58 protein-coding genes and 1 tRNA gene (1 of these 59 cut by a window edge) are annotated in these 54,241 nt (G+C 70.1%); 37 read left to right on the top strand and 22 right to left on the bottom strand.

Annotated features, from left to right (window positions below):
* From KOL93_RS09835 to KOL93_RS09790, 10 genes are all read left to right on the top strand, one after another.
* Positions 1-392, top strand: the 3' portion of a protein-coding gene (locus tag KOL93_RS09835) for an Asp23/Gls24 family envelope stress response protein (RefSeq protein WP_221585194.1). It extends 58 nt beyond the left edge of the window; only the last 392 of its 450 coding nucleotides appear in the window; its start codon lies off the left edge, out of view; the stop codon is at positions 390-392.
* Complete coding sequence (locus KOL93_RS09830) at positions 389-580, top strand: DUF2273 domain-containing protein (RefSeq protein WP_221585193.1); 192 nt, start codon at positions 389-391, stop codon at positions 578-580. Before KOL93_RS09835 ends, KOL93_RS09830 begins: the two co-directional genes overlap by 4 nt.
* Positions 577-918 (top strand): hypothetical protein, encoded by a 342-nt coding sequence (locus tag KOL93_RS09825; RefSeq protein WP_221585192.1) that lies wholly within the window; start codon positions 577-579, stop codon positions 916-918. The genes KOL93_RS09830 and KOL93_RS09825 overlap by 4 nt, the downstream gene beginning before the upstream one ends.
* A complete protein-coding gene (locus KOL93_RS09820) occupies positions 915-1,481 on the top strand; it encodes a hypothetical protein (protein ID WP_221585191.1) in 567 nt (188 codons plus the stop codon). Before KOL93_RS09825 ends, KOL93_RS09820 begins: the two co-directional genes overlap by 4 nt.
* Positions 1,478-2,080 carry a hypothetical protein gene (locus KOL93_RS09815; RefSeq protein WP_221585190.1) on the top strand — a complete coding sequence of 201 codons (603 nt, stop codon included), beginning with the start codon at positions 1,478-1,480 and terminating at the stop codon, positions 2,078-2,080. Before KOL93_RS09820 ends, KOL93_RS09815 begins: the two co-directional genes overlap by 4 nt.
* 81 nt (positions 2,081-2,161) lie before the next feature.
* Complete coding sequence (locus KOL93_RS09810) at positions 2,162-2,350, top strand: CsbD family protein (RefSeq protein ID WP_221585189.1); 189 nt, start codon at positions 2,162-2,164, stop codon at positions 2,348-2,350.
* Positions 2,351-2,414: 64 nt separating this feature from the next.
* A complete protein-coding gene (locus KOL93_RS09805; protein ID WP_221585188.1) occupies positions 2,415-2,681 on the top strand; it encodes a GlsB/YeaQ/YmgE family stress response membrane protein in 267 nt (88 codons plus the stop codon).
* Between the two features lie 72 nt (positions 2,682-2,753).
* On the top strand, positions 2,754-3,317 hold the full coding sequence (locus KOL93_RS09800) for an RNA polymerase sigma factor (RefSeq protein ID WP_221585187.1): 564 nt from the start codon (positions 2,754-2,756) through the stop codon (positions 3,315-3,317).
* Positions 3,314-3,937 (top strand): Asp23/Gls24 family envelope stress response protein, encoded by a 624-nt coding sequence (locus KOL93_RS09795; protein WP_221585186.1) that lies wholly within the window; start codon positions 3,314-3,316, stop codon positions 3,935-3,937. Before KOL93_RS09800 ends, KOL93_RS09795 begins: the two co-directional genes overlap by 4 nt.
* Complete coding sequence (locus KOL93_RS09790; RefSeq protein ID WP_221585185.1) at positions 3,934-4,272, top strand: hypothetical protein; 339 nt, start codon at positions 3,934-3,936, stop codon at positions 4,270-4,272. Before KOL93_RS09795 ends, KOL93_RS09790 begins: the two co-directional genes overlap by 4 nt.
* Positions 4,273-4,307: 35 nt before the next feature.
* On the opposite strand, the gene KOL93_RS09785 is transcribed toward KOL93_RS09790, so the two are convergent.
* Positions 4,308-5,558, bottom strand: coding sequence for a CoA transferase (locus KOL93_RS09785; RefSeq protein WP_221585184.1), 1,251 nt, complete (start codon positions 5,556-5,558; stop codon positions 4,308-4,310).
* 440 nt (positions 5,559-5,998) lie between these two features.
* Here KOL93_RS09785 and KOL93_RS09780 point away from each other — a divergent pair, with 440 nt between their 5' ends.
* Positions 5,999-7,309 (top strand): hypothetical protein, encoded by a 1,311-nt coding sequence (locus tag KOL93_RS09780; RefSeq protein WP_221585183.1) that lies wholly within the window; start codon positions 5,999-6,001, stop codon positions 7,307-7,309.
* A gap of 10 nt (positions 7,310-7,319) precedes the next feature.
* Here KOL93_RS09780 and KOL93_RS09775 read toward each other — a convergent pair whose 3' ends face one another.
* On the bottom strand, positions 7,320-7,955 hold the full coding sequence (locus KOL93_RS09775) for an MBL fold metallo-hydrolase (protein ID WP_221585182.1): 636 nt from the start codon (positions 7,953-7,955) through the stop codon (positions 7,320-7,322).
* 180 nt (positions 7,956-8,135) lie between these two features.
* Here KOL93_RS09775 and KOL93_RS09770 point away from each other — a divergent pair.
* The 8 genes from KOL93_RS09770 to KOL93_RS09735 all read left to right on the top strand — a co-directional run bounded on the left by KOL93_RS09770 (position 8,136) and on the right by KOL93_RS09735 (position 15,981).
* Positions 8,136-8,208, top strand: a tRNA-Glu gene (locus KOL93_RS09770).
* Positions 8,209-8,434: 226 nt separating this feature from the next.
* The gene (locus KOL93_RS09765) at positions 8,435-9,439 is read left to right on the top strand and encodes a TerC family protein (protein WP_221585181.1); all 1,005 of its coding nucleotides are present in this window, start codon (positions 8,435-8,437) and stop codon (positions 9,437-9,439) included.
* Between the two features lie 204 nt (positions 9,440-9,643).
* Positions 9,644-11,110, top strand: a complete 1,467-nt coding sequence (gene leuC / locus KOL93_RS09760) for a 3-isopropylmalate dehydratase large subunit (protein ID WP_221585593.1) — start codon at positions 9,644-9,646, stop codon at positions 11,108-11,110.
* 1 nt (position 11,111) lies between these two features.
* Positions 11,112-11,708, top strand: a complete 597-nt coding sequence (gene leuD / locus KOL93_RS09755; RefSeq protein WP_221585180.1) for a 3-isopropylmalate dehydratase small subunit — start codon at positions 11,112-11,114, stop codon at positions 11,706-11,708.
* Positions 11,709-11,770: 62 nt separating this feature from the next.
* Entirely contained in the window at positions 11,771-13,132 is a 1,362-nt protein-coding gene (murA, locus tag KOL93_RS09750) for a UDP-N-acetylglucosamine 1-carboxyvinyltransferase (RefSeq protein ID WP_221585179.1), read from the top strand.
* Between the two features lie 38 nt (positions 13,133-13,170).
* A complete protein-coding gene (locus KOL93_RS09745) occupies positions 13,171-13,884 on the top strand; it encodes a lysophospholipid acyltransferase family protein (protein ID WP_221585592.1) in 714 nt (237 codons plus the stop codon).
* Positions 13,839-14,987, top strand: a complete 1,149-nt coding sequence (locus KOL93_RS09740) for an NAD(P)H-dependent glycerol-3-phosphate dehydrogenase (protein WP_221585178.1) — start codon at positions 13,839-13,841, stop codon at positions 14,985-14,987. Before KOL93_RS09745 ends, KOL93_RS09740 begins: the two co-directional genes overlap by 46 nt.
* A complete protein-coding gene (locus KOL93_RS09735) occupies positions 14,893-15,981 on the top strand; it encodes a D-alanine--D-alanine ligase family protein (RefSeq protein ID WP_221585177.1) in 1,089 nt (362 codons plus the stop codon). Before KOL93_RS09740 ends, KOL93_RS09735 begins: the two co-directional genes overlap by 95 nt.
* Positions 15,982-16,021: 40 nt before the next feature.
* Here KOL93_RS09735 and KOL93_RS09730 read toward each other — a convergent pair whose 3' ends face one another.
* A complete protein-coding gene (locus KOL93_RS09730) occupies positions 16,022-16,510 on the bottom strand; it encodes a DUF3515 family protein (RefSeq protein ID WP_221585176.1) in 489 nt (162 codons plus the stop codon).
* 31 nt (positions 16,511-16,541) lie between these two features.
* On the opposite strand from KOL93_RS09730, the gene thiL reads away from it, so the two are divergent.
* Entirely contained in the window at positions 16,542-17,525 is a 984-nt protein-coding gene (thiL, locus tag KOL93_RS09725; protein ID WP_221585175.1) for a thiamine-phosphate kinase, read from the top strand.
* Here thiL and rsmD read toward each other — a convergent pair.
* A complete protein-coding gene (gene rsmD, locus KOL93_RS09720) occupies positions 17,513-18,079 on the bottom strand; it encodes a 16S rRNA (guanine(966)-N(2))-methyltransferase RsmD (RefSeq protein ID WP_221585174.1) in 567 nt (188 codons plus the stop codon). The two genes, thiL and rsmD, sit on opposite strands and share 13 nt — an antisense overlap.
* A gap of 62 nt (positions 18,080-18,141) precedes the next feature.
* On the opposite strand from rsmD, the gene KOL93_RS09715 reads away from it, so the two are divergent.
* The 8 genes from KOL93_RS09715 (at position 18,142) to KOL93_RS09680 (ending at position 24,549) form a co-directional block, all read left to right on the top strand.
* Positions 18,142-20,322, top strand: a complete 2,181-nt coding sequence (locus KOL93_RS09715) for an ATP-dependent DNA helicase RecG (RefSeq protein ID WP_221585173.1) — start codon at positions 18,142-18,144, stop codon at positions 20,320-20,322.
* Positions 20,323-20,376: 54 nt separating this feature from the next.
* Positions 20,377-20,877 carry a pantetheine-phosphate adenylyltransferase gene (gene coaD / locus KOL93_RS09710; RefSeq protein ID WP_221585172.1) on the top strand — a complete coding sequence of 167 codons (501 nt, stop codon included), beginning with the start codon at positions 20,377-20,379 and terminating at the stop codon, positions 20,875-20,877.
* A gap of 113 nt (positions 20,878-20,990) precedes the next feature.
* On the top strand, positions 20,991-21,479 hold the full coding sequence (locus KOL93_RS09705; protein WP_221585591.1) for a YceD family protein: 489 nt from the start codon (positions 20,991-20,993) through the stop codon (positions 21,477-21,479).
* Positions 21,480-21,481: 2 nt separating this feature from the next.
* Positions 21,482-21,691, top strand: a complete 210-nt coding sequence (gene rpmF, locus KOL93_RS09700) for a 50S ribosomal protein L32 (protein ID WP_221585171.1) — start codon at positions 21,482-21,484, stop codon at positions 21,689-21,691.
* Positions 21,692-21,710: 19 nt separating this feature from the next.
* Complete coding sequence (gene rnc / locus KOL93_RS09695) at positions 21,711-22,403, top strand: ribonuclease III (RefSeq protein WP_260406405.1); 693 nt, start codon at positions 21,711-21,713, stop codon at positions 22,401-22,403.
* Complete coding sequence (mutM, locus tag KOL93_RS09690) at positions 22,396-23,331, top strand: bifunctional DNA-formamidopyrimidine glycosylase/DNA-(apurinic or apyrimidinic site) lyase (RefSeq protein ID WP_221585169.1); 936 nt, start codon at positions 22,396-22,398, stop codon at positions 23,329-23,331. The genes rnc and mutM overlap by 8 nt, the downstream gene beginning before the upstream one ends.
* A 105-nt stretch (positions 23,332-23,436) precedes the next feature.
* On the top strand, positions 23,437-24,081 hold the full coding sequence (locus KOL93_RS09685; protein ID WP_221585168.1) for a SatD family protein: 645 nt from the start codon (positions 23,437-23,439) through the stop codon (positions 24,079-24,081).
* Between the two features lie 78 nt (positions 24,082-24,159).
* A complete protein-coding gene (locus KOL93_RS09680; protein ID WP_221585167.1) occupies positions 24,160-24,549 on the top strand; it encodes a YccF domain-containing protein in 390 nt (129 codons plus the stop codon).
* Between the two features lie 20 nt (positions 24,550-24,569).
* Here KOL93_RS09680 and cofD read toward each other — a convergent pair whose 3' ends face one another.
* The 3 genes from cofD to KOL93_RS09665 form a co-directional block, all read right to left on the bottom strand.
* A complete protein-coding gene (gene cofD / locus KOL93_RS09675) occupies positions 24,570-25,535 on the bottom strand; it encodes a 2-phospho-L-lactate transferase (protein ID WP_221585166.1) in 966 nt (321 codons plus the stop codon).
* A 161-nt stretch (positions 25,536-25,696) separates the two neighbouring features.
* Positions 25,697-26,785 carry a GNAT family N-acetyltransferase gene (locus tag KOL93_RS09670; protein ID WP_221585165.1) on the bottom strand — a complete coding sequence of 363 codons (1,089 nt, stop codon included), beginning with the start codon at positions 26,783-26,785 and terminating at the stop codon, positions 25,697-25,699.
* Complete coding sequence (locus KOL93_RS09665) at positions 26,782-27,867, bottom strand: GNAT family N-acetyltransferase (RefSeq protein WP_221585164.1); 1,086 nt, start codon at positions 27,865-27,867, stop codon at positions 26,782-26,784. Before KOL93_RS09665 ends, KOL93_RS09670 begins: the two co-directional genes overlap by 4 nt.
* 104 nt (positions 27,868-27,971) lie before the next feature.
* Here KOL93_RS09665 and KOL93_RS09660 point away from each other — a divergent pair, with 104 nt between their 5' ends.
* The 5 genes from KOL93_RS09660 (at position 27,972) to KOL93_RS09640 (ending at position 34,957) form a co-directional block, all read left to right on the top strand.
* A complete protein-coding gene (locus tag KOL93_RS09660; protein ID WP_221585163.1) occupies positions 27,972-28,160 on the top strand; it encodes a hypothetical protein in 189 nt (62 codons plus the stop codon).
* Between the two features lie 628 nt (positions 28,161-28,788).
* Complete coding sequence (gene smc, locus KOL93_RS09655; RefSeq protein WP_221585162.1) at positions 28,789-32,376, top strand: chromosome segregation protein SMC; 3,588 nt, start codon at positions 28,789-28,791, stop codon at positions 32,374-32,376.
* Positions 32,373-33,515 (top strand): class I SAM-dependent methyltransferase, encoded by a 1,143-nt coding sequence (locus tag KOL93_RS09650; protein ID WP_221585161.1) that lies wholly within the window; start codon positions 32,373-32,375, stop codon positions 33,513-33,515. Before smc ends, KOL93_RS09650 begins: the two co-directional genes overlap by 4 nt.
* Positions 33,516-33,542: 27 nt before the next feature.
* On the top strand, positions 33,543-34,412 hold the full coding sequence (gene ftsY / locus KOL93_RS09645; protein WP_221585160.1) for a signal recognition particle-docking protein FtsY: 870 nt from the start codon (positions 33,543-33,545) through the stop codon (positions 34,410-34,412).
* A 44-nt stretch (positions 34,413-34,456) separates the two neighbouring features.
* Positions 34,457-34,957, top strand: coding sequence for a DUF2004 domain-containing protein (locus KOL93_RS09640; protein WP_221585159.1), 501 nt, complete (start codon positions 34,457-34,459; stop codon positions 34,955-34,957).
* Here the strand turns inward: KOL93_RS09640 and KOL93_RS09635 are convergent, their stop codons facing one another.
* From KOL93_RS09635 to paaA, 11 genes are all read right to left on the bottom strand, one after another.
* On the bottom strand, positions 34,958-36,469 hold the full coding sequence (locus tag KOL93_RS09635) for an ATP-binding cassette domain-containing protein (protein ID WP_221585158.1): 1,512 nt from the start codon (positions 36,467-36,469) through the stop codon (positions 34,958-34,960).
* Entirely contained in the window at positions 36,466-37,281 is an 816-nt protein-coding gene (locus KOL93_RS09630) for an ABC transporter permease (RefSeq protein ID WP_308291603.1), read from the bottom strand. Before KOL93_RS09630 ends, KOL93_RS09635 begins: the two co-directional genes overlap by 4 nt.
* Positions 37,278-38,294, bottom strand: coding sequence for an ABC transporter permease (locus tag KOL93_RS09625; RefSeq protein ID WP_221585157.1), 1,017 nt, complete (start codon positions 38,292-38,294; stop codon positions 37,278-37,280). The genes KOL93_RS09630 and KOL93_RS09625 overlap by 4 nt, the downstream gene beginning before the upstream one ends.
* Positions 38,291-39,925 (bottom strand): ABC transporter substrate-binding protein, encoded by a 1,635-nt coding sequence (locus tag KOL93_RS09620; RefSeq protein WP_221585156.1) that lies wholly within the window; start codon positions 39,923-39,925, stop codon positions 38,291-38,293. Before KOL93_RS09620 ends, KOL93_RS09625 begins: the two co-directional genes overlap by 4 nt.
* Before the next feature lie 83 nt (positions 39,926-40,008).
* Positions 40,009-40,443, bottom strand: a complete 435-nt coding sequence (locus tag KOL93_RS09615) for a PaaI family thioesterase (protein WP_221585155.1) — start codon at positions 40,441-40,443, stop codon at positions 40,009-40,011.
* 14 nt (positions 40,444-40,457) lie between these two features.
* Positions 40,458-41,231, bottom strand: coding sequence for an enoyl-CoA hydratase/isomerase family protein (locus KOL93_RS09610; RefSeq protein ID WP_221585154.1), 774 nt, complete (start codon positions 41,229-41,231; stop codon positions 40,458-40,460).
* A 20-nt stretch (positions 41,232-41,251) separates the two neighbouring features.
* Complete coding sequence (gene paaE / locus KOL93_RS09605) at positions 41,252-42,364, bottom strand: 1,2-phenylacetyl-CoA epoxidase subunit PaaE (protein ID WP_221585153.1); 1,113 nt, start codon at positions 42,362-42,364, stop codon at positions 41,252-41,254.
* 30 nt (positions 42,365-42,394) lie between these two features.
* The gene (gene paaD, locus KOL93_RS09600; protein ID WP_221585152.1) at positions 42,395-42,910 is read right to left on the bottom strand and encodes a 1,2-phenylacetyl-CoA epoxidase subunit PaaD; all 516 of its coding nucleotides are present in this window, start codon (positions 42,908-42,910) and stop codon (positions 42,395-42,397) included.
* Positions 42,910-43,743, bottom strand: a complete 834-nt coding sequence (gene paaC / locus KOL93_RS09595; RefSeq protein ID WP_221585151.1) for a 1,2-phenylacetyl-CoA epoxidase subunit PaaC — start codon at positions 43,741-43,743, stop codon at positions 42,910-42,912. Before paaC ends, paaD begins: the two co-directional genes overlap by 1 nt.
* Positions 43,740-44,045, bottom strand: coding sequence for a 1,2-phenylacetyl-CoA epoxidase subunit PaaB (gene paaB, locus KOL93_RS09590; RefSeq protein ID WP_221585150.1), 306 nt, complete (start codon positions 44,043-44,045; stop codon positions 43,740-43,742). The genes paaC and paaB overlap by 4 nt, the downstream gene beginning before the upstream one ends.
* Before the next feature lie 26 nt (positions 44,046-44,071).
* Entirely contained in the window at positions 44,072-45,034 is a 963-nt protein-coding gene (gene paaA / locus KOL93_RS09585) for a 1,2-phenylacetyl-CoA epoxidase subunit PaaA (RefSeq protein ID WP_221585149.1), read from the bottom strand.
* A gap of 163 nt (positions 45,035-45,197) precedes the next feature.
* On the opposite strand from paaA, the gene paaI reads away from it, so the two are divergent.
* From paaI to KOL93_RS09570, 3 genes are read left to right on the top strand one after another with little or no spacing between them, the layout of a single operon-like run.
* Complete coding sequence (paaI, locus tag KOL93_RS09580) at positions 45,198-45,662, top strand: hydroxyphenylacetyl-CoA thioesterase PaaI (protein WP_260406380.1); 465 nt, start codon at positions 45,198-45,200, stop codon at positions 45,660-45,662.
* A gap of 14 nt (positions 45,663-45,676) precedes the next feature.
* Entirely contained in the window at positions 45,677-46,999 is a 1,323-nt protein-coding gene (locus KOL93_RS09575) for an AMP-binding protein (protein ID WP_221585148.1), read from the top strand.
* Positions 47,000-47,059: 60 nt separating this feature from the next.
* A complete protein-coding gene (locus KOL93_RS09570; RefSeq protein ID WP_221585147.1) occupies positions 47,060-47,719 on the top strand; it encodes a TetR/AcrR family transcriptional regulator in 660 nt (219 codons plus the stop codon).
* Between the two features lie 15 nt (positions 47,720-47,734).
* Here KOL93_RS09570 and paaZ read toward each other — a convergent pair whose 3' ends face one another.
* The 4 genes from paaZ to KOL93_RS09550 are packed head-to-tail and all read right to left on the bottom strand — an operon-like array spanning position 47,735 to position 52,634.
* Complete coding sequence (gene paaZ, locus KOL93_RS09565; RefSeq protein ID WP_221585146.1) at positions 47,735-49,771, bottom strand: phenylacetic acid degradation bifunctional protein PaaZ; 2,037 nt, start codon at positions 49,769-49,771, stop codon at positions 47,735-47,737.
* A gap of 48 nt (positions 49,772-49,819) precedes the next feature.
* A complete protein-coding gene (locus tag KOL93_RS09560) occupies positions 49,820-50,689 on the bottom strand; it encodes a 3-hydroxyacyl-CoA dehydrogenase family protein (protein WP_221585145.1) in 870 nt (289 codons plus the stop codon).
* Positions 50,686-51,435: an enoyl-CoA hydratase/isomerase family protein gene (locus tag KOL93_RS09555; protein WP_221585144.1), complete on the bottom strand. Its 750-nt coding sequence runs from the start codon at positions 51,433-51,435 to the stop codon at positions 50,686-50,688. The genes KOL93_RS09560 and KOL93_RS09555 overlap by 4 nt, the downstream gene beginning before the upstream one ends.
* On the bottom strand, positions 51,435-52,634 hold the full coding sequence (locus KOL93_RS09550) for a thiolase family protein (protein WP_221585143.1): 1,200 nt from the start codon (positions 52,632-52,634) through the stop codon (positions 51,435-51,437). The genes KOL93_RS09555 and KOL93_RS09550 overlap by 1 nt, the downstream gene beginning before the upstream one ends.
* Positions 52,635-52,839: 205 nt before the next feature.
* On the opposite strand from KOL93_RS09550, the gene KOL93_RS09545 reads away from it, so the two are divergent.
* Entirely contained in the window at positions 52,840-54,192 is a 1,353-nt protein-coding gene (locus KOL93_RS09545) for an MFS transporter (RefSeq protein ID WP_221585142.1), read from the top strand.
* The last annotated feature ends 49 nt before the right edge of the window (positions 54,193-54,241 follow it).

The raw sequence follows: 54,241 nt of genomic DNA, 5'->3' as shown, positions 1-54,241 counted from the left end.
AGGGGGGCCTCGCCGGGAAGACGACCATCGACGACGGCGTCGTCGCGAAGATCGCCGGCATCGCCGCCCGAGAGGTCACCGGCGTGTACGCGCTCGGGGGCGGTGCCACGCGGGTCGTGGGGGCGATCCGAGATGCGCTCAACTCGACTGATCTCGGGCAGGGCATCAGCGTCGAGGTCGGCGAGAAGCAGGTGGCCGTCGATGTGACCGTCATGGCCGAGTACCCCGTGTCGCTCCAGAAGGTTGCGGATGACGTGCGGGCAGCGATCTACCGGGCCATGCAGGAGCTCGTCGGCATGGAGGTCGCCGAGGTCAACGTAACCGTCAACGACGTCCACATCCCGTCTGATGACGATGACGAGGAGCGGAGCCAGGAGGCGCGAGTCCGGTGACCACCACCGTGATGGGCGCCGGCGTCGGCGCAGTGCTGGCGGTGACCTGGATCGTGCTCGGCTTCTGGGCCGTAGTGGTCGTGGCGCTCGCCATGCTCGTCGGCGGTGTCGTCGGTCGGATCATGGACGGTCGCGTCGACGTGCGCGCTCTCGTCGATGCGCTCCGCGGAAGACGCACCTCCTCATGACCGCCGCGCGGGGAGCAGACGAGGTGACGATCCCGGGACGGACCACGATCACGGAGCGCGCCCTCGTGAGCCTCGCTGTCGGCGTCGTCCGCGAGGCGGCCGGTGTCTCGACGGAGGCCGTCTCGGTGCGACTCGCCGATGACCGTCGCGGCCTGCGCGCGTCCGTCGAGGTGCCCGTCGCGCTGGCCACCGGGCGGCACGCGACCATCGTCGAGCGCGCCGACAGCGTGCGATCCGCCGTGACAGACACCTTCGGCGAGCTCTCCGGACGGCGGATCGACGCCGTCGACATCCGTTTCACTCGCGCGCTGAGGCCGCAGGAGGGGAGGGTGCGATGACCATCGTGGACCCGGTCTATCGCCGCGTGGTCCGGCGTGAGACACAGGCTGCGCGGACTGCGCCGGCCGTCATCGTCGCACTGACCGTGCTCGCCCTCCTGGCTGCCGGAGCGGTGGTCGCGGTGGGGACGCTTCTTGATCCCGATCTGCGCGACGGACTCCGGGGAGCAGTGTCGGAGTTCGGCGAGCGCATCGATGCCGGCACGCTGGCGATCGGCGCGGGAGCGTCGCTGGGGGGCGCAGGAGTCCTTCTCGTCGCGGCGTCGATCGTCCCCGGGCGGCGGGGCCGTCACGCGCGGGTGCGAGGCCGCACCGCACTGGTGGTCGACGACGGCGTGATCGCCGACATCGTGGCGGATGCCGTCAGCGCACGGTGTGGACTCGATCGTGCGCGGACCTCGGCGACGATCGGTCGCCGTCGCGTCCGTGTCCGCATCGTCCCGACCAGCGGCGTGCCGGTGGACGACGCCCTGCCCAGCCGTGCGGCCAGGGAGGTCCTCGACGAGATCGGCTTCGATGCGGAGGTCTCCGTGACGGTGGCGGAGAAGGGAGTTGTCTCGTGAATGCGACCAACCGGATCGCGAACCGGGCGCTTCTGCTCGTGACGGGCGTGATCCTCCTCGCGGCCGGAACGGCGGCGATCATCGTCGCCACCCGCCCTGCGTGGGGGGTCACGGTCGTCGACGCCGCCGGTTCGTGGGCGGCGTCGCTCGCGCAGCGCACCGTCGACGTGCCGGTCGTCGGAGCGATGTCCACGCTGGCCGCGGTCGGCTTCGGCGCCGCAGCCCTCATCGGGGCGGGGCTCATCGCGTTCCTCGCGACACGCGGCGGTGGGCGGATGACGACCGTCGTCCATCTCGCCGGTCGCGGCGGAGACACGATCGTCGACGACGACGTCGCGGAGGCGCTTCTGACGGAGCCGCTGCGCGTGCGACCGGAGATCCTCGCCGCGCGGACGACCGTGTACCGCATCCAGCGGGCGCCCGCGATCCGTCTGGCCGTCACGGTCCGCCGAGGGGCGTCGCTGTCGCGCGTCCTGGCGACCATCGACAGCGCCGTGAGCGAGTGGGATGCGCTCGCGGGCACACACATGCCCATTGTGGTCCACCTCTCCGACCGAGGATGGTGGAGCACGTGGAGAGCCGACGTCCGGGTGCGCTGAGGCGCCTGGAATGAGACCGACGGCGCAGGCGCCGTCAGACGCCGGACCCGACCGGGCCCGGCTCACAGGGAAGGGGACGACATGAACAGCAAGGCAGAGGCTGCGGCCGACAAGCTCAAGGGCACCGCGAAGGAGGCGACCGGTCGCGTCACAGGCGACGATGAGCTCGTGGCCGAGGGCAAGGCCGACCAGGCGAAGGGCAAGCTCAAGAACGCGGCCGAGAACGTCAAGGACGCCGTGAGCGACGTCCGCGACGCCGGCACCAAATGACACGGGGCGCGGAGGGTGCTCCTGCCCGCCCCGCCGTCTCGACTCTCTACGAAAGGACACGCACATGGGTTTTCTCGGATTCCTCGTCCTCGGCCTGATCGCCGGGGCCATCGCGAAGCTCATCCTCCCCGGCAAGCAGGCGGGCGGGTGGTTCATCACGCTCCTGCTCGGCGTCGTCGGAGCGATGCTCGGCGGGTGGCTCGGATCGGTGATCTTCGACGTCGGGCTCGAGTCGTTCTTCTCGCTCTCGAGCTGGCTGCTGGCGATCGGCGGCTCGCTCATCGTGCTGCTGATCTACGGGGCGCTGACGGGACGGCGCGGCAAGAAGTGATCGGCGCGCCCGAGCCCGGCCGACGCGTGACGGTCGGGCTCGGGCGCGGGACGCGCGAGGAGGGGATGGGGAATGACGGATGATCGCGTGCGCGGTGCGCTGGAGGAAGCCGACGATCACATCGTCGCGGGACGCGCCGCCGATGGCGACACCGCGGCGTTCGCGGTCCTCGTCCGAAGGTATACGCCGATGATGCGCGCCTACACGCGTCGCATCATGCCGGGGAGCGCCGACGTCGACGACGTCGTGCAGGAGGCGTTCATCACCGCGTGGCAGCGCCTGCCGGAGCTGGAGGAGCCGTCTCGCCTCAAGAGCTGGCTCATGCGCATCGTGAGCAGACGAGCGATCGACCGGATTCGGGCGACGCGCCCGAGCGCCGACCTCGTGGTCGAGCCGCCGACGCCCGAGAGCACCTCGCCCACGCGCGTCACGGAGGCGCGCGCGGGGATCGAGGCGCTCGGCCAGGTCCTCGCCGAGCTCCCGGATGCCCAGCGACAGTGCTGGGTGCTGCGCGAGTTCGGCGGCTGCTCGTACGACGAGATCGCCGACGAGCTGGGCATCAGGACCACCACCGTGCGCGGGCTGCTCGCGCGCGCACGACAGCACATCATCGTTCGGATGGAGGAGTGGCGATGAACTCCGATCACCGCGATCCACGACCTGATCCGCTGAGGTTCGAGAAGGAAGACCTCGACGGCCACACGCTGGAAGAGCTGACCGACTATCTGGAGGCGGGGCGCTCGCCCGTCGATCGTTCGATCGAAGAATCCGCGGGTTGTCGGATCGCCCTCGACGCGCTCGAGCGGCTCCATGGGCTCTCGGCTGATCTGCAGGCGCACGACACCGCCGCGGAGCCTGCCGCCGACGACGCCTGGGTGCACCGAATCCTCGAGGGGATCGCGCTCGACGTGCGATCGGGGCGCCGCATCCCGATCGGTGAGCCGACCGCGGACGCCGACCTCGCCATCACCGAGGGCGCCCTGCGCGGTGTCATCCGGGCGGCGGAGCGCGCGGTTCCCGGCGTGGTCATCGGCCGGTGCCGCCTCGACGGAGACGTCGAGGCCGTCGGGGCGCCCGTGCGCATCCGCGTCGACGCGAGCGTGCCGTACGGTCAGCCGCTCCCGGACGCCGCGCGCGCGCTGCGTGACGCGATCTCGCGCGATCTCGCCGCGCACGTCGACCTCGACATCACGGCGGTCGACATCACGATCCACGACATCCAGGCGCTGCCGCGGGCCGCGGAGGAGGACCGATGAACGAGATGGACGACGCGGCGACGGCCTCCCGCATTGAAGCGGCGCTGCGCGACACGAACGGTGTGGCGACGCTCTTCGCGACCGGGGGCGTCGTCGCGCAGGCGACGGAGGCGGGAGCCCGACTCATCGGCCTCCGTGGGGCGGGCGCGCCGTTGGTGCGCGTCGGCCGCGACGGCGACGATCTGGTGGTCGAGGCGTCGATCGGCGTCGGCGTGGGGGCATCGACGTCCGAGACGGCGCGCGCGGCGTACGATGCGGTCCGTCGCGCGACGGCGGACGACAAGGTGCGGATCCGGCTGACCGTCGTGCACGTCGACGCGTCTCCGACGCCGTGAGGGCGCGGCGCTCTCTCGTCGTCGCGGAGGCGCGCTCAGCGCGCCCAGGTGAGGGACGCCGCGCCGTACCCGCCGACGTCGTGCTCGATCGTTCGCCCATCGACGAGGATCGGAGGCGGGACGGAGAGCAGGTCGCCGTGCGGTGATGCCACCGTGACGAGCGGCACGCCGAGGGGCTCCTCCGTGTCGTGCGGCACGCGTTCGGCGGCGAGCAGTGTGCGGGCTGCGCCGAGGAGGCTCGCGCGCACGGTGCCGCCGCAGCCGTCGGAGAGCAGTCGCAGGATGCGCGCGGCGAGGAGGGCGCCCGTGCTGTAGTCGAGCGCCTGGACGGGGAGGGCCCCCGGCGAACCGTCGTCGGATGCGCAGACGTCGGCGATGCCGGAGGCGGCCTGAACGATCGAGTCGAACCCCGCGCGATCTCCCCACGGGCCGTGTTCGCCCCACGCCGAGAGCGAGGCGACGACGAGATCCGGGCGGTCATGTGCGAGCGCCGCAGGCGAGAGGCCGAAGCGGTCCAGGGAACCGGGACGATACCCGATGAGGACGACGTCGGCCGACGCGACGAGCTGACGCACGGACGCGAGGTGCGCGCCGAGGTCGGCGACTGCCGAACGTTTTCCCATCCCCGTCACGAGGTGCTGATCGATGAGCTCCGGGAGGTGCGGCGGATCCACGCGCAGCACGTCCGCGCCGAGACAGGCCAGGAGCTGCGAGCACGAGGGGCCCGCGAGCACGCGTGTGAGGTCGAGCACGCGGATCCCGGCGAGCGGAGCGTCGTCGGTCGGCGTCACGGGGCACGCGGCCGCAGGAACGACGTCGATCCATGCATCGCCTGCCGTCGCCGCGCCGTGAGAGTGGTCGCGCCACTCGTGCTCCGTGCGCACGCGCGCCGCGATCCCGCCCGCGTCGACGACGACGGACTCGAGCTCGTCGGCCGTCATCGTCGCGGCGGCGCGATCGAGAGCGGGGCGGTCCGTCGCGCCCGTCGCGCGGGCGATCGCATCGGCATGGTGCGGGTAGTTCGCATGGACGCGCACGTGCCCGTCGGACGCGCGGATGAACCCGGACATCGGCGCCCACGGGTTCACCGCGTGACCGTCGACACGCAGGTGCGCGAACGCACCGAACGCCGCGCGCAGGAGCTCGGCGGTCGTCTCGGCGGCGACGGGACGACCGCGCGCCGCCGAGACGCGATCCACTTCTCGCGCGACCTGCTCGACGGACGAGATCGCGAGCGACTCGACGTCGAGCGGGCCGCGCCACCAGCGGCGGATCGTCACGCTCATGCGGTCAGGCTACGTCGCCGGTGGTATACCCGCGAGGGCACCTGCCGTCGCGGACGGGCCGGGGCAGAGCGGAATGACAAGATGGGATGTCGCGACAGTTCGCGCTCGGGGGAGGAACATGGCACACGCTCACGCCGGCATCTGGCACCCGCTGGATGTCTCACCGCCCACGGACCGCGCGGTCACGCGCGAGGACGAGGAGGCGTACCGCGAGCGACACGATATCGATCCGGCACCGCGCATGGACGTCAAAGCGGCCGCCTACAACGCACTCTCGCCGATCGCCCGCGTGCAGTTCGGCATGATCCGCCGAGGGAGTGGGAAAGCCGGGGCTGCTGGGAGGGATTCTCGCAGTCGTGGACGGAGTCCTCGCTGCGATCGGTTCCCTTTTCTGATGCGCGTCGCGACACGCGCGATCGTCATCGGGGAAGGACGCTGACGTGGAGCGAGAACGCGGCACCGCCTGGCCGTCGCTGAGGACGGACGTGCTCGGCGAGACGATCACCCGCGAGGACGAGAGCGCGTACCTCGAGCGCCACCACATCGAGCGCGCTGAGCGCCTCGGCCTCAAGGACGCGGTGATCGACGCCCTGTTGGCGCCGCTCACCCGCTGGGGGCTGGTCGCACACGTGCTCGGATGGAGCAGGGGGAAGCGGGGGTGGCGGCGCGCGGTGCTCTTCGTGCCGAGTGTCGTCATCGCGCTCGCGCTCACGGCCGTCGGTCTCGCCGCCGCGTTCCTGCTCGTCGTCCTCGCGTTCGCCTTCGCGGTGCTCGCGCTCCTCGACGTCGGCTTCATGCTTGTGGCCGGCACCGAAGGGGTCGTCGGCGAGGGGTGGCTGGTGACGCTGCCGATCGTCCTCGTGGGGGCAGGGCTGCTGCTCGGCGGCGTGTGGCGCCCCGTGCGCCGTCAGCGCCGCGAGGTGCGACGCGGGGTCGCCTTCGAGCGCCTCGCCGGGGCGAATGGAATGCAGTACAGCGCGCGGTTCCGCTCCTCTCGCGGAGACAGCAGGCCCGAGACGCTCTCCGGCTCCCTTCATCGCGTCCGCCGCCGTGGCGCCGGTCCGTTCGAGGCCGGCGTGATCGGCGGAGACCTCGAGGGCACGGGTGTGGGGAATGCGCGCGCTCGATGGGGATTCGCGGCGCTGCGCCTGCCGACGGGGTTGCCGCACATCCTCCTCGACGCGCGCGGATCGAACGGTCTGCTCTCGTCGAGTCTGCCCGGGATCTCGGAGCCGCACGGCAGTCAGCGCCTCGGGCTCGAAGGCGGATTCGACCGACACTTCACGCTCTACTGCCCCGAGGGCTATGAAACCGACGCGCTGTATCTGTTCTCGCCCGATGTCATGGAGCACCTGATCGACCGCGTCGCGCGCTACGACGTCGAGATCGTCGACGACTGGCTCGTCGTGTACTCGAAGAGGCGCCTCGGCACGACGGAGCCGGACGACTGGAAGGCGATGAACGAGACGCTCGGCGCGCTCGCCACGCGGATCGAGAGCTGGGGGCGCTGGCGCGACGAGCGGCACGTCGACGCCGAGCGTCGCGCGTCCGGTCGGGCGCTTCCGACGCCGCAGCGCGGAGCGGCGGGCGGTGGTCGCAGGTTGCGATTCGCGCCCAGCGCGACCGCCGTCTTCGGCATCATCGTCGCCGTCGTGCTGATCGGCATCGGCGCCTGGGGGATCTGGGGGATGGCGATGGAGTTCTTCCGCGACGTCGGCCAGCTGTTCTCCTGGATCGGCTCGCTGTTCTGAGCCGCCGGCGTCAGAGCTCGATTGTGTCGCCCGCATCGAGTTCGTGGAACGTGCCGCCGCCCTGTGCCGTCGCCCAGCGCAGGCGCTCTCGGTGCATCTTCAGGCCAACGGCCGACAGCGGCATGTCGTGCGTGCCGAACGCCTGACCCGGCGAGACGGCGAGCACGAAGTCCATGGCCTCGCCGATCTTCAGCCAGGGGGCGCCGATCGGTGCCGCGAGCATCGGGACCTCGATGCCCTCCGGCACCGCGTAGGAGTCGCCCGGGTAGTACAGCTGGTCGTCGACGAGCACTCCGATGTTGTCGATGAGTGGTATCGACGAGTGGATCTCGTTGTGCGTGCCACCGAAGAATCGCAGGCGGAAGGAACCTGCCGTCACCGCGTCTCCGGGTGCGACGACGGTCATGTCGACGGACGCCTTGTCCGCAGTCGCGGCCGTCGTGAACATCGGAACGCCGGGGAAGTCCGCGGCGAGGCGTTCGAGATGCGCCGGCGTCCAGTGATCCGGATGCTCGTGCGTGATGACGACCGCCGTGACGTTGTCGAGCTCCCCGAGATCGGGCACGAACCCGCCGGGGTCGATCACGAGCGTCTCGCCGGAGTTCTCGATGGTCAGGTAGGCATGTTCGTGCTTCGTGACGCGCATGCTCCGAGCATGCCACCGTGCGGGGTTCCGTTCGACCGCTTCCGCGAATAGGCTTCTCCGCGACGAGACACGCCCGGGCGGCGCGCAAAGCGTGGCCCGATTTTGCCGCGCGCTCAGAAACGATGTACAGTGATCTAGTTGCCGCGGCAGAGCGGGAACGAAAAGCAACAGAACAGATGCGGCCCCATCGTATAGCGGCCTAGTACGCTGGCCTCTCACGCCGGTAACGCGGGTTCGAATCCCGCTGGGGTCACCGCAGTCAGAACGCCCGGATCTTCGGATCCGGGCGTTCTGCGTTTCCGCAGGAGTCTCGCGGTGGGATCCTCGCGCGGGGCTTGTAAGCTGAGTGCTGCGAGAGGGAGTATCCCGTTCTTGCGCGCTTCGTCAGTACGGGCCTCGTCGGTGTGGCTCCGGGCGCGCACCGCCGGTTGTGCGGGGGAGAGACTTTCGTCCTCCATCGCACCCCGAAAGGACTCCGCTTGGACATCCCCGTCGCATTCGAGGTCGGCGCGCTCATCGTGCTCGTCCTCATCCTCATCGGCGACCTGCTGCTCATCCTGAAGCGGCCTCACATCCCCTCCACGCGAGAGTCGGCCCTCTGGGTCGGCTTCTACGTCACGCTCGCCCTCATCTTCGCGGCCGTGCTCTGGATGATCGGCGACCCCGATCACGCAGTCGAGTTCGTGAGCGGCTGGCTCACGGAATACAGCCTGTCGATCGACAATCTGTTCGTCTTCGTCCTGATCATGACCCAGTTCTCGGTGCCGCGGAAGTATCAGCAGGAGGTGCTGATGGTGGGCATCATCATCGCGCTCATCCTGCGCGCGGCCTTCATTCTGGTGGGCGCGGCCCTCATCGAGAACTTCAGCTGGATCTTCTACATCTTCGGCGCGTTCCTCGTATACACCGCCGCCCGGCAGGTGTTCGAGAACGAGCATCAGGAGGACGCGAAGAAGGAGACCTTCCTGGTGCGGCTCCTGCGCCGCTTCATTCCGATCCACGACACGTACGACGGCGCCAAGCTGACCACGGTCGTGAACGGGAAGAAGATCCTCACGCCGATGCTCATCGTCTTCCTGTCGATCGGCGTCACCGACCTCATCTTCGCGATCGACTCGATCCCGGCGATCTTCGGCATCACGCAGGATCCGTTCATCGTCTTCGCCGCGAACCTGTTCGCCCTCATGGGGCTGCGTCAGCTGTACTTCCTCCTGGGAGACCTGCTCGACCGGCTCCAGTACCTCAAGTACGGCGTCGCGTTCATCCTCGCGTTCATCGGCGCGAAGCTGTTCTTCCATGCCCTGCACGTCAACGAGCTGCCGTTCATCAACGGCGGCGAGCATGTCGAGTGGGCGCCCGAGATCAGCAACTGGACGTCCCTCGGCGTCATCGTGGCGTCGATCGTCGTCGCGACCGGGGCGAGCCTCATCGCGACCGCGGTGCGCAAGAAGAAGGTGCCCTCGGAGGAGATCTCCGAGAACTGACAGGTGCGCACGGTGTGATCCACGCACAATGCTCAGCCCCGATCGTCACGTGACGGTCGGGGCTGAGCATTCTGGTACTCTCGACGGGTGCGGTTCGCCAGGCTCCTCCTTAGCTGCCGCGACGGGATCACGCTGCAGTAGGCCTCCCCGTCGCGGAGTCAGTCGATGGCCGACACCCACGACGCGAAGGAGCTGACGCTGAGCATGTCCACCCCGAATTCGATCCCGGATCGCCCCCGCACTCTGGCCGAGAAGCTGTGGGATGACCATGTCGTCGTCCGCGGTGAGAACGGCGAACCCGACCTCATCTACATCGACCTCCATCTCGTCCACGAGGTGACGAGCCCCCAGGCGTTCGACGGCCTGCGGGAGGAGGGTCGAGAGCCCCGTCGCCTCGATCTCACGATCGCGACGGAGGACCACAACACTCCGACGCTCGACATCGACAAGCCGATCGCCGACCTCACGAGCCGCACGCAGGTCGACACGCTGCGCAGGAACGCCGCGGAGTTCGGCGTGCGTCTGCACTCGCTGGGCGATGCAGAACAGGGCATCGTCCACGTCGTCGGCCCGCAGCTGGGGCTCACGATGCCGGGCGTCACCGTCGTGTGCGGCGACAGCCACACGTCGACGCACGGGGCGTTCGGCGCCCTCGCCTTCGGCATCGGCACGAGCGAGGTCGAGCATGTCCTCGCCACGCAGACCCTCTCGCTGAAGCCGTTCAAGACGATGGCGATCACCGTCGAGGGCGACCTGAAGCCGGGCGTCACCGCCAAGGACATCGTCCTCGCCGTCATCGCGAAGATCGGCACGGGGGGCGGCCAGGGGTATGTCCTCGAGTTCCGCGGCAGCGCGATCCGCGCCCTCTCGATGGAGGGGCGCATGACCGTCTGCAACATGTCGATCGAGGCGGGTGCCCGCGCCGGCATGGTCGCACCCGACGAGACGACGTTCAAGTACGTCAAGGGCCGTCCGCACGCTCCGACGGGCGCCGACTGGGACGACGCCGTCGCGTACTGGAGATCGCTTCCGACCGACGAGGGTGCCGTGTTCGACGCCGAGGTGTTCCTCGACGCCGGCGAGCTCGAGCCGTTCGCGACGTGGGGCACGAACCCGGGCCAGGGCGTCTCGCTCAGCGAGTCCGTTCCCCTGCCCGAGTCGTTCGAGGATCCCGACGCGCGCGCCGCGGCCGAACGGGCCTGCCAGTACATGGATCTCGAGCCCGGCACCCCGATGAAGCAGATCGCCGTCGACGCCGTCTTCATGGGCTCGTGCACGAACAGTCGCATCGAGGATCTGCGGGCCTTCGCCTCGATCATCGAGGGGCGCCAGAAGGCCGATGGCGTGCGCGTCATGGTCGTGCCGGGATCCGCCCGTGTGCGCCTGCAGGCCGAAGCGGAGGGGATCGACAAGGTCGTCACCGATTTCGGTGCGGAGTGGCGCTTCGCCGGATGCTCGATGTGTCTCGGCATGAACCCCGACCAGCTCGCGCCGGGGGAGCGCTGCGCCTCCACGAGCAACCGCAACTTCGAGGGCCGTCAGGGCAAGGGCGGGCGCACGCACCTCGTGTCGCCCCTCGTGGCGGCGGCGACGGCGGTGCGCGGCACGCTGTCGAGCCCCAGCGACCTCGATTCGATCGACGAGCCCGCGCTGACGGGAGCGGAGGCCTGACATGCAGAAGTTCACGACCCACACCGGAGTCGCCGCGCCGCTCAAGCGCACCGACGTCGACACCGACCAGATCATTCCCGCGGTCTTCCTGAAGCGCGTCACGAAGACGGGCTTCGACGACGCGCTCTTCTCCTCCTGGCGCCAGGATGACGACTTCGTCCTCAACCAGGAGCCTTTCCGGAACGCGTCGATCCTCGTCGCCGGACGCGACTTCGGCACGGGATCCAGCCGCGAGCACGCGGTGTGGGCGCTGCGCGACTACGGCTTCCGCGTCGTCCTGTCCACGCGCTTCGGCGACATCTTCCGCGGCAACTCGGGTAAGCAGGGCCTCGTTGCCGCGACGATCTCTGAAGACGCGCTCGAGAGGTTCTGGGAGGCGATCGATCAGAATCCCGGCACGCAGATGACGGTGGACCTCGTCGAACGCACCGCCACGGTCGGCGACTTCACGGCCGGTTTCGAGATCGACGATTACACTAGGTGGCGGCTCCTCGAAGGGCTCGATGACATCGGGCTCACCCTGCGTCATCAGGACGAGATCACGCAGTTCGAGGCCCGCCGCGAGGCGTGGCGGCCACGGACCCTCCCGGTTCCGTGAGCTGAGGATCCTCCCCACCGCGGGGAGGACGGTTCGGCGGAAGTAAGTGAGGCTTCACTGGAATGACGCTCGTAGGCAGTGCACAGGCGACATCGTCTTCGACGCTGGGTGACGTTCTCGAGATCCGCGGCGGCAGGCCGCTCACGGGTCAGGTCGACGTCAAGGGCGCGAAGAACCTTGCGACGAAGGCGATGGTGGCCTCTCTGCTCGGAGAGACGCCGTCGACCCTGCGCGACGTTCCCGAGATCCGCGACGTCGAGGTGGTGCGATCGCTTCTCGAGGTCCACGGCGTCTCCGTCTCGGAGGGCGACGAACCGGGCTCGCTCGTGTTCGACACCGCGCAGGCCAAGTCGGCCAACTTCGAGGAGATCGATGCGCACGCGGGGTCGAGTCGCATTCCGATCCTCTTCTGCGGTCCGCTCCTGCACCTCCTCGGTCAGGCGTTCATCCCCGACCTCGGCGGCTGCCGCATCGGCGACCGTCCGATCGACTTCCACCTCGATGCGCTCCGCAACTTCGGCGCGGTCGTCGACAAGGAGCCGAACGGCATTCGTCTGTCGGCCCCCGACGGGCTGCATGGCGCCAGCATCGAGCTGCCGTATCCGAGTGTCGGCGCGACTGAGCAGGTGCTGCTCACCGCCGTGCGCGCGAAGGGCGTCACCGAGCTCCGGAACGCGGCGATCGAGCCCGAGATCATGGATCTCATCGGCGTGCTCCAGAAGATGGGCGCGATCATCTCGTACGAGCCGAACCGCGTCATCTTCATCGAGGGCGTCGACGAGCTCCACGGCTACGACCACCGCAGCCTGTTCGACCGCAACGAGGCCGCGTCCTGGGCGTGCGCTGCGCTCGCGACCGACGGCGAGATCTTCGTCAAGGGCGCGCGCCAGTACGAGATGCTCACGTTCCTCAACGTGTTCCGCAAGGTCGGCGGATCCTTCGACATCACCGACGAAGGGATCTGGTTCCGTCGCGCGGCGAAGCCGCTCAAGCCCGTCATGGTCGAGACCGACGTGCACCCCGGCTTCATGACCGACTGGCAGCAGCCGCTCATCGTCGCCCTCACGCAGGCCGAGGGCGTCTCGATCGTCCACGAGACCGTGTACGAGAACCGTCTGGGCTTCACACACGCGCTGGGTCAGATGGGCGCCGACATCGTCGTGCACCCGAAGGGGCTCGACGGCGCGTACCGGCGCGTCGCGCGTCGCGAGCTCGAGCAGGCCGCGGTCATCACCGGGCCGACGCCGCTGCACGGCGCCGACATCGTCGTCCCCGACCTCCGTGGCGGGTACGCCTACGTCATCGCCGCTCTCGCGGCCGAGGGCACGTCGCGCGTCTCGAACGTCGGCATCATCCGCCGCGGCTACGAGAAGTTCTTCGACAAGCTCACGGCTCTCGGCGCCGACTTCGACATTGTGGGCTGAGCGTGGCGAAGGCCTCGCGGGAGAAGACCCGCCCGAGCATGTTCTGGCCGCTCGCGGTCATCATCGTGCCCCTCGTGGGCTGGTTCGCGAAGATCGAGATCCGCGGGGCGGAGAAGCTCCCGCGCGAGGGCGCCTTCGTCCTCGCTCCGAATCATCACAGCGAGATCGATCCGCTGACGGTCGCCGCCGCGGTGTGGCGGATCGGACGTGCTCCGCGTTTCATGGCGAAGGAGAGCCTCTTCCGCATTCCGGTCCTCGGGGCGGCTCTGCGCGCGACCGGCATGGTGCCGGTGTCCCGCAGCGGGCGAGGAAAGAACGGTGCCTCTCAGTCGTTCCAGCAGGCGACGAGTCTCGTCGAGCATGCGCGCGGTCTCATCGTCTACCCCGAGGGAACGCTCACGCGCGACCCTGATCTCTGGCCGATGCGCGGCAAGTCCGGCGCTGTGCGACTCGCGATGGCCGGCGACATCCCGCTCATTCCGCTGGCGCACTGGGGCGAGCAGCAGTTCATGCCCCGCTACGGGCGGCTGCGGCTGCTCCCGCCGCGGCGTCGCGTGACCGTCGTTCTGGGCGACCCCGTCGACCTGTCCGATCTGAGGGGGCGCGAACACGAGAAGGGCGTCTACACCGAGGCCACCGATCGCGTGATGCAGGCCATCACATCGGGCGTCGAGGAGCTCCGTGGGGAGACCGCGCCCACCGATCGATGGGATCCCGTGAAGAACGGTCAGAGCGAGACGGGGCGCCTGTGACGGCCCGCGTCACGGTCCTCGGCGCGGGGAGCTGGGGGACGACCTTCGGCAAGATCCTCGCCGACGGCGGATCCCGCGTGACGATGTGGGCGCGTCGGCCCGAGCTCGCGCACGAGATCGACGAGGCGAAGCGCAACTCGCAGTATCTCCCGGGCATCAACCTGCCGCGCTCGATGCGCGCGACGCACCGGATCGCGGCGGCGCTCGACGGCGCCGACCAGATCTTCCTGTCGGTGCCGAGCAAGTCTGCGCGCGACACTCTCAAGCAGCTGCGACCGATCCTCGCGCAGACCGACGCGCCGATCGTGAGCCTCATGAAGGGCGTCGAGAAGAAGAGCGGCCTGCGCATGAGCCAGGTCATCGCCGAGGTGCTCGCCTGCGATCCCGCGCGCATCGCCGTCGCGAGCGGGCCGAATCTCGCGCTCGAGATCGCGAAGGAGCAGCCGACCGCCGCGGTCATGTCGTCGCAGAGCGCTGAGACCGCGGCTGCCGTCGCCCGCACCGCGTCGAACCGCTACTTCCGCACGTTCGTGAACACCGACGTCGCGGGCACCGAGTTCGGCGGCGTGCTGAAGAACCTCATCGCCGTCGCGATCGGGATCGTCGACGGCGTCGGATACGGCGAGAACACGAAAGCATCGATCATCACACGTGGTCTCGTCGAGATGACCGATTTCGCGGTGGCGTACGGCGCGCAGCCCGAGACGATGCAGGGGCTGGCCGGCCTCGGCGATCTCATCGCTACGTGCCAGTCGCCGCTCAGCCGCAACAACACGGCGGGCCGGCTCCTGGGGCAGGGGTATACGCTCCAGGACGTCGTCTCGCACATGGAGCAGACGGCGGAGGGGCTCGGATCCGTCGCCCCGATCCTCCAGCTCGCGAAGGCGAAGGGCGTGGACATGCCCATCGTCGAGCAGGTGAAGATGGTGCTGGACGGCACGATGGAGCCTCGCGATATCGCCCCCCATCTCACCACCGACGACGACACTCCGCAGGAGGAGACGCAGTATGGCACCAGCGACCGTGGCGGTCCTCTTCGGCGGGCGTTCGAGCGAGCACGAGATCTCCTCGGCGACGGCGGGCGGCGTGCTCAGCGCGATTGATCGCGACCGCTATCGCGTGATTCCCGTCGGGATCACGCGCGACGGCGTCTTCGTGCTCGAGCAGGACGATCCGGGCCGCTTCCGGCTCGACGCCGACAGGCTGCCGGAGGTCGTCGACAACGGCACGCGGATCCTGTGGCCGATGCCCGGCGGGTCGCGCGAGCTGCGCGTCGCGCGCGCGGACGGAACGATCGATTCGCTCGGCGAGATCGACGCCGTGCTGCCGATCCTGCACGGTCTGCACGGCGAGGACGGCACGATCCAGGGCTTCCTCGACATCCTCGAGGTCCCGTACGCGGGCGGAGGGGTGATCGACTCCGCGATCTGCATGGACAAGCACTTCATGAAGATCGCGCTCCAGGCCGACGGGATCCCCGTCGCTCCGGGCATCACCGTGCGGCGGACGCGCTGGGAATCGCATGACGGCGACGTGCGCGCCGAGGTCGACGGTCTCGGGTATCCCGTGTTCGTGAAGCCCGCGCGCGCCGGGTCGAGCGTGGGCGTCTCGAAGGCTCATGACGCGAGCGAGCTCGATCAGGCGATGCGCACGGCGCTCGACGAGGACGACAAGGTGCTCGTGGAGCGGGCGGTCGTCGGTCGCGAGATCGAGGTCGCCGTGCTCGCGGGGCGCGACGGCGCGCCGACGCGTGCGTCGCTGCCGGGCGAGATCGTGCTGACCTCGCGTGAGTTCTACGACTTCGAAGGCAAGTACCTGGGCGGAGACGGGGCCGAGGTCGTGTGCCCCGCCGATCTCGCCGACGACGAGATGGCGCGCATCCGCGCGCTCGGAGCGCGGGCCTTCGACGCCGTCGAAGGGCGGGGGCTCGCGCGCGTCGATGTCTTCCTCACGGAAGACGGAGACATCATCGTCAACGAGCTCAACACGATGCCGGGCTTCACGCCCATCTCGATGTATCCGAAGTGCTGGGTTGCGTCAGGGCTGAGCTACGCCGACCTCATCACCGAGCTCATCGAGCTCGGTCGCGCGGGATAGCGCGGCCTCCTCGCGCCCGCCGCGTCGGCGTCGGCGCGCGTCAGGTGCCCGTCTGTGGTGCGGAGTCCTCCTGCGCCTCGTCGGGATCCAGGCAGCGGCTGTCACGCGGCAGCTGGCCGACGGCGTTCGCGAGAGCAGACAGCACATCGTTGCTGCTGATCGAATCGGTGTCCACGTACACCTGCGCGGCAGGGGTGCGGCCGTATGTCGTCATGCGCAGGTTCGGGAAGTCGGTCTCGTCGACGAGCCAGTCGACGCCGCCGACCGTCACGCACTGCAGTGTCGAGGGCGCGGGCGGCTCGAGCCCGCAGCGGAGCAGTACGACGCTGGGGTCGCCCCATGCGGCGGTCGCCTGCGCGTCGGTCCAGACGCGGGAGACGTCGCCGAGCGCCTCCGGAACGCGCACGCTGACGTCGGCGCAGAGGGGATCCTCGGCGTGCGCCGCGGGTTCGAGATGTACGGTCGGCGTGCATCCGGCGAGAGCCACGGCGGCCCCGAGCGCGCAGAGGGCGAGAAGACGGCGGATCACCGCTCCAGCCTATTCGCCATACTCTGGACGGATGCATGAACCCACGACGGTCGGACAGCTGGCAGAGCGCGAGATCCTGCGGCGCATCGCCGCGCGCACGGGAACGGCGCAGGCCGCGACGGTCGGACCCGGCGACGACGCCGCCGTGATCCGCACGTCCGGGTCGGTCATCGCGACGACCGACACGCTCGTCGACGGACCCGACTTCCGCCGCGCGTGGACGAGCGGATACGACCTGGGGTGGAAGTCCGCGGCCGTCAACCTCGCCGACGTCGCGGCGATGGGGGCACGTCCCACCGCGCTGCTCGTCGCACTCGCGATGCCGAACGACACCGACATCTCCTTCGTCGAGCAGCTGGCAGACGGTTTGCGCGACGCGTGCGACTCGCTGGCGCCCGGCTGCGCTGTCGTCGGCGGCGACCTCACGCAGTCGGCCGTGCTGACGGTCGCCGTGACGGCGCTCGGCGATACCGAGGGGCGGGAGCCCGTGCTCCGATCCGGTGCTCGTATGGGGGATGTCGTGGCGATCGCCGGCGAGATGGGAGTGGCCGCGCGCGGGCTCGATCTGCTGTTCTCACGATTCCGCGACGGCGAGGGCCACGCGCTCCCCATCGATCGCAGCCGCCTCCTCGACGACGATCTGCGCGCGATCGACATGCAGCTCCGCCCGCAGCCGCCGATCGGTCTGGGCGTCGTGGCGGCGCTCGGCGGCGCGACCGCGATGATGGACGTGTCCGATGGTCTCGCGCTCGATGCGAGCCGCCTCGCCGATGCGTCTGATGTCACGCTCGACCTGGACAGGGCGAGGCTGGGCGCGGATCCCGATCGCGCGCTGTCGGGAGGCGAGGACCACGCCCTGCTCGCGACGTTCTCGGAGACGGAGCTGCCTCCGGGGTTCCGCGAGATCGGTCGCGTGCGGGCGCGCGGCGCGCAGCCGGTCCTCGTCGACGGGTCCGTCTCCGACGGCGCGGGCGGATGGGATCCGTATCGGGACTGGGACGGTCAGGCGTCCTGAGGGGGCTCACCCCACCACAGCGTCGTGTCGCCGTAGCCTTTCGCTCGCAGCGCGACGAGCCCGGCCGACTGCCAGTCGGGTTCGCCCGACCGGGTCGCCCGCTCGACGATGACGATCGCGTCGGGCGCCAAGAGCGGCGCCAGGGCGCGGAGATCATCCGCGAGGACGGATCCGTCGAGATCGTAGGGCGGGTCGACGAACGCGAGGTCGTACGTGCGCTGCGACGCCCGGAGGAAGGGCTGCACCGACGTCTGATGAGTGCGGGCGACCGCGCCGGACGCCTTCTCGACTCGGGCGGCGTTGCGGCGGACGATCTGGGCCGCCTTCTGCCCCTTCTCGACGAGATCGCAATGGGAGGCGCCGCGACTCAGGGCCTCGAGACCGAGGGCGCCGGATCCGGCGTAGAGGTCGACGACGACCGTGCCGTCGAGCAGGCCGGTGCTCTCGAGCGCGCCGAAGAGCGACTCGCGCACGCGGTCGCTCGTCGGCCTGGTGCCGGCGGGAGGGACGTCGAGGCGCACGCCCCCCGCACGTCCCGCGATGATTCTCGTCACGTCATCCACAGTATCCAGACGCACGTGAAGGAATGTCGGGCATCGAAACTATGATCGAACGCATGACGTTCTCGCTGGACACTCCGCTCGTCGATGCCCTCGGGGAGAAGCTGGCGAAGTCGCTGGCGCGGGCGTTCGAGATGACGACGGTCGGCGATCTCGTGGGGCACTACCCGCGACGCTATGCGAAGCGCGGCGATCTCACGCCGATCCGCGAGCTGCCGATCGGCCAGCCGGCAACGATCGTGGCCGAGGTGAAGAGCGCGCAGTCCCGCCCGATGCGGCAGCGGCGGGGCACCCTTCTCGAGGTCGTGATCGGCGACGGCGTAGGCGAGATGTCGCTGACCTTCTTCGGCCAGGCGTGGCGCGAGAAGGAGCTCGTGCCGGGCGCGCGCGGGGTGTTCTCGGGCAAGGTGGGGGCCTATCGCGACCAGCTGCAGTTCTCGCACCCCGACTACCAGCTGTTCGACGACGAAGAGGCCGCGCGCGAGAGCGCCGAGGAGTACGCCGAGCGGCCGCTGCCGTTCTATCCCGCGACGGCGACGCTGCCGACGTGGAAGCTGCAGAGCATCATCGCCGCGCTCCTCGATCAGCTGGGCGACGTGCCGGATCCGGTGACAGACGACATGCGCGCCGAGCTGAAGGTCATGTCGGCGCGGGAGGCACTCGAGAAGGTGCATCGTCCCCGCACCGACGCAGAAGTGCATCGGGCGCGCCACACGCTCCGCGTGCACGAGGCGCTCGTCATGCAGACCGCGCTCCTGCAGCAGCGCCAAGCGGTGAACGAGCTCCCGGCGACCCCGCGCGCCGCGCAGCGGGGCGGTCTGCTCGAGGTCTTCGACAGCTCTCTCCCATACGACCTCACGCCCGATCAGCAGACGGTCGGGGGGCGCATCTCCGAGGACCTCGTGGCAGGTGCTCCCATGAACCGGCTCGTTCAGGGCGAGGTCGGGTCCGGCAAGACGCTCGTCGCGCTGCGGGCGATGCTGCAGGTCGCCGAGTCCGGCGGGCAGAGCGCGCTCATCGCGCCGACCGAGGTGCTGGCAGGCCAGCACCTGCGCTCCATCGCGAAGATGCTCGGCCCGTCGCTGCAGGCCGAGCTCATGCCCACGCTCTTGACAGGCCAGATGCCGGCCGCGGATCGGCGCCGGGCCGCCCTTCGCGTCGCCTCGGGGCAGGCGCGCATCGTCGTCGGCACGCACGCGCTCCTCAGCGACAAGACGACGTTCGCGGATCTCGGGCTCGTCGTCGTCGACGAGCAGCACCGCTTCGGCGTCGAGCAGCGCGAGACTCTGCGCGCGAAGGGGCGCAACCCGCACGTCGTGGTGCTCACGGCGACGCCGATCCCGCGCACGGTCGCGATGACGGTGTTCGGCGATCTCGACGTGTCGACGATCCGCACGATGCCGGCGGGGCGCGCGGGCATCGAGACGTTCGTCGCGCCGATCGCCGAGAAGCCCGGCTGGTTCGCGCGCGTCTGGCAGCGCGCGTCGGAGGAGGTGCAGAAAGGGCACCAGGTCTTCGTCGTGTGCGCCGCGATCGATGCCGATCAGGCGGCGGGCACGGCGGTGGTGGACGATGTCGAGATCGATGAGCTCCCGGGCGATCCCGAAGAGGAGCGCCGCGGCCCGCGTTACGGGGTCACGCAGGTCGCCGAGACGCTGTCGCGCGACCCCGCCACCGCGGCGCTGCGGATCCGCGCGCTCCACGGGCGCATGCCGGGGGAGGAGAAGGACGCGATCATGCGCGCCTTCGCCGGCGGCGACATCGACGTGATCGTCGCGACGACTGTGATCGAGGTCGGCGTCGACGTGCCGAACGCGTCCGCCATGATCATCCTCGACGCCGACCGGTTCGGCGTCTCGCAGCTGCACCAGCTGCGAGGCCGCGTCGGGCGCGGCGGGGTGCCCGGACTCTGCCTGCTGGTGACGGAGGCGCTCGAGGGCACACCGGCACGCGAGCGCGTCGACGCGGTCGCCGCCACCCTCGACGGCTTCGAGCTCGCCGAAGTCGACCTCGAACTCCGCGGAGAAGGCGACGTGCTCGGCGGTTCGCAGTCGGGCTCGCGCTCCTCCCTGCGCCTCCTGCGCGTCATCAAGGACGCTTCGCTCATCGAGAAGGCCCGCGGCCTGGCCGAGCGCGTGCTCTCGGAGGATCCCACGCTCGCGGCGCACCCCGGACTCGCGGCGATCCTCGATGCGCGCATCGGAACGGAGGAGCGCGCCGCCCTCCGGAAGAACTGAGTCGGTGTGCTGCTCGTGCGGCCGAGGGAGGAATCGACTCGCTACGCTGAGATCATGAGCAACCGGATCGCCGTCGTCCCTGGATCGTTCGACCCGCCCACGCTCGGTCATCTCGACGTCATCCGTCGTGCAGCCGCTCTCTACGACGAGATCCACGTCCTCGTCGTGCACAACCCCGACAAAGAGGGCATGCTGCCGATCGCGCTGCGCCTTCAGCTCCTCGAGCAGTCGATCGAGGAGGCGGGGATCCGGGGCAAGGTCGTCGTGGGGTCCTGGAGCGTCGGGCTCCTCGTCGACTACGCGCAGGAGGTCGGCGCGGGTGTCCTCGTCAAGGGGATCCGCTCTCAGCAGGACGTCTCGTATGAGACGCCGATGGCCGTCGTCAACACGCACCTCGCGAGCGTCGAGACGGTGTTCCTCCTGGCGAACCCCGCCAACTCCGTCGTCTCGAGTTCTCTCGTCCGCCAGGTCGCCGGCCTCGGGGGAGATGTCTCGCCTTACGTTCCTCCGGCCGTCGCGCGCTACCTCGCGCAGTCCACGCCCAGCGACTTCTGAGCGCGCGGTTCGCACCTCTCCGGGTGCGGGCCCGTAGGCTGGAGGGCGTGAAGAACCGACTCTCCGGACCGTTCGTCCTGCCCGTGCGCGACATCGTGCGGCAACCGGGCGAGATGCGCGAGCACTCGTACACGATCTCCGTCCCCGAACAGTGGGGCGAGGGGATCGTGTCCGTCGCGAAGGGCGGGCAGCTCGCTCTCGATGTGCGGCTGGAGTCCGTGCATGAGGGCATCCTCATCAGCGGCACCGCCGATGCGGAGTACGACGGCGAGTGCAGTCGATGTCTGCGAGCGATCTCCCAGCCCGTCGAAGTCGAGTTCCAGGAGCTTTTCGAGTATCCTGGAGGGGAAACTGCTGACTTCGAGCTTCAAGACGACCACGTGGATCTTGAAACTCTGGTCAGGGATGCGATTGTACTGTCGCTTCCGTTTCAGCCGGTCTGTCGGCCGGAATGCCCGGGTCTTGATCCCGCCACGGGCGACCTGCGGACAGATTCTTCCGGCGTGGCGCAGGACCCCATCGATCCCCGGTGGGCCGCGCTCCAGGAACTCACCGAAACCGAGTCGGCGTCAGACGCCGTCCAGAGCAGAGAAGAGAGCTAGTCATGGCAGGTAACCCCCCGAAGCGCCGGGTCTCCCGCTCCAACACGCGTTCGCGTCGTTCGCAGTGGAAGGCCGAGGCACCCGCGCTCGTCAAGACGGTCGAGAACGGCAAGGTCACGTACAGCCGTCCGCACCAGGCCAAGGTCGTCACCGACTCGCAGGGCACCGAGCTGTTCCTCGAGTACAAGGGCCGCAAGGTCGCCGACGCCTGAGGGCTCGATGACACTGCGCATGCCTGAGAGCGCGCAGTCCACGCTTACCGAGAAGCTCGGCGTCGAGATCGACGCCGAGCTTCTCGCATTGGCGCTGACGCACCGCTCCTACGCCTACGAGAACGGCGGGACCCCGCACAACGAGCGACTCGAGTTCCTCGGGGACTCCGTGCTCGGCCTCGCGGTCACCGCGATGCTCTACGAGAGGTTCCCCGACGTCGACGAGGGGGACCTCGCCAAGCGACGCGCGAGCGTCGTGTCGACCCTTGCGCTCGCCGACGTCGCGCGCTCGATCGGCCTCGGCGACCACGTCAAGCTCGGCCGCGGCGAGGAGCAGACGGGAGGTCGGGACAAGGACTCGATCCTCGCCGACGCGATGGAGGCCGTCTTCGGTGCGGCCTTCCTCTCCGCGGGCCGGTCCGACGCCGACGCCCTCGTGCTGCGGCTCATCATGCCGCTCGTCGACGACCCGGCGCGCTACGGCGCGGCGGTCGACCCGAAGACGAGTGTCCAGGAGCTCGCGGCGCGCCTCGGCGTCGATCCGCCCTCATACGAGATCACGAGCGAGGGCCCCGATCACAGTCGCCGCTTCACGGCCGTCGTCAGGGTCGGTGAGCACTCGGCATCCGGTGCGGGCACGAGCAAGAAGCATGCCGAGATGGCCGCAGCGCTCACGCTGTGGCGCGCGATCCAGTCGTCCAGCAGTGCCTGAGCTGCCCGAGGTCGAGGTCGTGCGCGCCGGCCTCGCCCCGGCGCTCGTCGGTGCGCGCATCACGGGCGTCGAGGTGAGAGACGAGCGCGCGCTCACGCGTCACGTGGCGCGGTCGGGCATGCGGCCGGGGGCAGACTTCGAGATCCGGCTCGTCGGGCGGGAGGTCCGCTCCGCGGTGCGCCGCGGCAAGTTCCTCTGGTTCCCTCTCGACCTCGCGGACGGTGCGATCATCGCGCATCTCGGCATGAGCGGGCAGATGCTGCTGCGGGCGCCGGGCGCACTGCGCGAGCGCCACGAGCGGATCCGCCTCGCGATCGACCATCCGCAGCACGGTGAGCTGGTCGTCGTGTTCGCAGACCAGCGCACCTTCGGATCGCTGGCGATCGATCGTCTCGTGCCGACGCCCGATCGCGCGGCGGGCGGCTTCGGCGACGCGCGCGCCGTGGTGTCGGCTCAGGCCGCGCACATCGCGCGTGACCCGCTGGATCCCGCCTTCGACGATGCGGCGTTCGTCCGCGCGCTGCACGCGTCGCGCTCGGCCGTGAAGCGCGTGCTCCTCGATCAGCGCGTCGTGAGCGGCATCGGCAACATCTACGCAGACGAGGCGCTGTGGGCGGCCCGCGTGCATCCCGAGACGCCCGCCCAGGCGCTGTCGGTGCGCCGCGTGCGCACGCTCCTCGATGAGGTGCGTCTCGTGCTCGGAAAGGCGCTGGCGGAAGGGGGCACCAGCTTCGACGCGCAGTACGTGAACGTCAACGGCCAGGCGGGCTACTTCACTCATTCGCTGAATGCGTACGGGCGGGGCGGCGAGCCCTGCCTGCGATGCGGCGGGACGATCCGGCGTGACGCGTTCACGAACCGGTCGAGTCACTTCTGTCCGCGGTGTCAGCGGAGGCAGACTCCGCGAGCGAAGCGCGAGCAACGATAAGCTCCGAGGTTCTTCGGGACTGGCTATAAGTTCAGACGCTTATACATGGCAAGATATAAGCGCTAGAACTTGTATCGACGGGAAGTTGGTGCGACCCTGTCCTGTATGGACGTGCCGATCATCGCCGACATCGTCGCTTCGCGCGACGCCGCCGACCGCGACGCCGTGCAGGGCGACATCGAGCGCGCGGCAGGGCTCGTCGAGAAGGTGCGACCGCGCGCGAAGCGCGGGTGGCGGGCGACGGCCGGCGACGAGTTCCAGGCCGTCTATGGTTCGCTCGCCGACGCCCTTGTCGCGACCCTCGCGATTCAGCTCGCGCTGCCGGAGGGGTCGGCCTGTCGGTTCGGCATCGGCATGGGCGAGGTGCATCCGGTCGAATCGTCCCTCGCCGATGAGATCGAGGACGGGCCCGGCTGGTGGTCCGCGCGTGCGGCCGTCGAGCGCGCCGAGGAGGTCGGCCGCCCCGGGGACGCCCGCACGTGGTTCGCCCCGCACGAGACGGCGGGGCGCGACGCGGAACAGACCGCGGGAGTCGTGAACGCGTACCTGCGGCTGCGCGACGAGGTCGTCTCGGGGATGAGCGACCGTGCTCGCAACGTGACCTTCGCGATCTGGCACGGCGAATACCAGAAAGATGTCGCCGAGCGCGAGGGGATCTCGCAGGCCGCGGTCTCGCAGCTCATCAACAAGCCGATCATCCGCGCCCTCCGCGAGGGCATGGCGGGGCTCGCGGGCGATCAGCCCAGCTGACGCGCGCGCAACGGCGTCGCCCCGCGGAGGATCGGTGCCGCACAGCGCTTTCCTCGGAGCGCAGGCCAGAATGGAGCCATGCGCACACTCCTCAACATCATCTGGCTCGTCCTCTCGGGCTTCTGGATGTTCCTCGGGTATCTGCTTGCGGGCGTGGTGCTGTGCGTCCTCATCGTCACCATCCCGTGGGGCATCGCCTCGTTCCGCATCGGCGTGTACGCGCTGTGGCCGTTCGGTCGCACGATCGTCGACAAGCCCAGGGCAGGAGTCGCGTCGTTCCTCGGCAATGTCGTGTGGGTGATCCTCGCCGGATGGTGGCTCGCGATCGGGCACATCATCACCGGCGTCGCCATGATGATCACGATCGTGGGGATCCCACTCGGCATCGCGAGCGTCAAGCTCGTGCCGGTGTCGCTCATGCCCCTCGGTAAGGAGATCGTCGACTCCCGCACCCTTCAGCCCGTCTGAGGCCGGACGGGCGGGGCCCGTCAGCCCAGCGAGCGCGCGAGGTCGAGGGCGTCGCGTGCGACCTGCGCCGATGAATCCGGATCCCGCATCCACAGCGGGACCGCGTGCGCACGGATCCCCTGCGAGGCGAGCGGACCCACGGATCGCGCATCGCTCTCGTCCACCAGCCAGCCGTCGAGGAGGCCGCCCGCGTCGCGCGCGCCATAGTGCTCGGCGACGGCGCGGGCCGATGTCTCGACGCCGATCGCCGTGAGGCAGGCGTCGGCCATGCCGCGCACGACGGATCCGTCGATGATCCCCGAGACGCCGACGACCGGAGCGGCGGATCCGCGGACCAGCTCGCGCATGCCGGGAACAGCGAGCACGGGGCCGATCGAGACGACGGGGTTCGACGGGGCGAGGACGATCAGATCGGCGTTCTCGAGCGCCTCGCGCGCGCCGTCCGACGGGCGCGCCTGATCGATGTCGTTCTGCGAGAACCTCCGTGCGGGAAGCTGCGAGCGGTGCCGCACCCACCACTCCTGGAAGTGGATCCATCCCTCGGGCGTCTCGACGTGCGTGTCGACCTCGTCGTCGGTTGCGGGGTGCAGGGTCGCACCGAGGTTCCAGCGGGAGCCGAGTCGCGCGTAGACGTCGCTCACGGTCGCGCCGCCACGCAGCCACGCGGTGCGCGCGATGTGGGTGCCCAGGTCGAGGTCTCCGAGGGTGAACCAGTCGGGTGCCGTGCCCCACGTGGCGAGCTCGGCCGAGACGCGCTCGCTCTCGCCCGCGCGACCCCAGCCGCGCTCGATGTCGTTCACACCGGCGAGAGCGTAGAGCAGGCTGTCGTGATCGGGCGAGATGCGCAGGCCCGACACCCACCAGTCGTCGCCCGTGTTGACGATCACCTCGATCGAGTCGCGTCCGCCCGTGCGAGCGACGTGCTCGCGAAGTCCCAGTACGAAGCGGGCGCAGCCGACGCCGCCCCCGATCACCACGATGCGCATCCGTTCAGCGTATCGGCGCGCGGCGCCGCCGCTCGCGTGACCCTTCCGACCCTTGATCCGCGGGGAAGGGTCTTGCGCGTTACCTGAAGCGCGCCCGGAGTCGCCGGGTCCGTTCGCGTAACGCCTGTGACCCTTGATCTGCGCGGGAAGGGCCGTATGCGCTACGCGAGGGGCGTCGCGTCAAGTGCCTTCTCCCATGCGCCGACGGAGCCGGCCGGCACGAACCCGACGCGCTCGTTCACATCGAGCATGTGGCGGTTCTCCTCCGCATTGAACGTGACGATACGGGGCGAGTCGGGGACGATCTCGCGCCAGTTGAGGAGATTCGCGCACTTCACGAGGGATCCGAGACGCCGGCCGCGATGCTCCGGCAGGACGAGCGTGCCCCACTGGTGCGTGGTGCTCGTGCGATCCGTGCCGATGAAGAACTCCGTGAACGCCGCGACCTCCTGCGTCGGCTCATGCACAGCGATGGTGACGCCGATGAGCGTGCCATGCGCCGCGTGACGCCGATCGCGATCGAAGACCCGCTCCGCGTCCCACACCGAGACATCCTCGGAGAGGTCGCCCAACGGGACGTCGGTCGTCATGCGCGTGATGCCGGCGGCGTAGCCCGCGGCGTGCTCCGGTGGCGTCTCTCCAGCCCAGCTCACCACGCGGTACTCCGTTCCGGCGGCGGCGCGTGCGTCATCGTACAGGGTGTGCACGCCCGCGAGCGGACCGCCCAGGTCGAGCACACTCGCGCGCTCGACCTGGCCGAGCGCATAGCCGCGACGCAGGAAGCGCTGCGTCTGGACATCATCGCGCGGCACGGACCCCGCGCCCGTCGGAGAGGCGAGCAGGGCGCCGTCGGTCGAGGTCGGATGCACGGTCCAGAGCTGGGCGGCCGTCCGCCCGCCGACGCGTGCGATCGTCTCGACCTGCGCGAGCAGCGCGTCCGCGATGCGCTCGTCGACGTCCGCGCTCGCGAGCGCGACATCGAGCTCGGCCGTCCGTTCGGTCTGCTTCTCGTAGGCGACGGTCGCGACGCCGAGGATCTCGTCCCCGGCACGCGCTGCGATGCACGCGATCGTCCAGTACCTCGTGTTGCGGAAGCGCGCGAGCAGGTCGACCGGATCCTCGTCGAACAGGTCGGTCCCCGTCGTGCGGCGACAGGAGGCGTTGAGGATCCGCACCATCTCGCGGAACGGCCCGGCATCGGCGGCCTCGAGCGTCTCCGGGATGCGGATCGAGACGTACTCGATGCTCATGTCAGCTCCTTCTGCCATTCTCCCGACCAGCACACGGGGCGGAAGCCGACTGCCTCGTTGACGTCGAGCATGAAGCGGTTCTCCTCCGCATTGAACGTCTGCACGACAGGAGAGTCGGGAACGAGCTCGTGCCAGCGCAGGAGGCCGAGGCACTTCACGATCGTGCCGAGGCGGTGACCGCGGTGCTCCTGCAGCACGAGAGTCCCGTAGGTCTCGGTCACGCGGGAGCGGTCGCGTCCGATGACGAGCTCGCTGAACGCGACGAACTCGCCCGTCGGGCGATGGATCACGCCCGTGACGGCCATGATCTGTCCCGCCTGCTGCTTGATGCCCTCGCGGTAGCGCACGCGGTCGCCGTCCCACGGCTCCTCATCCCAGGTGAGGTCACCGCTCGGGACGTCGGTGTTCATGCGCGTGATCGCGGCGGCGTACCCGTCGGCGTACTCGTCGGGCGTCGGCGTCTGCCACCAGACCGGCTCGTAGTCGGGTCCGGCCTTCGCGAGCGCGGCATCGAGCATGCGCTCGGTCTGCTCGTACGAGCCCTGCAGGTCGAACGCGCTGACGCGCTCGACCTGTCCGAGCGCATAGCCGTGACGGAGGAAGAAGTCCGTCATATACGCGTCTCGCGGGACGGCGCCGAATCCGGACGTCGGTCGCAGAAGCGCGGCTTCGGCGGTCGCCATCTCCTCGGGGCGCACGAAGGCGAAGGTGCTCGACCGGCGGCGGCCTCGCTCCTGCGCGATCCGCTCGAGGTGGGCGAGGAGGGCATCGTCGACGCCCGTGCCGCGGGCATCGACGCGGATCGCGATGTCGATGTTGCTGTCGGATCCGGCCTCGCGCTCGTACTCGAGCTTCCCGATGCCGACGATCCGCGTGCCGTCGCGCGCGACGAACGCCTCACGCGCGACGTATCTCGTGTTGTGCATGCCGACGAGCCATTCGTCGGCCGGCGTGCTGAACCAGTCGGTTCCCGAGTCGAACTCGAGCACCTCGTGCACGATGTCGACGTAGGCGAGCCAGTCCCCGGCGTCGGGCGCATCGACGGAGGCGGGAACGTGCAGCGGTTCGATCCTGAGGGTCATGTTCTCTTTCGGGGAGGCGCAGGGGCGAGCGGTGATCGCCCGCCCCTGCGCGGTGTCGGCGCTCATCGGCAGAACGGGTGGGCCGGTACTCCGTGAAGGAGGCCATGGCGGGCGAGGGATTCCTCGGCGGCACGCCGGGCATGCGCCGCGGCACGGGGATCCGCGCGGAATCCATCGACACGGGGCGCGGCCTGTCGCGTGGGGCGCGTGCCCCAGATGAGCAGTGCCAGGCCGACCCGCATCGCGAGGCGGTCGAACAGGGCCGTGCGCGGCGCACGATCCTGCAGGACTGACGCGGCGACCGGCGACGACTGCGCGTCAGGCCGCTGAGCAGAGGGCGGACGGGTGGGAAGCGTGAGATTCACGAGTGAGCTCCTGTGAAGAAGAAGGGGATGAACTGCATCAGACGTCGCCGCTCCGAAGGGGAGGGCGCACGGAAGGGACCCCGGAAGCGTCCGGCAGCGTGCTGCGGAGGCGGTTCCGGAGGGAGGCGACGACGCGTGCCGTCAGATGAGGCGCGCGGCGATGTCGCCGGAGGGCTGGACTCGATGTAGCCGAGTCAGGCGAGACTGCGCCGCCGACAGTGTCGTTCGGGCGCGACGAGCTGGCGACGCTCTAACGAGCGAAGACCGGCCCGAACACAGACGTGCCGCGGCGTCGCAGATCTCGCAGGGCGGGGACGGAAGTCCATGGATTCTTCTCGATGACCATCATGTGACTTCCTCCTCTCGGACCTCTGCGGGCGATGGGCCCGGAACGTACGGTGTGCTCCGCTGACGTTACGCACACTTCGGGCATGTCGTCAAGGAAACGCTCAGGAACTCGGCGTGTCCCGCGTCGTTCAGGGGGTGCGCGGCAGGCGCCGAATAGGGTGTGACGAAGCATTTCGGCAGCCGCAGACAGGGGAGGGGAGGCACCCGCATGCATCTCAAGAGCCTCACCCTCAAGGGCTTCAAGTCGTTCGCGAAGCCGACGACGTTCGTCCTCGAGCCCGGCGTCACGGCGATCGTCGGACCGAACGGGTCCGGCAAGTCGAACGTGGTCGACGCGCTCGCGTGGGTCATGGGCGAGCAGGGCGTCAAGAGTCTTCGCGGCGGGAAGATGGAGGACGTCATCTTCGCCGGCACGTCGACGCGCGGCCCTCTCGGCCGCGCTGAGGTGCAGCTCACGATCGACAACGCCGACGGTGCGCTGCCGATCGAGTACAGCGAGGTGTCGATTCGCCGCACGCTGTTCCGCAGCGGGCAGAGCGAGTACGCGATCAACGGCGAGACGTGCCGTCTGCTCGATGTGCAGGAGCTCCTCAGCGATTCGGGCCTCGGGCGCGAGATGCACGTCATCGTCGGTCAGGGGCGACTCGACACGGTCCTGCGTGCGACCCCCGAGGAGCGACGCGGCTTCATCGAGGAGGCCGCAGGGATCCTCAAGCATCGTCGCCGCAAGGAGAAGACGGTCCGCAAGCTCGACGCGATGGAGCAGAATCTCACGCGTCTCAGCGATCTCGCGGGTGAGATCCGGCGACAGCTGAAGCCCCTCGGTCGGCAGGCCGAGATCGCGCGCCAGGCGCAGACGATCGCCGCCGTGGTGCGCGACGCGAAGGCGCGCCTGTACGCCGACGACGTCATGCAGCTGCGGGAGGCGCTCGCCGAGCACGCGCGCGGTGAGCAGGAACGGCATACGGAGCGCGTCGCGCTCGAGGAGCAGAAGCAGGGGGTTCAGCTGCGGATCTCGCAGCTCGAGCGGGAGCAGACCGCGAAGGCCGTGGACGAGGCCCAACGCGTGCTCTTCGGCCTCGAACAGGTGCAGGAGCGTCTGAGGGGGCTGTTCACGCTCGCGAATCAGCGCCTCTCGCTGCTCGGTCAGGACGAGGAGGATCAGCAGGCGCACGTCACGGTGTCGCAGCAGGCGATCGATGCGGCGCGCGAGGACGTCACGCGGCTGTCCGACAGCATCGGTGACGCGGAGGACGCCGTGCAGGCGGCGTCGCGCGAGGTCGTGCAGGCGCGCGCAGAGCTCGATGCCCTGGACGCCGACATCGCGGAGCAGAGCGCTCTCGTGTCCGCGTACGACATGAGGATCAACACGCTGCGCGGCGCAGCCGAGGCGGCGCAGCAGACCCTCGAAGCCGTGCGCGGCGGCGTCGTCCGACAGCAGGCCGCTCTCGATGCGGCAGACGAAAGACGGCTCGAGGCGGCGGCCGCCTTCGAGAGGCTCGAGACCGCCGAGGCGTCCGAGAGCACGGCGGCGCAGCACCAGGAGGCGTACGAGGCGGCGCAGCGGGACGTCTCGACGGCCGAGAAGATGCTCGAGGAGATCCGCGGTCGTCACCGCGACGCCGAGCGCGAAGCCGACGCCCTCGCGGCGAAATCGGCCGCCCTCACCTCGGCGCTCGACGTCAAGAACGCCGCGGGCGAGATCATCGCGCGCGGCGAGGAGGGCATCGCCGGTCTCGTGAGCGAGGCGGTTCACGTGCGCCCGGGCTTCGAGCAGGCGATCGAGTCCGTTCTCGGGCCGCTCGCCGAAGGGGTGCTCGCCGATGACCGCGACGCCGCGTTCCGGATCGCCTCGTCGACCGGGGACGCGGGCACCGTCGATGTCGTGATCGCCGACGCGCCGGAGGGCGTCCCGATCCCCGCGGTCGGAGGCGGGCTCGAGCGCGCGGTGGACGTCGTGACGGCGCCGCCGGGGATCCGCGGGATCCTGCGCTCCGTGCTCATCGCCGAGGACCTCGACGCGGCGCGGCAGGCGGCCGGCTCCCTGAGCGGGACCGACCTCGAGCGCGCGACGGTCGTCACCCGCACCGGCGAGATCGTGACGGCCCGGACGATCCGCGCGGGCTCCGGCGGCGGCCAGTCGCGTCTGGCCCTGCAGGCCGAGCGCGACCAGGCGATCGATCGGCTCGCGGAGGTGCGCGCGGGCGTGGAGCGGCTCGGCACGGAACGCGAGGACGCGACGGAGCGCGTGCAGACGATGCGGCGTGTGCAGAAGGACGCGCTGCAGGCGCTCCGCGCGCACGACGCGCAGCTGGCGCAGCAGGCCGAGCACGTCAACCGCGTCACCGTGCGGCACGAGGCGGCCATCGCCGAGTGCGAACGCCTCACGGCAGACCTCGAGAAGGCGAAGGCGGCCGTCGCCGACTCCGAGCAGCGCGCCGTGCGCGCGGACACCGACCTCACGCGGGCGCTCGAGGAGCCGCGCCCGATCCTCGATGCCTCGGCGCGGGATGGCCTCCTCGACGACCTCGAGAAGGCCCGCGAGGCCGAGATGTCCGCCAGGCTCGAAGTCGAGACGACGCGCGAGCGCGTGAGGGCCGCCGAGTCGCACGCGGCGGGTCTCGAGCGCCAGCGCGCACGCGAGCAGGAGGCCGCGCAGCAGGCGGCTCGCCGCGCGGTGCTGCGACGCCGGCAGAGGGAGATCGCGCAGGGAGTCTCCGGCGAGATCCCCCCGGTGCTCGACTCGATCGACCGGTCCGTCTCCGAGGCGCGCATGGCGCTGAGCGAGGCCGAGCGCGCACGCAGCGCCGTGTCGGGAGAGCTGCGGCAGCTCCGCGAGCAGGACAGCCGGATCCGCGAGCGGCTCGCCGGGCTGACGGAGAGCGTGCACGGGCTCGAGCTGCAGATCCACGAGAAGAAGCTGCACCTCGCGAGCCTCACCGAGCGCGTGCAATCCGAACTCGGCATGGGCGAGACGATCCTCGTCGACGAGTACGGCCCCGACCAGCCGGTTCCTCTCGACGAAGTGCTCGTGGAGCAGGTGATGGCCGAGGGATCCGCGACCCCCGACGAGGAGGCGGATCCGCAGGAGGACCCGACCGCCGCTGGTGCGGAGCAGCCTGCTGTCGCCTACGATCGCGCCCAGCAGGAGAAGCGCCTGCGTGCCGCCGAACGCAAGCTGTCGCAGCTCGGCCGCGTCAATCCGCTCGCGCTGGAGGAGTTCGAATCGCTCGAGCAGCGGCACAGGTTCCTCACGGAGCAGCTCGACGACCTCGTGCAGACGCGCAAGGACCTGCAGACCATCATCGGCGACCTCGACGAGCGCATGGAGACGATCTTCGCCGAGGCGTTCGAGGACACGAGGGTCGCCTTCGGGGAGATGTTCCCGATCCTGTTCCCGGGCGGAGCGGGCTCCATCTCGCTCACGAACCCCGACGACATGCTGACGACGGGCATCGACGTCGCGGTCAGGCCGGCGGGCAAGAAGATCGAGCGGCTCTCGCTGCTGTCGGGCGGCGAGCGCTCCCTTGCGGCGGTCGCGCTGCTGACCGCGATCTTCAAGGCGCGTCCGAGCCCGTTCTACATCCTCGACGAGGTCGAGGCGGCGCTCGATGATGCGAACCTCGGACGTCTGCTGGGGGTGTTCGAGAAGCTGCGCGAGAACAGCCAGCTGCTGATCATCACGCACCAGAAGCGCACGATGGAGGTCGCCGACGCGCTCTACGGCGTCTCGATGCGCCAGGACGGCGTCTCGGCCGTCGTCGGCCAGCGGATCAGCGAAGCTGCGACCGCATGAGCGATCCCGCCCTCGCGCCGTCCGAGGCGTACGATGCGATCGCGCCCCGGCTCCGTCGGTGGCCGGACGTCGAGGCGCACGATCTCGTGGCGGCCGACGCGAGCGATCGGCTGATCCTGGCCGAGGCCGGAGAGCTCCCGCGAGACGTCGTCGTCATCGGCGATCGATACGGGGCCCTCGCGCTGTCGGTGCTGCGGGCGGATCCCGGGGTCCGGGTTCGGATGCACCAGGATGCTCTGACCGGGGAGCGCGCCGTGGCGGCGAACGCCGAGCGGCTCGGCGTCGACGTGACCGAGCGGATCACCTGGCACGACCTCGACGCGTCGCTCACGGCCGGCGCGGAGCTCGTCCTGCTGCAGCTCCCGCGTGGTCTCGATGCGCTCGACGAGATCGCCGGGGCGATCGCGGATCACGCGGAGCCGTCGGCGCGCGTCGTCGCCGGCGGTCGCGTCAAGCACATGACGCACTCGATGAGCGACGTGCTGGCGGCGCACTTCGGCACCCTCCGCGCGAGCCGCGGCGTCTCGAAGTCGCGGGTGCTCCACGCGACAGCGCCCGTGCGCGGGGCGACCGATCGGTGGCCGCGCGCGGAGCGCCACGAGGACGTCGGCATCACCCTCTGCGCGCACGGAGGGGCGTTCGCGGGAGCATCGCTCGACATCGGCACCCGCTTCCTGCTCGGCTTCCTGCCGGATATGCCGCATGCCGCATCTGCGATCGATCTCGGCTGCGGAACGGGCGCGATCGCCGCCGCATACGCCGCGGCGCGCCCGAGCGCGCACCTCATCGCGACCGATCGGTCGAGCGCCGCGGTCGCCTCGGCGCGCGCGACGATGCGGGCCAATGGCGTCGCCGACCGCGTCGAGGTCGTGCGCGACGACGGCCTCGCGTCGCAGCCCGATGCGTCCGCCGACCTCGTGCTGCTCAACCCGCCGTTTCACTCCGGTTCCGCTGTGACCGATGCGATCGCGCCGCGGCTGTTCGCGCACGCTGCGCGCGTTCTGCGCCCCGGCGGCGAGCTCTGGACGGTGTGGAACAGCCACCTGCGCTACCGCTCGCAGCTCCAGCGGATCGTGGGGGAGACGCGCCAGATCGGCCGCAATCGCACGTTCACGGTGACGGCCTCTCGGCGTTCGTGAACCCGGCACGCGGCTAGGCTGGAGGGCATGGCGGAGAAGTGGTCCCTCGGTCGCGCGCTGCGCGGCATGTTCGTGAAAGAGACGATCGACGAGAACACGTGGGACGATCTCGAGACGGCGCTCATCACCGCCGACTTCGGACCCGACATCACCGAGGAGATCGTCGAGGATCTGCGCGAGAAGGTCGCACGTTTCCACACCGAGGATCCCAAGGACCTCAAGCGCATGCTGGTCGAGAGCATCGAGGAGCGCTTCGCGCGCTTCGACACGACGCTCAAGCTCACGGAGCGTCCCGCCGTGGTCCTCGTCGTGGGTGTCAACGGCGTCGGCAAGACGACGACGATCGGCAAGTTCGCGAACTTCCTGAAGCGCTACGGCCGGTCGATCGTCGTGGGCGCCGCCGACACGTTCCGCGCGGCCGCCGTCGAGCAGCTCGCCACGTGGGCCGAGCGCGGGGGAGCTGCGATCGTCCGCCCCGAGAAGGAGGGGCAGGATCCGGCGTCCGTGGCCTTCCAGACGATCGACTACGCCAAGCGCACGGGCACCGAGATCGTGCTCGTCGACACGGCCGGCCGTCTGCACACGAAGGCCGGTCTCATGGACGAGCTCGGCAAGGTGCGACGCGTCATCGAGAAGCAGGCGCCCATCAGCGAGGTGCTGCTCGTGCTCGACGCGACGACGGGGCAGAACGGCGTCGTGCAGGCGCAGGCCTTTCTCGAGCACGCGGGCGTCACCGGCCTGGTCATCACGAAGCTCGACGGGTCGGCCAAGGGCGGGTTCGTGCTCGCGGTGCAGGAGCGCACCGGGATCCCCGTCAAGCTGCTCGGCGAGGGCGAGGGCATCGGCGATCTGACGGGCTTCACGCCGCACGCCTTCGCGGCGCAGCTCGTCGGCTGACACGCCGCGCCCACACCGTCCGTCCGACGTGATTGAGTAAGCACATGGCGATCGAACACGACTACTTCGGGCTCCTCGAGTCGGGACCCGACGGCGCGATCTTCTGGTCGGAGAACGTCGACCTCGGCGACATGCGAGTGACAGTCGACCTCACTGCACCTGACCAGGACGATGTGACGATCGACGCCCTCGACGCGGCCGCCTCGCTCGTGACGGCGATCGACGAGATCGACGACCGCGCGCGTCGAGCGATGCTGGGGGAGGTCGACAACCGCGCGTCCGACGTCACCGAGTTCATCCTCATGATGACCGATCGCTATGGCGACGAGCTGCCTGAGGTCCTGGTCGACGTGTCGGGTGATGCGCCGGTCGACGTCATCCGGTCGCTCGAGCTCATGAGCATGACGATCCTCGCCGACGAGCATGGCGGCTCCGATCCCTTCGCCGTCCTCGAGTACGCGCTCGATCCCGATGAGACCGACGACGTGCTGCTCGTCAACTTCGCGAGCGACGGCACGGTGCAGTCGGTGACGAGCGCCGACTGATCACGCGCCCGACGCGGCGATGAGGTCGCGCGTGAACGCGCTCGCCGGTCGCGCATAGACGTCCTCGGTCGCGCCGCGGTCGACGACGCGGCCGGCCTGCATGACGAGCAGTCGGTCGGACACGCGGCGCACGACCGCGAGGTCGTGCGAGATGAAGACCATCGCCAGCCCCTCGTCGCGCTGCAGGGTCAGCAGCAGGTCGAGGATCCCCGCCTGCGTCGTCACATCGAGGGCCGAGACCGGTTCGTCGCACACGAGCACATCGGGACGCGCCGCGAGGGCGCGTGCGATCGCGACCCGCTGGCGCTGACCGCCCGAGAGCCGCGCGGGGCGCCGTAGCAGCAGCGCTGCGTCGAGGCCCACGCGCCGCAGCAGCTCGACGGGCTCCGGCGCGTCGCCTCTCCGGGCCGTGCGGAGGATCCGCTCGACCGTGTGGCGCGGATCGAAGGAGCCGAGCGGATCCTGCGGCACGAGTCGCATCGTGCGGTCGGCGCGCTCGACGGTCCCCTCGTCGGGAGACTCGGCGCCGATGAGGATCCGCGCGAGAGTGGTCTTCCCGGATCCGGACTCTCCGACGACGCCGAGCGTCTCGCCGGGGGAGAGGGCGAGGTCGACGCCGTCGACGGCCGTGACGTCGCGGTAGCGCTTCGTCACGCGGACGGCGGCGACGAGCTCTGCGGGCGGCCGGTGCGCATCGTCGGGAGCGGCGAGCGATTCGCGGCGCGGCGCGGGCTTCGGCCCGCTCGGGACAGCGGCGACGAGGGATCGCGTCACCGCGTGCGCGGGAGTCCCGAGGACGTCGCCCATCGTCCCCTGTTCGACGATCCGCCCCCGATCGAGCACCGCGAGACGGTCGGCGGCGCGACGCACCGCGTGGATGTCGTGCGTGATGAGGACGATCGCGGCGCCGTCGTCGCGCAGCCGGCCGAGCAGGTCGAGTACGTGCACGGCGGTCGTCGCGTCGAGCGCCGTCGTGGGCTCGTCGGCGACGATGAGTCTGGTTCCGCCGACGATCGCCGACGCGATCAGGACGCGCTGTCGCATGCCGCCCGACAGATCGCCCGAGCGCTGCCGGAGGTGGCCGGCGGCGTGCGGAAGCCCTGCCTGCTCGAGGGCGGCGAGGATCCGCTCTCTCCGGTCGCGTCGCGGGACGCGCTGGATCCGCAGCGTCTCACCGACCTCGGCCTCGACGGTGCGCAGGGGATCGAGCGACTGCAGGGCGTCCTGCAGCACCAGTCCGATCTGCGCGCCGCGGAGTCGACGCCACGTCCGTCGCGGCGTGCGGCGCAGGTCGCGCCCGTCGAACGTGAAGCGCTCGGCCGCGACGCGGGCGGACGGGTCGTCCTGGGTCAGGCCCAGCAGGGTGCGGGCGAGCACGGATTTGCCGGCGCCGGACGCGCCCACGACGCCGAGGATCTCGCCGGCGCGGACATCGATCGACACGTCGTCGAGCACTCGTCCGGTTCCGGGGAGATCGACGCGCAGGTCGCGGAGCGAGAGCAGGGAGGTCATACGGAGGATCCTCTCGAGAGACCCCGACCGAGCACTGTGAGGGCCGTCGCGGCGACGACGATCGCGAGGCCGGGGAAGAGCGTCATCCACCACGCGGTCTGGATGTACGGGCGCCCTGCGTTGAGCATGGACCCCCACTCGGGGCTGGGCGGCTCCGCGCCCAGGCCGAGGAAGCTGAGCGCGGCGACCCACACGATCGCCTGTCCGATGCCGAGCGTCACCATCGCGATGAGCGGCCACAGCGTGTTGGGGACGATGTGGCGCGTGAGCGCCCGGCCTCGAGAGACGCCTTCGTGGCGCGCGTAGGCGACGTAGTCGCTGCGGGCCACCTGCCGCACACGGGCGCGGATGATGCGCGCGTAGCCGGGCGCCGTCGCGAGGCCGATCGCCAGAATCGAGCTGCGGGGGCCCGCGCCGATGATCGCGACGAACAGCAGCGCCATCACGAGGGTCGGCAGGGCGTAGAGCACCTCGACGACGCGGGTGAGTGCCCGGTCGAGGAGTCGCGGCCCGAGGCCGGAGGCGAACCCCAGGACGATGCCGGCGCCGACGCCCAGCGCCGTGGCGGCGAGGCCGATGCCCGCCGACGCGCGAGCGCCGTGCACGATGCGCGTGAGGACGTCGCGCCCCGACTCGTCTGTTCCCAGGAGGTGGCGCGCCGACGGCGGCTGGAAGCCCTCCGCCGGCGCGATGGCGAGCGGATCGCCGGGGGCGAGGAAGCCGGGCCACAGGACCGCGACGACGATCGCCGCCGTCGCGATCGCCGCGCACGCACCCGAGGCGCCGAGCGCGCGCAGGCGCTCCGCGATCACCGGCCCGCCTCCGTCTCGGCCTCGGGCTGCGGCGGGCGCGCGCGGCGTCGCAGACGGGGGTCCACGGCGAGCTCGACGAGGTCGGTGAGGATCACGACGGCGACGTAGATCAGCGCGATGACCGCGACGGCGCCGATGACGACCGGCACGTCGCGCTGCAGCGCCGCCTCCTGCAGGAGCCGGCCGAGTCCGGGGCGGGCGAACAGGACCTCGACGACGACGGCGCCCGACAGCAGGCTCCCGAGGGCCCACCCCGACAGCGCGAGCGCCGGAAGCGCCGCATGGCGCAGCGTGTGATGGAGCAGGACGCGCGCTTCGCTGGCGCCGCGTGCGCGCGCCGATGTCGCGAACGGCGCCTCGTCAGCCTCGACCAGAGCATCACGCGACACCTGCGAGAGGAACCCGGCGATGGGGATCGCGAGGGTGACGACGGGGAGCACCAGCGTGGCGGGGGAGGAGCCCGCGCTGGTGGCGGGCAGCCAGCCCAGCGACGACGCGAACACCATGATGAGGACGGCGCCGAGCCAGAACTGCGGGCTGACGCTTGCGACGATCTCGAGGCCGCGCATCGCCGAGCCGACGGCGGATCCGATCCGGCCGCGCGACAGCGCCTGGATGAGTGCGCTCGCGACCGTGAGGATCCAGGCGAGCGCGAGGGCGAGCACCGCGAGCAGTAGCGTCGACGGCAGCTGCGCCTCGAGGAGGTCGTTCACCGGCTGGCGCCGGGCATACGAGTCGCCGAGCTGCAGCGTCGCGATGTCTCGCAGCTGCAGGAGGTACTGCACGATGAGGGGCTGATCGAGCGCGTAGCGGTCGATCGCCGCCTGCACGGTCTCGGGGCCGGCCTGCGACCCCGGTCCGCCGAGGATCGCCTCGAGGGGATCGCCCGTGGCGCGCAGGGCGAAGAAGACGACGGTCGCGACGACCCACACGACGAGGACCGCGGCGCCGAGCTTCGCCGCGATCCATCGTGCGGGCGCGCGCCACCCCCGCGCCGTGCGGGCGGGTGTCATTCCGTGAGCTGAGCGTTCACGAACGTGGGCGTGGAGATCGTGTGGATCGTGGTCACGCCCTCCACGCCGTTTGTGAGGAAGTGGTTCTGCTGGTCGTAGAGCGGCAGCACGGCGTGCGTGCCCAGGATGATCTCCTGCGCCTCGCGGTAGAGCTGCTCGCGCGTCGCGGGGTCCGTCGTCGCGAGTGCCTCGTCGAGGAGCGCGTCGAGCTCGTCGATCGTGAGCTGCGCGTTGTTGGCGAAGTAGCCGGACGGCGCCGGCACGGTGCCCTCGGAGTGGTACAGGATCCGGAGCACGTCGGGGCCGACGGTCGTATAGGGGGCCGAGACGGCCTCGTACTCGTGCGCGGCGAGCGCGCCGTACCAGCTCGACAGGTCCATGGGCTCGAGCACCACGTCGAAGCCCACGGCGGCGGTGTTCTGCTGGATCTGCTCGAAGAGCGACTGCTCGGCGGCCGTCGACTGATTGGTCGAGACCGGGAAGCGCACCGTCAGCCGCTCGCCGTCCCTCATGCGGGTGCCGTCGTCGGCGCGCTCGGTCCAGCCCGCCTCCTCGAGGAGCGCGTCGGCCCCATCGGCGTCGGTCTCGAACAGAGCCTCGTCGGAGACGCCGAAGGGCTCGACGCTCGAGAGAACGGAATGCGAGCGGATCGTCGTCCCCGAGAAGAGCGTGTCGATTCCGGGGCTCGGATCCGCGGACCGCAGGAACGCCTCGCGCACCAGGTCGTCGTCGAAGGGAGTCTGGCTCGTGTTGAGCTCGATACGGTTCGAGGAGGCGGGACGCGGGGCATCGATGTGTCCCAGGCCGAGGCCCTCGGCTGCGGCGATGTCGGTCGGCAGAGGATTGTCGATGACGTGCACCTCCCCGGAGGCGAGCGCGGCCTGACGCGTTGCGGCGTCGGGGATGAAGCGCCACTCGATCGTCTCGACGTGCGCCGGACCCTCGTGGTCGATCTCAGGATTCGTCGCCACGTAGTCGTCGTTGCGCGTCAGCGTGACCGCCTCTTGCGGGGCCCAGTTCTCGACGACGAACGGACCCGTGCCGATCGGCGCCTGGCAGTTCTCGTCCATGCCGCGTGCGATGCCCGCCGGCGACTGCATCGCCGCCCACTGCTGGCTGAGGACCTCGAGCATCGCGGACTTCGGCGTCGAGAGGTGCAGCGTCACGTGCGTCTCGTCGACGACCTCGACGCGCTCGACCTGCTCGACCGCGAGGTAGCCCGTCGACGAGGCGGTGTCGGGATTCTGCAGATGCTCGATATTGGTCTTGACGGCCTCGGCATCGAACGGCGTGCCGTCGGTGAACGTGATGTCGTCGCGCAGCGTGATGTCCCACGAGTGGCCGTCCTCGGAGGCCTCGCCCGATACGGCGAGCCACGGAACGATCTCTCCGTCCGCCGTGCGGCCGAACAGCGGCTCGAGATACTGCGTCGAGATGAGCCCCTGCGGGTAGTTGCCGCCGACGTGGGGATCGAGGCATGTGGGCTCGGCGTCGCCCGTCGCGTAGACGAGGGTGCCGCCCTCGATTGACTCAGAGGCGGAGCCGCTCTCATCGGATGCGGCGCACCCGGCCGCGAGGGCCAGGAGCGAGGCGAGAGCGGCGGCGGGAAGGGCTCGGCGGAGCAGGCGCATGGATCCCCTTGACGATGACGGTGGACGCGGTCCAGAAATGGGCCGCCGTCCAGCCTAACCCCGGGCCGACCGAGGGCATTCCCTCAACGGTGCGACGTCGGCGCATCCTTGATGTGGTTCGTGATGCGGATCGTCGAGCAGCGCCGGCCCTCGTCGTCGGTCACGACGATCTCGTGCACGGCGATCGACCGGCCGACGTGGAGGGGAGTGCAGGTCCCCGTGACATGGCCGGCGGTCGCCGAGCGGGTGTGCGTCGCCGAGAGGTCGACGCCCACCGCCAGGCGGCCGGGGCCCGCCGCGAGGTTGGCGGCGAGGGAGCCGAGCGTCTCGCCGAGCACCACGTAGGCGCCTCCGTGCACGAAGCCGACGGTCTGGCGATTGCCGACGACGGGCATGGTCGCAACGGCGCGCTCGGCCGTCAGCTCCGTGAAGCGGATCCCCATCGTGTCGGCGAGCTCTCCCGCGCCGTTCTCGATCACGTGCGCGCCGTCGAGCGTCGTGCGCTGTGCATTCGTCATGTCTGTCTCCTCGCTCACGCCCGGCCGGTGAACTGCGGGGTGCGCTTCTGCTGGAAGGCGGCGAATCCCTCGCGGTAGTCGGCGGTGTCGCACAGGGCGGCCTGCGCGCGGTTCTCGTCGGCCATCGACGCCCAGAGTCCGAGACGGTCGTCGCGGATCTGCGCGACGAGTCGCTTCGACGCGAGGAATGCCTGCGTGGCCCCCTGTGCCGCCCGTGCGGCCGCCTGCCGCGTGCGGTCGAGGACCTCGTCATCGGGCAGGACCTGCGAGAACAGTCCGGCGCTCACCGCCTCGGCTCCCGACATCAGGCGCCCGGTGTAGATGAGATCGAGCGTGCGGTGCGCACCGAGGCGCTCGGTGAACAGCGCGTGCCCACCCGAGTCGAGCGTGGCGCCGAGGTTCGCGAACGGGCTGCCGATCTTGGCCCTCTCCGAGACGTAGACGACGTCGGTCGCGATGAGGAGCCCCAGCCCGACGCCCAGGCAGGCGCCGTGCGCGACGGCGAACGTCGGCGCGGGGAAGGAGCTCATGCGCTCGAGGAGCGGCTGCACACGGTCGCCGAGGTAGCCGATGACGTCGTCGTCGGCCGGATCCACGGCGCTGATGTCCCGCCCCGCGCAGAACGCGCGACCCTCTCCGCGCAGCACCAGGGCGCGCACGCCGGCGGCCTCGGCATCGGCGTACGCCCGGGCGAGCTCGTCGATGTCGTCCGGTGCCAGCGCGTTGAGGCGATCGGGGGCGTCAAGTGCGATCTCGGCGACGTCGTGGGCGATCGTGAGCGTGGCCATCTCGTCCTGCTTCCTGTCGGTCAGACGTCGTAGTCGACGAGGATCCGGTCGCTCGTCGGGTGCGATTGGCACGTGAGCACGTAGCCGCGCTCGATCTCGTCGGGCTCGAGCGCGTAGTTCTCGCTCATCGTCACGCTTCCCTCGACGATGCGGGCGCGGCAGGTGCCGCAGACCCCGCCGGCGCAGGCGAAGGGCACGTCGGGACGTGCGCGCAGCGCCGCGTTGAGCACGCTCTCGTTCGCGTTCACCGGGCTCTCGACCGATGTCGACGTGCCGTCGAGGGAGAAGTCGATCGTGAAGGTCTTCTCGCCCTTCCGGACCGAGACAGGACGGCCGCGCGCGGCTTCCTTCCGGGATCCGTCGCCGGATTGGAACAGCTCGTAGCGCACGTGCGATGCGTCGACGCCCTTCTCGGCGAGCAGGTCCCGGCAGAGCTGCACGAGCTCGAACGGGCCGCACAGGGCCCACTCGTCGACGATCGAGGTCGGGAGGAGCGTGTCGAGGATCGTGCGGAGCTTGTCTTCGTCGAGGCGCCCGGAGAGGACGGGGGCCGTGCGCTGCTCGCGGGAGAGCACGTGGTGGAGCGTCAGCCGCGCTGGATAGCGGTCCTTGAGGTCGGCGAGCTCCTCGACGAACATGACGTCGAGCGAGGAGCGATTCGTGTAGAGGAGCGTGAAGCGTCCCGTCTCGCTGTCGTCGAGCACGCGGTGCGCCATCGTGATGACAGGGGTGATGCCCGAGCCGGCCGCGATGCCCACGACGTGCTTGCCCTCGATCTCGTCGAGTCGGGACGTGAACGTCCCCTGTGGGCCCATCACGTCGAGCGTGCCGCCGACCTGGAGCTTCTCGTTCGCCCACACGGAGAACACGCCCTGGTCATCGCGCTTGACCGCGACGCTGATCCGGCCGGGTGTCGGCGGACGGCAGATCGAGTACGAGCGGCGCACCTCCTCGCCGTCGATCGTGGCGCGCAGCGCCAGGTACTGGCCGGCGAAGTACTCGTAGTCGGCGTGAAGCTCCTCGGGCACGTCGAAGGTGACCTCGACGCTGGAGTCGGTCAGCCGCCGGACGTCGGCGACGCGCAGGGTATGGAATGCGGCGCGCTTCTTCGCGGCGATGTTGGTGGCGGCCATGTCCGCTCCTTTCCGGGGTCGTGCGGGTGGTCAGTGCACCTTGAAGAAGTCGAACGGCTCGAGGCAGGCGAGGCACTCGTAGTGGGCCTTGCACGCCGTCGAGCCGTATCGCGAGACCTCGCGTGTGCGCAGAGATCCGCATCGCGGGCACTTGACGGCGAGCTGTACGGGCAGGGGACCGCGACGCACGGGGGCGGATCCGTTCGGCGGTGCGATGCCGTACTCCTCGAGCTTGCGGCGCCCCTCGTCGCTCATCCAGTCGGTCGTCCACGACGGCGACAGCGTGAAGTCGACGCGCACATCGCCGTAGCCCGCGGCCGTGAGCTGCAGCATCACGTCGTCGCGCATCTGCTCGATCGCGGGGCAGCCCGAGTATGTCGGCGTCAGCACGACGCGGACGTGGTCGGGAGTCGCGACGACCCGGCGGAGGACACCGAGATCCTCGATCGTGAGGACGGGGACCTCGGGATCCGTCACCTGCGCGGCGATGTCCCAGGCCGTCGCCGACGCGTGGTCGGTCGGTCGCTGCGCATGCGCCGTCTGCATCACCATCGTGCGCCCGGGTGACGTCGGGTGAGCCACTGCATCTCGGCGAGGAGATAGCCGAGGTGCGACGTGTGGCCGCCCGTGCGCCCCTTCGCCATGGCGGGCTTCGCCGACGGCGTCTCGATCTCGGCCTCGGCGAACACCTGCGCCAGGGTCTCATCGAACCCGGCGCGCAGCGACGACGGCGCGGGCACGACACCGGAGAGCCGCTCGGTCAGTTCGTCGTCGACGAACAGCTCGTCGACGTACGGCCAGAGGTCGCCGAGAGCCCGGAGGAATCGGCGACGCGACTCGTCGGTGCCGCCGGCCAGTCGCAGCGTCCACTGCACGGCGTGGTCGCGGTGATACGCGACTTCGCGTGCCGCCTTGTCGGCGATCGCCTGCAGCCCCGCGTCGCCGCTGCCCGCGAGTGCGACGTAGAGCTCGACCTGGTACGACGAGAACAGCAGCTGCCTCGCGAGCGTGTCGGCGAAGTCGCCGTTCGGCTGCTCGACGATCCATACGCATCGGAACTCGTGCTCGTCCCGCCAGTAGGCGAGGTCGTCTTCGGTCTTCCCGCGGGCGGATCCTGCATAGCGCAGGAGCGCGCGGGCGTGCCCCAGCAGGTCGAGCGCGATGTTGCCGAGCGCCAGGTCCTCCTCGAGCTCGGGAGCGCGGGCGATCCACCAGCCGAGCTGCTGCGAGAGGATCAGCGCGTCGTCGCCGAGGCGGAGCGCGTACTCCGCGACCTCGTCCGATGCGGTCTGCTCGGCGCCGGGGAGCTCGATGTCGAGTTCGACCTCGTCGACGTCGACGTCTCCGTGGACATCGTCGGTCGCGTGGGAGGTGCTCACAGGTGCTTCACCCCCTCGGCGCGCGTGTAGTAGGTCGCGTGGCGGTAGTTCTTGCCCGCGGGCGACGTGAAGAACTCGCCCTTCGCGTCGGGATCGGTCGTCGTGATCGCGGCCGCGGGGACCACCCAGATCGAGACGCCCTCGCCTCGGCGCGTGTAGAGGTCGCGGGCGTTCTGCAGCGCCATCGTCTCGTCGGGCGCGTGCAGCGACCCGACATGCACGTGGCTCAGGCCGCGGTTGGCGCGGACGAAGACCTCCCACAGGGGCCAGGATTCGCGGGCGGATTCGCCGGGTGTCGACATCGTCGTCTCCTTCGAGGCAGCGCGGCTCAGGCCGCGAAGCGCTTCTTCTCGGACTGCTTGCGGGCGTATTCGGTCGCGGCTTCTCGCACCCACGCGCCGCTCTCGTGCGCCTCGCGCCGGTGCCGCAGTCGGTGCGCGTTGGCGGGGCCGCGGCCGTCGAGGATCGCGTCGAATTCGTCCCAGTCGATGGTCCCCGTCTTCCACGTGCCCGACTCCTCGTCGAAGCGCACGTCCTTGTCCGGGCACTCGAGTCCGAGTGCTTCGAACTGCGGCACGAGCATGCCGACGAAGCGCTGTCGCAGCTCGTCGTTCGAGAAGCGCTTGATCTTCCAGGCCATCGACTGCGCCGAGTTGGGGGAGTTGTCGTCGGACGGGCCGAACATCATGATCGACGGCCAGTACCAGCGATCGACGGCGTCCTGTGCCATCTGCTTCTGCTCCGGCGTCCCCTGCGCGAGCTCGAGGAGGATCTCGAATCCCTGGCGCTGGTGGAAGGACTCCTCCTTGCAGACGCGGACCATCGCGCGGCCGTATGGGCCGTACGAGGCGCGGCAGAGCGGAACCTGATTGCAGATCGCCGCGCCGTCGACGAGCCAGCCGATCGCGCCCATGTCCGCCCACGTCGGCGTGGGGTAGTTGAAGATCGATGAGTACCGCGCGCGGCCCTCGATGAGCTGCTCCGTCATCTCGTCGCGCGTGATGCCGAGCGTCTGCGCCGCCGAATAGAGGTAGAGGCCATGGCCGGCCTCGTCCTGCACCTTCGCCATCAGGATCGACTTGCGCTTGAGGCTCGGCGCGCGGGTGATCCAGTTCGCCTCGGGCTGCATGCCGATGATCTCGGAGTGCGCGTGCTGCGAGATCTGGCGGATGAGCGAGCGGCGGTACTTCTCGGGCATCCAGTCGCGCGGTTCGATGCGCTGATCCGCGTCGATGATCGCGTCGAAATAGGCCTGCGCCTGCTGCTCGTCGATGTCGACGGTGGTGGTCATCTGCGGCCTCCCTGCCTCGAGTGACGGGTTCGGTGAGCGATCTCGCCTGCACATATTAACTGACCGAACATTCAGTGAGTATACTCAGTGCTCGTCAGCCCGCAACAGACGACTCACAGACGAGCAGACTGTCGTGGGACCGCAACGACGCGATGGAGCGCTCATGACCGCAGAGCCCGTGACGCCCGAGGCCACGGCCTTCGAGGACACGATCACACCGGATCCGACCTGGCGAGCCACCACGATGCCGCCGACGGACTACACGAAGCAGAGCTTCGGGATCCGCATCGACGAACTCGAGCGCGGACGCGCCGTGCTGTCGATGACCGTTCGCGACGAGATGGCGAACGGCTTCGGGATCACGCACGGGGGAGCGGTCTTCACTCTCGCCGACACGGCGTTCGCCTACGCGTGCAACGAGGGCGACCGCATGGTCGTCGCGCAGGGTGCAGACATCACCTTCGCGAAGGCGAGCCGCGCGGGCGATCGCCTCGTCGCCACGGCTGAGCGGCGCTGGCTGGCCGGCCGCAGCGGCCTCTATGACGTGACCATCACGGGCCCCGACGGCGACGTCGTGGCCGAATTCCGAGGACGCTCGCGCGCTCTCGCCCAGACCCCCCAGAGCTGACGAAGGAGCCACTCATGACGGACACCCTGACGACCCGCACCGCCCCACCCGACGCGCCTGCTGACGCCCTGTCGCTCGATCGAGCGGCTCTCGAGCGTCTCCAGCTCGAGCGCCTGCAGTGGTCGGTGCGCCACGCGTACGAGAACGTCGAGTTCTATCGGAAGAAGTTCGACGACGCAGGCGTCTCGCCGGACGACATCCGGACCCTCGCCGACATCGTGAAGCTGCCCTTCACGACGAAGGAGGATCTGCGACAGAACTATCCGTTCGGCATGTTCGCCGTCCCGATGGCCGACGTGCGCCGCGTGCACGCATCGTCCGGAACGACCGGGCGTCCCACCGTCGTCGGGTACACGCAGGGAGACCTCGACCGCTGGGCCGACCTCATCGCGCGCTCGCTGCGCGCGTCGGGCGTGGAGCCGGGCTGGAAGGTGCACAACGCCTACGGCTACGGCCTGTTCACGGGCGGCCAGGGCGCCCACGCGGGAATCGAGCGCCTCGGGTGCACGGTGATCCCCGTGTCGGGCGGTCAGACGGCCCGCCAGGTGCAGCTCATCCGCGACTTCGAGCCCGACGCCATCATGTGCACGCCGAGCTATCTCCTCACGATCGCCGACGCGTTCGACGCGCAGGGGCTGGATCCTCGCGGGACCACCCTCAAGGTCGCGATCTGCGGCGCCGAGCCGTGGACGAACGAGATGCGCGCCGAGCTCGAGCGCCGATTCGACATCAAGGCGGTCGACATCTACGGGCTGTCCGAGGTCATGGGGCCCGGCGTCGGCAACGAGTTCGTCGAGACGCAGGACGGCCCGCACATCTGGGAGGACCACTTCCTCCCGGAGGTCCTGGACGACGACCTGCAGCCGGCCGCCGAAGGCGCGATGGGGGAGCTCGTCTTCACGACCCTCACGAAGGAGGCGTTCCCCGTCATCCGATATCGCACACGCGACCTCACCCGCCTCCTCCCCGGATCCGCGGCCCCGGCGATGCGTCGCATCGAGAAGATCACGGGCCGGAACGACGACATGATCATCCTGCGCGGCGTGAACCTGTTCCCGAGCCAGATCGAGGAGATCGCGCTCGCGATCGAGCACCTGACACCGCACTTCATCCTCGAGCTGACGCGACAGGGACGTATGGACGACCTCGTCGTGAAGATCGAATGCACCCCCGGCGTCGGCGCGGAGACCTCCCAGGCCGCTGCGCAGATCCTGCAGCTGAGGGTCAAGGAGCGGATCGGCACCTCCATCGGCGTCGAGATCGTCGCTCCGGGATCCCTTCCGCGTTCAGAGGGCAAGTACAAGCGCCTGTACGACCTGCGCGAGAAGACCGCGTAGTCCCACGACACGACGTCACGGGCGCCGCGGAGGAACGCGGCGCCCGTGCGATATAGGAGGATGGGCACCGTGACCTCGACGACAGACACGACGAGTCCGCGGCGCGGCAGGCCCGGATACGACCGCGACGGAATGCTCGAGGTCATCGTCGCCGCCTTCAACGACCACGGGTACGACGCGACGTCGCTGGGCATCATCGCGCAGCGCCTCGGGCTGTCGAAGTCGGCGGTGTACCACCACTTCACCTCGAAGGAGCAGATGCTCGAGCTCGCGCTCGAGAAGGCCCTGGGTGCGCTCTCCGACGTCTTCGAGGCTCCCGAAGCGACCACGGGCCCGCTCGAGCTGCGGATCCGGTTCGTCCTGCGCGGCGCCGTTCTCGTCGCGTGCGAGCAGCTGCCCTATCTGACCCTTCTGCTGCGCCTGCGCGGGAACACCGAGATCGAGCGCCGCGCGGTCGAGCGTCGCCGCGAACTCGACCTGCGGCTGCGCCGCCTGTTCGAAGAGGCACGGGAGGAGGGGTCCCTGCGCGACGACATCGACCCCGGTCTCGCCGAGCGCCTCACGTTCGGTCTCGTCAACTCGATCGTGGAGTGGTATCGGCCCGAGGGGCGGTTCACCCCCGACGAGCTCGCCGACACCGTCGTCGCGTTCGTGCGCAGCGGCGTCCGAGTGAGCGAGACGGGCGACTTCCGCGGGGGAAGCCGCCCGACGGGCAGCTGACGCCGGCGCGTCAGGTCACGCCACGGCCGCCGACTTCGACACGAGCGTCAGCACGTCGTAGGTCGCGACCTGCTCGTCGTCCTGGTTCGTCAGGACGGCGTCCCAGTGAACCTCGCCGTAGTCGTCCGTCTCGCGGGGGACGATCTGCTTGGCCGTCAGCGTGACGCGCACCCGGTCGCCGGGTGAGACCGGCGTGACGAAGCGCAGATTCTCGAGGCCGTAGTTCGCGAGCACCGGGCCGGGCTCCGGCGAGACGAAGAGCCCCGCCGCGAACGAGACGAGCAGGTAGCCGTGGGCGACGCGTCCGGGGAAGAACGGGTTCGCCGCTGCGGCCTCCTCGTCCATGTGGGCGTAGAACGTGTCGCCGGTGAACTCGGCGAAGTGCTCGATGTCCTCCAGGGTGATCTCGCGTTCCTCGGACACGATCTGGTCGCCGATCACGAGCTCGTCGAGCGCCTTGCGGAACGGGTGCACACCCGCGGCGTTCGCCCGCGCCCCCGTGTGCCACACGCCGGTGACGGCCGTCAGCATCTCGGGGCTGCCCTGCACCGCGGTGCGCTGCATGTGGTGGAACACGCTGCGCACGCCGCCGAGCTCCTCGCCGCCGCCCGCGCGACCCGGTCCGCCGTGCACCAGCATCGGCAGCGGGGATCCGTGTCCCGTCGACGTGCGCGTGTTCTCGCGGTCGAGGAGGAGGATGCGTCCGTTCGCGGACGCCACGCGTCGGGTGAGCGGCGCCACGAAGGCTGGATCCGCCGACGCCACGCTCGTGACGAGGGAGCCGCCGCCGCGGATGACGAGGTCGGCGGCGTCGTCGGCGTCCGCATACGTGAGGATCGACGACACCGGGCCGAAGGCCTCCGTGTCGTGCACGCGCTCCGCGCGGGAGTCGGCGAAGCGCAGCAGGATCGGCTCGAGGAAGGCACCGGGGCCGGTGGGCACGTCCGTCGACCCCACGACGATCTCTCCGCCCCCGTGGACGAGCTTCCCGACCTGACGCAGCACCTCGTCGCGCTGCTCGGTCGATGCGAGAGCGCCCATCGTCGCGCCCTCCGTCCGAGGATCGCCCACGACCGTCTTGGCCGCGATGCGGTCGCGCACCGCCTCGACGACGTCGTCGGCGAGCGACTCCGGCACGATCGCGCGGCGGATCGCCGTGCACTTCTGCCCGGCCTTCGTCGTCATCTCGGCGACGAGCTGGCGCACGTAGCCCGCGAACTCCGGAGTATCCGGAGTCGCGTCCGGACCCAGCACGGAGGCGTTGATCGAGTCGGTCTCGGCGTTGAAGATGACGCCGCCCGTCTGGACGGCGTCGTGGCGACGCAGGAGGTCGGCCGTCGTGGCGGATCCCGTGAACGAGACGACATCGCCGAGGACCGTGTGCGCGAACAGCTCGCGCACGGACCCCGAGACGAGCTGCAGGGATCCGTCGGGCAGGAGACCCGACTCGACGAGGATCCGCACCATGTGCTCCGTGAGATAGGCAGACGGCGTCGCGGGCTTGATGACGGTCGGCATGCCGGCGAGGAACGCGGGAGCGAACTTCTCGAGCGGGCCCCAGACCGGGAAGTTGAAGGCGTTGATCTGCACGGCGGCGCCGGGGAGGGTCGTGCGGATGTGGCGACCGAGGAACGAGCCGTCCTTCGCGAGGACCTCGAGGGGGCCGTCGAGCTGCACCGTCGAGTTGGGCAGCTCGCGGCGTCCCTTGCCCGAGTAAGTGAACAGGACGCCGATGCCGCCGTCGATGTCAACCCATGAATCGGTCTTCGTCGCTCCCGTGCGGAAGGAGAGCTCGTAGAGCTCGTCCTTGCGCTCCTGGAGGGCGAGCGCGAGCTGCTTCAGGAGCACGCCGCGCTGGTGGAAGGTCAGCCGCGAGAGGCTCTTCTGGCCGACCGTGCGCGCGTGCGACAGGACGACGCCGAGGTCGAGGCCCTCGCTCGAGACCGTCGCGACCACGTCGTCGGTCGACGCGTCGCGGACCTCGGTTCCGACGGCGGCCGGGGAGGGAGTCCACCAGGCATCTGCGACGTAGCTGTCAAGCGTGCGGGTCATCGATCGTCTCCTTGTCTGCGCGGCCGCCGGCCGGCGCGAAGCGAGCGGTCATGCGCTCGTGGTCCAGTCGTAGAAGCCCCGACCGCTTTTCCGGCCGAGACGGCCGTCCTCGACCATGTCGCGGAGAAGCTGCGGGGGAGAGAATCGCTCGCCGAGGTCGCGCTCGAGCTGCTCGGCGATGCCGAGACGCACGTCGAGCCCGACGATGTCGCTCGTCCGGAGTGGGCCGGACGGATGACGGTAGCCCAGCTCCATCGCGAGGTCGATGTCGGCGGCCGAGGCGACGCCCTCCTCGACCATCCGGATCGCCTCGAGGGCGATCGCGACCCCGAGGCGGCTCGATGCGAATCCGGGGGAGTCGGAGACCGTGATCGGCGTCTTGCCGAGCGCCTCGACCCACCGGTGGGCCGAGGCCGGGAGCTCGGCGGACGTGCGCGCGCCGACGACGATCTCGACGAGACTCGACGCCGGGACGGGGTTGAAGAAGTGCAGCCCGATGAGGCGCTCGGGGCGCTCCAGCGCGTCCGCCAGGCGATCGAGCGGGATCGACGAAGTGTTCGACGCGATCACGGCGTCGCCGGCGATCTGCCGTTCGACGCGGGCGAGCGCGGCGGCTTTGAGCTCGAGGTCCTCGGGGACGGCCTCCACGACGAGGGCGCGGTCGGCGAAGGCGTCGATCTCGGCCGTGACCTCGAGGCGCCCCTGCGCGGGTTCGGCCGCGGCGATCGTGCCGCGGGACACCGATTGGTCGATGCTCCGGGAGACGCGCTCTCGCGCGCCGGCGGCGGCATCATCGTCGCGCTCGACGATCGTGACGTGGGATCCGGCGAGCAGGAAGGCATGGGCGATTCCGGCCCCCATGCGGCCGCCGCCGAGCACGCCGACGCGTGCGGGGGCGGCGAGGTCGGCGTCGGTCACTTCTTCGCCTGCTTTCTCTCGAGGAACTCCGTCATGCGGCGCATCTTCTCAGGGCTCTCGAAGAGTGCCGCCTGCTCTGCGAGCTCGATCGCGGGGTGTGCTCCGGCGGGGGCGTTCAGCGCACGCTTGGTCGCGCGGGTGGCGGCGGGATCCAGGCGTGCGACGGACGCCGCCATCCTCTCGGCGAGCGCACGGGCCTCGTCGGGCTCGTGCAGGTGCGTGATGAGCCCGGCGGCGAGCGCCTCGTCGGCGTTCAGGACGCGCCCCGTGAGCAGGATCTCGGCCGCGAGGGGCTCGCCGACGATGTCGCGCAGACGCCAGGTGGCTCCCGCCGCCGCGATGATGCCGAGACCGGTCTCCGGGTTGCCGATCTTGAGCGTCGGCGTGCCGATGCGGATGTCGGCGGCGTAGGCCAGCTCCGCGCCGCCGCCCAGCGCATAGCCGTCGAGGACGGCGATGACGGGCATCGGCAGGCGGCGGATGCGCGCGAAGCAGTGGGTGTTGATGCCGGCGCGCGCGTCCTCGGCGCGTCGCGCGCGCAGCTGGGCGATGTCGGCGCCGGCGGCGAACGTGCCGCCCGCACCGAGCAGGATGAGGGTACGCGGGTCCTGTTCGAGACGGCTGCACAGCGTGTGGAGGCTGTCGATCAGCTCCTGGTCGATGGCGTTGCGCTTTTCCGGGCGGTCGAGCGTCGCCACGATGTGGGTGTCGTGTTCGGCGATGCGGAGGGATTCCGTCACGTTCATCACACCCTCTCGAGGATCATCGCGGTGCCCTGGCCGACGCCCACGCACATCGTCGCGAGGCCGTAGCGGGAGCTCTCGCGCTCCATGCGGCCGAGGAGCGTCACGAGCAGGCGGGATCCCGAGGATCCGAGCGGGTGACCGAGCGCGATCGCGCCGCCGTCGGCGTTGACGCGCTCTTCGTCGAGACCGAGGCGACGGATCGTCGCGAGCGACTGCGTCGCGAACGCCTCGTTGAGCTCGACCGATCCGATGTCGTCGGCGGTGAGACCGGCGCGGGCGAGCGCCTTCTCGGAGGCGGGGACCGGGCCGAGCCCCATGATCTCGGGCGCGAGCGCCGCGGAGGAGTGCGAGACGATGCGGGCGCGCGGCGTGAGACCGTAGCGCTCGATCGCCGCGGCGCTCGCGACGACCAGGGCGCTCGCTCCGTCGTTGAGCGTGGACGAGTTGCCGGCCGTGACGACCTCCCCGCCCGGAACGACGGGGCGGAGTCCCGCAAGCGTCTCGAGGTTCGTGTCGCGGCGGGGTCCTTCGTCGGTCGTGACGGTGGCGCGGCGGCCGCGGCCGAGGTCCACATCGACCGCGATGATCTCGTCCGCGAAGCGGCCGGCGTCGATCGCCGCGACGGCACGCGCGTGGCTGCGCACGGCGAACGCGTCGGCGTCCTCGCGCGAGATGCTGTCGAGGCGCGCGACCTCCTCCGCGGTCTCGGGCATCGAGAAGGTCGCCTTGTCGCGCGCGGCGAGCACCGGATTCGTGAAGCGCCATCCGATCGACGTGTCGAACTGATCGCCCGGCTTCGCCCAGGCCCGGGAGGGCTTCGCCTGCACCCAGGGGGCACGTGTCATCGACTCGACGCCGCCGGCGATGATGAGGTCGGCGTCGCCCGCGCGCACGGCCTGCGAGGCGCCGGCGACAGCCGTCATGCCGGAGGCGCAGAGCCGGTTGACGGTGTACCCGGGAAGGTCGTCGGGGAGCCCCGCGAGGAGCGTCGAGAGGCGCGCGACGTTGCGGTTGTCTTCGCCGGCCTGATTCGCGGCACCGAGGATCACCTCGTCGAACGCGTCGTCGGGCGCACCGGAGCGGGCTGCGGCTGCGCGGAGGACGAGCGCGGCCAGGTCGTCGGGCCGGGACGCGGCGAGCGCGCCGCCGTAGCGCCCGACGGGCGTGCGCGCGCCTCCCACGAGATATGCGTCGGGCATCGGTGACCTCCTCGTCGACGCCGCCGCTCGCAATTCATGACCGAACGGTCGGTAATGAAGTCAGAATAGACGCCGTGCCGGCGCGAGCGCAAACATTCGAGCCGCGGGTGACGGGGTGGCGCCGAGGCGTGTACTATTCCCGATTACTGACCGAACGTTCAGTGAAGAACGCAGACCGGCTACCCGAACAACGGAGTTCATCACCATGGCAGACAACGCCCGTCCCACCCTCGATCGGCGGCGCGAAGAGCGGCGCGTCCTGGCGGGGACCCTCGTCGGCACCACGATCGAGTGGTACGACTTCTTCATCTACGCGCAGGCGGCGGGCCTCGTGTTCGCGAGCCTGTACTTCGCACCGCTCGGCGAGGTCGGCGCACAGATCGCCTCGTGGGCCTCGCTCGGCATCTCGTTCCTCTTCCGCCCGCTCGGCGCGGTCGTGGCGGGCCATCTCGGCGACAAGCTCGGCCGCAAGCGCATGCTCGTCTTCACGCTCATTCTGATGGGGGCGGCGACCGCGCTCATCGGCGTGCTCCCGACGTACGAGCAGATCGGCATCGGAGCGACGATCATGCTCGTCCTGCTGCGCGTTCTGCAGGGCTTCTCGGCCGGCGGCGAATGGGGCGGGGCCGCGCTCATGTCGGTCGAGCACGCGCCCAAGAACCGCCGAGGCTTCTTCGGTGCATACCCGCAGATCGGCGTCCCGGTCGGCATGATCCTCGCGACCGCGACGATGTGGGTCATCACGACGAGCCTCACAGAGGAGCAGTTCCTCGCCTGGGGCTGGAGGATCCCGTTCCTGTTCTCGATCGTGCTGATCGTGGTCGGCTACCTCATCCGCCGCGCCGTCGAGGAATCGCCCATCTTCCTCGAGCTCCAGCAGCGCCGCGCTGAGTCGTCGGCGCCGCTGGGCACGCTCTTCCGCCATCACGGCAAGAACGTCGCGCTCACGATGCTCATCTTCATCGCGAACAATGCGGCCGGGTACCTGCTCATCGCCTTCTTCGCGACGTACGTCTCGACGGTCGTCGGTATGCCGCGCGGCGACGCGCTCCTCATGACGACCTTCTCGGCCTTCGGGTGGCTGATCTTCACGATGCTCGGCGGCTGGGTGTCCGACAAGATCGGCCGCGTGCGCACGTTCCAGATCGGCTACGCGATCGTCGGCATCTGGGCGGTCCCGATGTGGTTCCTCATCGATACGGGTGACCAGTTCCTGTTCTTCATCGCCCTGTTCGTGCTCACGGTCGGGCTCGGCCTGTCCTACGGGCCGCAGTCGGCGCTCTACGCCGAGATGTTCCCGGCCGACGTGCGCTACTCGGGCGTCTCCATCGGATACGCGTTCGGCGCGATCCTCGGCGGCGCGTTCGCCCCGCTGATCGCGCAGCTCATCCTCGAGCGCTCTGGGATCTCCTGGCACATCGGCGTCTACATACTGGCGATCACCGTGATCTCCTTCGTGGCCGTGTCGGTCGTCAAGGAGACGCGCGGCGTCCCGCTCGACACCCAGAGCGTCGACGTGGTCGCGGCCCGGCGTGCGGCGAAGGCCCGCGGGCTCTGACCTGTCGATGAGAGAGCGGCGGGGGGTCCCGCGAGGGGACGCCGCCGCG

The sequence above is a fragment of the Microbacterium salitolerans genome, from assembly GCF_019720895.1.
GTDB lineage: Bacteria > Actinomycetota > Actinomycetes > Actinomycetales > Microbacteriaceae > Microbacterium.
This window is presented reverse-complemented; position numbering and strand designations above follow the sequence as displayed.

Excerpts from the sequence above, each read along its gene's own strand:
- KOL93_RS09715 (WP_221585173.1), top strand. The coding sequence starts at position 18,142 with ATGACGTTCTCGCTGGACACTCCGCTCGTCGATGCCCTCGGGGAGAAG.
- rnc (WP_260406405.1), top strand. The coding sequence starts at position 21,711 with ATGCCTGAGAGCGCGCAGTCCACGCTTACCGAGAAGCTCGGCGTCGAG.
- KOL93_RS09775 (WP_221585182.1), bottom strand. The coding sequence starts at position 7,955 with ATGCGCGTCACGAAGCACGAACATGCCTACCTGACCATCGAGAACTCC.
- KOL93_RS09790 (WP_221585185.1), top strand. The coding sequence starts at position 3,934 with ATGAACGAGATGGACGACGCGGCGACGGCCTCCCGCATTGAAGCGGCG.
- KOL93_RS09625 (WP_221585157.1), bottom strand. The coding sequence starts at position 38,294 with ATGACACCCGCCCGCACGGCGCGGGGGTGGCGCGCGCCCGCACGATGG.
- KOL93_RS09740 (WP_221585178.1), top strand. The coding sequence starts at position 13,839 with ATGGGATCCCGTGAAGAACGGTCAGAGCGAGACGGGGCGCCTGTGACG.
- paaI (WP_260406380.1), top strand. The coding sequence starts at position 45,198 with ATGACCGCAGAGCCCGTGACGCCCGAGGCCACGGCCTTCGAGGACACG.
- paaA (WP_221585149.1), bottom strand. The coding sequence starts at position 45,034 with ATGACCACCACCGTCGACATCGACGAGCAGCAGGCGCAGGCCTATTTC.
- KOL93_RS09735 (WP_221585177.1), top strand. The coding sequence starts at position 14,893 with ATGGCACCAGCGACCGTGGCGGTCCTCTTCGGCGGGCGTTCGAGCGAG.
- KOL93_RS09670 (WP_221585165.1), bottom strand. The coding sequence starts at position 26,785 with ATGAGCATCGAGTACGTCTCGATCCGCATCCCGGAGACGCTCGAGGCC.
- rpmF (WP_221585171.1), top strand. The coding sequence starts at position 21,482 with ATGGCAGGTAACCCCCCGAAGCGCCGGGTCTCCCGCTCCAACACGCGT.
- cofD (WP_221585166.1), bottom strand. The coding sequence starts at position 25,535 with ATGCGCATCGTGGTGATCGGGGGCGGCGTCGGCTGCGCCCGCTTCGTA.
- KOL93_RS09620 (WP_221585156.1), bottom strand. The coding sequence starts at position 39,925 with ATGCGCCTGCTCCGCCGAGCCCTTCCCGCCGCCGCTCTCGCCTCGCTC.
- KOL93_RS09805 (WP_221585188.1), top strand. The coding sequence starts at position 2,415 with ATGGGTTTTCTCGGATTCCTCGTCCTCGGCCTGATCGCCGGGGCCATC.
- KOL93_RS09550 (WP_221585143.1), bottom strand. The coding sequence starts at position 52,634 with ATGCCCGACGCATATCTCGTGGGAGGCGCGCGCACGCCCGTCGGGCGC.
- KOL93_RS09650 (WP_221585161.1), top strand. The coding sequence starts at position 32,373 with ATGAGCGATCCCGCCCTCGCGCCGTCCGAGGCGTACGATGCGATCGCG.
- KOL93_RS09665 (WP_221585164.1), bottom strand. The coding sequence starts at position 27,867 with ATGACCCTCAGGATCGAACCGCTGCACGTTCCCGCCTCCGTCGATGCG.
- murA (WP_221585179.1), top strand. The coding sequence starts at position 11,771 with ATGACGCTCGTAGGCAGTGCACAGGCGACATCGTCTTCGACGCTGGGT.
- KOL93_RS09685 (WP_221585168.1), top strand. The coding sequence starts at position 23,437 with ATGGACGTGCCGATCATCGCCGACATCGTCGCTTCGCGCGACGCCGCC.
- KOL93_RS09615 (WP_221585155.1), bottom strand. The coding sequence starts at position 40,443 with ATGACGAATGCACAGCGCACGACGCTCGACGGCGCGCACGTGATCGAG.
- coaD (WP_221585172.1), top strand. The coding sequence starts at position 20,377 with ATGAGCAACCGGATCGCCGTCGTCCCTGGATCGTTCGACCCGCCCACG.
- smc (WP_221585162.1), top strand. The coding sequence starts at position 28,789 with ATGCATCTCAAGAGCCTCACCCTCAAGGGCTTCAAGTCGTTCGCGAAG.
- KOL93_RS09705 (WP_221585591.1), top strand. The coding sequence starts at position 20,991 with ATGCGCGAGCACTCGTACACGATCTCCGTCCCCGAACAGTGGGGCGAG.
- ftsY (WP_221585160.1), top strand. The coding sequence starts at position 33,543 with ATGGCGGAGAAGTGGTCCCTCGGTCGCGCGCTGCGCGGCATGTTCGTG.
- KOL93_RS09640 (WP_221585159.1), top strand. The coding sequence starts at position 34,457 with ATGGCGATCGAACACGACTACTTCGGGCTCCTCGAGTCGGGACCCGAC.
- paaZ (WP_221585146.1), bottom strand. The coding sequence starts at position 49,771 with ATGACCCGCACGCTTGACAGCTACGTCGCAGATGCCTGGTGGACTCCC.
- KOL93_RS09570 (WP_221585147.1), top strand. The coding sequence starts at position 47,060 with ATGGGCACCGTGACCTCGACGACAGACACGACGAGTCCGCGGCGCGGC.
- leuC (WP_221585593.1), top strand. The coding sequence starts at position 9,644 with ATGTCCACCCCGAATTCGATCCCGGATCGCCCCCGCACTCTGGCCGAG.
- KOL93_RS09555 (WP_221585144.1), bottom strand. The coding sequence starts at position 51,435 with ATGAACGTGACGGAATCCCTCCGCATCGCCGAACACGACACCCACATC.
- KOL93_RS09660 (WP_221585163.1), top strand. The coding sequence starts at position 27,972 with ATGGCGGGCGAGGGATTCCTCGGCGGCACGCCGGGCATGCGCCGCGGC.
- KOL93_RS09820 (WP_221585191.1), top strand. The coding sequence starts at position 915 with ATGACCATCGTGGACCCGGTCTATCGCCGCGTGGTCCGGCGTGAGACA.
- KOL93_RS09785 (WP_221585184.1), bottom strand. The coding sequence starts at position 5,558 with ATGAGCGTGACGATCCGCCGCTGGTGGCGCGGCCCGCTCGACGTCGAG.
- KOL93_RS09575 (WP_221585148.1), top strand. The coding sequence starts at position 45,677 with ATGACGGACACCCTGACGACCCGCACCGCCCCACCCGACGCGCCTGCT.
- leuD (WP_221585180.1), top strand. The coding sequence starts at position 11,112 with ATGCAGAAGTTCACGACCCACACCGGAGTCGCCGCGCCGCTCAAGCGC.
- paaE (WP_221585153.1), bottom strand. The coding sequence starts at position 42,364 with ATGGCCGCCACCAACATCGCCGCGAAGAAGCGCGCCGCATTCCATACC.
- KOL93_RS09795 (WP_221585186.1), top strand. The coding sequence starts at position 3,314 with ATGAACTCCGATCACCGCGATCCACGACCTGATCCGCTGAGGTTCGAG.
- thiL (WP_221585175.1), top strand. The coding sequence starts at position 16,542 with ATGCATGAACCCACGACGGTCGGACAGCTGGCAGAGCGCGAGATCCTG.
- KOL93_RS09745 (WP_221585592.1), top strand. The coding sequence starts at position 13,171 with ATGTTCTGGCCGCTCGCGGTCATCATCGTGCCCCTCGTGGGCTGGTTC.
- KOL93_RS09610 (WP_221585154.1), bottom strand. The coding sequence starts at position 41,231 with ATGGCCACGCTCACGATCGCCCACGACGTCGCCGAGATCGCACTTGAC.
- paaD (WP_221585152.1), bottom strand. The coding sequence starts at position 42,910 with ATGCAGACGGCGCATGCGCAGCGACCGACCGACCACGCGTCGGCGACG.
- KOL93_RS09810 (WP_221585189.1), top strand. The coding sequence starts at position 2,162 with ATGAACAGCAAGGCAGAGGCTGCGGCCGACAAGCTCAAGGGCACCGCG.
- paaB (WP_221585150.1), bottom strand. The coding sequence starts at position 44,045 with ATGTCGACACCCGGCGAATCCGCCCGCGAATCCTGGCCCCTGTGGGAG.
- KOL93_RS09545 (WP_221585142.1), top strand. The coding sequence starts at position 52,840 with ATGGCAGACAACGCCCGTCCCACCCTCGATCGGCGGCGCGAAGAGCGG.
- KOL93_RS09635 (WP_221585158.1), bottom strand. The coding sequence starts at position 36,469 with ATGACCTCCCTGCTCTCGCTCCGCGACCTGCGCGTCGATCTCCCCGGA.
- KOL93_RS09800 (WP_221585187.1), top strand. The coding sequence starts at position 2,754 with ATGACGGATGATCGCGTGCGCGGTGCGCTGGAGGAAGCCGACGATCAC.
- KOL93_RS09825 (WP_221585192.1), top strand. The coding sequence starts at position 577 with ATGACCGCCGCGCGGGGAGCAGACGAGGTGACGATCCCGGGACGGACC.
- KOL93_RS09680 (WP_221585167.1), top strand. The coding sequence starts at position 24,160 with ATGCGCACACTCCTCAACATCATCTGGCTCGTCCTCTCGGGCTTCTGG.